The sequence below is a fragment of the Terrimonas ginsenosidimutans genome, from assembly GCF_022012415.1.
Lineage (GTDB): Bacteria > Bacteroidota > Bacteroidia > Chitinophagales > Chitinophagaceae > Terrimonas_A > Terrimonas_A ginsenosidimutans.
Map to the genome: position 1 here is coordinate 57,672 of NZ_JAKLTR010000021.1, position 48,389 is coordinate 106,060.

38 protein-coding genes are annotated in these 48,389 nt (G+C 46.1%); 24 read left to right on the forward strand and 14 right to left on the reverse strand.

The window, feature by feature from the left end:
* Positions 1–58 precede the first annotated feature (58 nt).
* Both LZZ85_RS24380 and LZZ85_RS24385 read left to right on the forward strand, forming a co-directional pair.
* Positions 59–328, forward strand: a complete 270-nt coding sequence (locus LZZ85_RS24380) for a hypothetical protein (protein WP_237876216.1) — start codon at positions 59–61, stop codon at positions 326–328.
* Positions 329–338: 10 nt separating this feature from the next.
* Entirely contained in the window at positions 339–818 is a 480-nt protein-coding gene (locus LZZ85_RS24385; protein ID WP_237876217.1) for a hypothetical protein, read from the forward strand.
* A gap of 110 nt (positions 819–928) precedes the next feature.
* Here LZZ85_RS24385 and LZZ85_RS24390 read toward each other — a convergent pair whose 3' ends face one another.
* From LZZ85_RS24390 to LZZ85_RS24400, 3 genes are all read right to left on the reverse strand, one after another.
* Positions 929–2,032: an efflux RND transporter periplasmic adaptor subunit gene (locus LZZ85_RS24390; protein ID WP_237876219.1), complete on the reverse strand. Its 1,104-nt coding sequence runs from the start codon at positions 2,030–2,032 to the stop codon at positions 929–931.
* A gap of 65 nt (positions 2,033–2,097) precedes the next feature.
* Positions 2,098–5,367, reverse strand: coding sequence for an efflux RND transporter permease subunit (locus tag LZZ85_RS24395; protein WP_237876220.1), 3,270 nt, complete (start codon positions 5,365–5,367; stop codon positions 2,098–2,100).
* A 9-nt stretch (positions 5,368–5,376) separates the two neighbouring features.
* Positions 5,377–6,789 carry a TolC family protein gene (locus tag LZZ85_RS24400; protein ID WP_237876221.1) on the reverse strand — a complete coding sequence of 471 codons (1,413 nt, stop codon included), beginning with the start codon at positions 6,787–6,789 and terminating at the stop codon, positions 5,377–5,379.
* Positions 6,790–6,932: 143 nt separating this feature from the next.
* Between LZZ85_RS24400 and LZZ85_RS24405 the strand changes: the two genes are divergently transcribed.
* From LZZ85_RS24405 to LZZ85_RS24440, 8 genes are all read left to right on the forward strand, one after another.
* Complete coding sequence (locus tag LZZ85_RS24405) at positions 6,933–7,994, forward strand: sensor histidine kinase (RefSeq protein ID WP_237876223.1); 1,062 nt, start codon at positions 6,933–6,935, stop codon at positions 7,992–7,994.
* A complete protein-coding gene (locus tag LZZ85_RS24410) occupies positions 7,960–8,682 on the forward strand; it encodes a LytR/AlgR family response regulator transcription factor (protein ID WP_237876224.1) in 723 nt (240 codons plus the stop codon). The genes LZZ85_RS24405 and LZZ85_RS24410 overlap by 35 nt, the downstream gene beginning before the upstream one ends.
* Before the next feature lie 727 nt (positions 8,683–9,409).
* Positions 9,410–10,993 (forward strand): flavin monoamine oxidase family protein, encoded by a 1,584-nt coding sequence (locus LZZ85_RS24415; RefSeq protein ID WP_237876225.1) that lies wholly within the window; start codon positions 9,410–9,412, stop codon positions 10,991–10,993.
* A 136-nt stretch (positions 10,994–11,129) separates the two neighbouring features.
* A complete protein-coding gene (locus tag LZZ85_RS24420) occupies positions 11,130–12,305 on the forward strand; it encodes a pyridoxal phosphate-dependent aminotransferase (protein ID WP_237876226.1) in 1,176 nt (391 codons plus the stop codon).
* An 88-nt stretch (positions 12,306–12,393) separates the two neighbouring features.
* On the forward strand, positions 12,394–13,401 hold the full coding sequence (locus LZZ85_RS24425) for a Hint domain-containing protein (RefSeq protein ID WP_237876228.1): 1,008 nt from the start codon (positions 12,394–12,396) through the stop codon (positions 13,399–13,401).
* Positions 13,402–13,821: 420 nt separating this feature from the next.
* Entirely contained in the window at positions 13,822–14,259 is a 438-nt protein-coding gene (locus LZZ85_RS24430) for a hypothetical protein (protein WP_237876229.1), read from the forward strand.
* Positions 14,260–14,442: 183 nt separating this feature from the next.
* Positions 14,443–15,030 (forward strand): penicillin-binding protein activator LpoB, encoded by a 588-nt coding sequence (locus LZZ85_RS24435; RefSeq protein ID WP_237876230.1) that lies wholly within the window; start codon positions 14,443–14,445, stop codon positions 15,028–15,030.
* 138 nt (positions 15,031–15,168) lie between these two features.
* The gene (locus LZZ85_RS24440; RefSeq protein ID WP_237876231.1) at positions 15,169–16,629 is read left to right on the forward strand and encodes a COG3014 family protein; all 1,461 of its coding nucleotides are present in this window, start codon (positions 15,169–15,171) and stop codon (positions 16,627–16,629) included.
* 881 nt (positions 16,630–17,510) lie between these two features.
* Here the strand turns inward: LZZ85_RS24440 and LZZ85_RS24445 are convergent.
* Entirely contained in the window at positions 17,511–18,272 is a 762-nt protein-coding gene (locus LZZ85_RS24445; RefSeq protein WP_237876233.1) for a Rossmann-like and DUF2520 domain-containing protein, read from the reverse strand.
* Between the two features lie 43 nt (positions 18,273–18,315).
* On the opposite strand from LZZ85_RS24445, the gene LZZ85_RS24450 reads away from it, so the two are divergent.
* Complete coding sequence (locus LZZ85_RS24450) at positions 18,316–19,188, forward strand: alpha/beta hydrolase (protein WP_237876234.1); 873 nt, start codon at positions 18,316–18,318, stop codon at positions 19,186–19,188.
* A 264-nt stretch (positions 19,189–19,452) separates the two neighbouring features.
* On the opposite strand, the gene LZZ85_RS24455 is transcribed toward LZZ85_RS24450, so the two are convergent.
* Positions 19,453–20,199: a LytR/AlgR family response regulator transcription factor gene (locus LZZ85_RS24455; protein WP_237876235.1), complete on the reverse strand. Its 747-nt coding sequence runs from the start codon at positions 20,197–20,199 to the stop codon at positions 19,453–19,455.
* Complete coding sequence (locus tag LZZ85_RS24460; RefSeq protein ID WP_237876237.1) at positions 20,180–21,229, reverse strand: sensor histidine kinase; 1,050 nt, start codon at positions 21,227–21,229, stop codon at positions 20,180–20,182. Before LZZ85_RS24460 ends, LZZ85_RS24455 begins: the two co-directional genes overlap by 20 nt.
* A 317-nt stretch (positions 21,230–21,546) precedes the next feature.
* Between LZZ85_RS24460 and LZZ85_RS24465 the strand changes: the two genes are divergently transcribed.
* The 5 genes from LZZ85_RS24465 (at position 21,547) to LZZ85_RS24485 (ending at position 27,614) form a co-directional block, all read left to right on the forward strand.
* Positions 21,547–22,266, forward strand: coding sequence for an SGNH/GDSL hydrolase family protein (locus tag LZZ85_RS24465; RefSeq protein ID WP_237876238.1), 720 nt, complete (start codon positions 21,547–21,549; stop codon positions 22,264–22,266).
* Positions 22,267–22,588: 322 nt separating this feature from the next.
* Entirely contained in the window at positions 22,589–25,177 is a 2,589-nt protein-coding gene (gene topA / locus LZZ85_RS24470; protein ID WP_237876239.1) for a type I DNA topoisomerase, read from the forward strand.
* 128 nt (positions 25,178–25,305) lie between these two features.
* On the forward strand, positions 25,306–26,055 hold the full coding sequence (locus LZZ85_RS24475) for a class I SAM-dependent methyltransferase (protein WP_237876240.1): 750 nt from the start codon (positions 25,306–25,308) through the stop codon (positions 26,053–26,055).
* Positions 26,056–26,234: 179 nt separating this feature from the next.
* The gene (locus tag LZZ85_RS24480; protein WP_237876241.1) at positions 26,235–27,101 is read left to right on the forward strand and encodes a transglutaminase-like domain-containing protein; all 867 of its coding nucleotides are present in this window, start codon (positions 26,235–26,237) and stop codon (positions 27,099–27,101) included.
* Positions 27,102–27,140: 39 nt separating this feature from the next.
* Positions 27,141–27,614, forward strand: a complete 474-nt coding sequence (locus tag LZZ85_RS24485; protein WP_237876243.1) for a Dps family protein — start codon at positions 27,141–27,143, stop codon at positions 27,612–27,614.
* Positions 27,615–27,710: 96 nt separating this feature from the next.
* Here LZZ85_RS24485 and LZZ85_RS24490 read toward each other — a convergent pair whose 3' ends face one another.
* Positions 27,711–29,150, reverse strand: a complete 1,440-nt coding sequence (locus LZZ85_RS24490) for a Gfo/Idh/MocA family protein (protein ID WP_237876244.1) — start codon at positions 29,148–29,150, stop codon at positions 27,711–27,713.
* A 189-nt stretch (positions 29,151–29,339) separates the two neighbouring features.
* On the opposite strand from LZZ85_RS24490, the gene LZZ85_RS24495 reads away from it, so the two are divergent.
* Together LZZ85_RS24495 and LZZ85_RS24500 are read left to right on the forward strand one after the other, a co-directional pair.
* Positions 29,340–29,690 (forward strand): tRNA-binding protein, encoded by a 351-nt coding sequence (locus LZZ85_RS24495; protein ID WP_237876245.1) that lies wholly within the window; start codon positions 29,340–29,342, stop codon positions 29,688–29,690.
* A complete protein-coding gene (locus tag LZZ85_RS24500; RefSeq protein WP_237876246.1) occupies positions 29,683–30,180 on the forward strand; it encodes a methylated-DNA--[protein]-cysteine S-methyltransferase in 498 nt (165 codons plus the stop codon). The genes LZZ85_RS24495 and LZZ85_RS24500 overlap by 8 nt, the downstream gene beginning before the upstream one ends.
* A gap of 140 nt (positions 30,181–30,320) precedes the next feature.
* Here the strand turns inward: LZZ85_RS24500 and LZZ85_RS24505 are convergent, their stop codons facing one another.
* The 4 genes from LZZ85_RS24505 to LZZ85_RS24520 all read right to left on the reverse strand — a co-directional run bounded on the left by LZZ85_RS24505 (position 30,321) and on the right by LZZ85_RS24520 (position 35,191).
* Positions 30,321–30,803 (reverse strand): cytidine deaminase, encoded by a 483-nt coding sequence (locus LZZ85_RS24505; protein WP_237876248.1) that lies wholly within the window; start codon positions 30,801–30,803, stop codon positions 30,321–30,323.
* A 65-nt stretch (positions 30,804–30,868) separates the two neighbouring features.
* On the reverse strand, positions 30,869–32,389 hold the full coding sequence (gene lepB, locus LZZ85_RS24510) for a signal peptidase I (protein WP_237876249.1): 1,521 nt from the start codon (positions 32,387–32,389) through the stop codon (positions 30,869–30,871).
* Positions 32,390–32,572: 183 nt separating this feature from the next.
* Positions 32,573–33,733 carry a sigma-54-dependent transcriptional regulator gene (locus tag LZZ85_RS24515; RefSeq protein ID WP_237876250.1) on the reverse strand — a complete coding sequence of 387 codons (1,161 nt, stop codon included), beginning with the start codon at positions 33,731–33,733 and terminating at the stop codon, positions 32,573–32,575.
* Positions 33,734–34,201: 468 nt separating this feature from the next.
* On the reverse strand, positions 34,202–35,191 hold the full coding sequence (locus LZZ85_RS24520; RefSeq protein ID WP_237876251.1) for a pyruvate dehydrogenase complex E1 component subunit beta: 990 nt from the start codon (positions 35,189–35,191) through the stop codon (positions 34,202–34,204).
* A gap of 380 nt (positions 35,192–35,571) precedes the next feature.
* On the opposite strand from LZZ85_RS24520, the gene LZZ85_RS24525 reads away from it, so the two are divergent.
* On the forward strand, positions 35,572–36,546 hold the full coding sequence (locus tag LZZ85_RS24525) for a YpdA family putative bacillithiol disulfide reductase (RefSeq protein ID WP_237876253.1): 975 nt from the start codon (positions 35,572–35,574) through the stop codon (positions 36,544–36,546).
* Between the two features lie 138 nt (positions 36,547–36,684).
* Here the strand turns inward: LZZ85_RS24525 and LZZ85_RS24530 are convergent, their stop codons facing one another.
* The 3 genes from LZZ85_RS24530 to LZZ85_RS24540 form a co-directional block, all read right to left on the reverse strand.
* Entirely contained in the window at positions 36,685–37,335 is a 651-nt protein-coding gene (locus LZZ85_RS24530; RefSeq protein WP_237876254.1) for a phosphoribosylanthranilate isomerase, read from the reverse strand.
* Between the two features lie 309 nt (positions 37,336–37,644).
* Complete coding sequence (locus LZZ85_RS24535; RefSeq protein WP_237876255.1) at positions 37,645–38,337, reverse strand: DUF6896 domain-containing protein; 693 nt, start codon at positions 38,335–38,337, stop codon at positions 37,645–37,647.
* 188 nt (positions 38,338–38,525) lie between these two features.
* A complete protein-coding gene (locus LZZ85_RS24540; RefSeq protein ID WP_237876256.1) occupies positions 38,526–39,380 on the reverse strand; it encodes a Cof-type HAD-IIB family hydrolase in 855 nt (284 codons plus the stop codon).
* Between the two features lie 225 nt (positions 39,381–39,605).
* Between LZZ85_RS24540 and LZZ85_RS24545 the strand changes: the two genes are divergently transcribed.
* From LZZ85_RS24545 to LZZ85_RS24565, 5 genes are all read left to right on the forward strand, one after another.
* Complete coding sequence (locus tag LZZ85_RS24545) at positions 39,606–40,187, forward strand: RNA polymerase sigma factor (protein WP_237876258.1); 582 nt, start codon at positions 39,606–39,608, stop codon at positions 40,185–40,187.
* 71 nt (positions 40,188–40,258) lie between these two features.
* Complete coding sequence (locus LZZ85_RS24550; RefSeq protein WP_237876259.1) at positions 40,259–41,308, forward strand: FecR family protein; 1,050 nt, start codon at positions 40,259–40,261, stop codon at positions 41,306–41,308.
* A gap of 70 nt (positions 41,309–41,378) precedes the next feature.
* Positions 41,379–44,546, forward strand: coding sequence for a SusC/RagA family TonB-linked outer membrane protein (locus tag LZZ85_RS24555; RefSeq protein WP_237876260.1), 3,168 nt, complete (start codon positions 41,379–41,381; stop codon positions 44,544–44,546).
* 11 nt (positions 44,547–44,557) lie between these two features.
* Positions 44,558–45,997, forward strand: coding sequence for a SusD/RagB family nutrient-binding outer membrane lipoprotein (locus LZZ85_RS24560; RefSeq protein WP_237876262.1), 1,440 nt, complete (start codon positions 44,558–44,560; stop codon positions 45,995–45,997).
* Positions 45,998–46,187: 190 nt separating this feature from the next.
* On the forward strand, positions 46,188–48,287 hold the full coding sequence (locus LZZ85_RS24565; RefSeq protein ID WP_237876263.1) for a hypothetical protein: 2,100 nt from the start codon (positions 46,188–46,190) through the stop codon (positions 48,285–48,287).
* Positions 48,288–48,389: the final 102 nt, after the last annotated feature.

Below are 48,389 nucleotides of genomic sequence, written 5' to 3' on the forward strand. Positions count from 1 at the left end.
CTCAGACAGTCTGGTAAGTAGATTTTTCTGACGGGTGTAAGTATTTGATATTAAATGTATGATCCTCAACTTGGAAGATGGACTGGAGTGGATCCGTATGATGAATTTGCAAGTGGATATGTGGGGATGGGGAATAACCCCGTTAATAATACTGATCCAAATGGAGGAAGCATTTTTTCTGCAGGCAGCTTGTGTTTCACTTTCTAAGGGCCGTAAGTGGTATCTGCCATATACAAAAGGAATCAGGGCTATGTGGTATCTTCAGCACAAAAAAGGATACAAGCCATTTGTAACATTGTACCAAAGACAGTTTGACTTCAGTTTTTAAAATTACCTATATGAATGATCGGGCAAAAAAAAAATCAATACTTGTCTATTCACTAGTAACATTGAGCATTTTTGCGTGCGCGCCCAAAAAGATAAATGATATAAAAATTATTCCTCTACATCCATATGTTGATTCTTTGCCACCGGAGGCGACAAATAATAAACTTGGCAAAGATTACGGCGTAAGTTACTTTTTTGTGAGAGGAGAGTCTTCGCTTAAAGACCCTGTGTCTGCTAAAATTGACTCTTTCGTTTTACAATATTTTCAAGATAATAAGTCGCGAATTGCCCAATTTGACAGATACGAAATAAGAGTTTTTAAAGAAACTAAAGTATTAAACGAAAAATTTCGTGAAAAGATCGATGGTCTTTACGGAGATATACTTGATTATCATTTGAATGATTTGCTACTTGTATATATTTGGCGACTCGGAGATAAATTTGAGAAGCAATATTATTCGAATGGTGAGGTCGCAGCACCGCTTAAATAGACTTCTGCGTTTATGGCTAACACAACGAACCGCAACGGTCGCAAAGCTAATTTAATCTTTGCGCCCTCTGCGGTTTCTTTGCGTTCATTGCGATACTTCTACGCCAATTATCACTCAGTCAGCTTCACCTTCTTCACCTCACCTCCATCACGCACTTCTTCCGTCGCCGTCTTCACAATGGTATCATCTGTAGAAACATTTCCAAAGATCTCCGTCTTATCGCCTGCACTTCTTCCCGCTTTCACCGGCACCCAAACCGTTTTACCATTTTCAATCTTCACTACAAATGTTCCCGTCGTAGAACGCAGCACCGCTTTCGTCGGCACCAGCAAAGTAGCTGTATCTCCAGCCAGCGGCATCGATACTTCCGCGATCATGCCCGGTAATAACTTCGGTTGATTCTCCACATCCATCTCCGTTCGCTGTGAACGCAACCGCGTATCCAATGCACCGGATGCACGCGAAACTTTCGCGGTGAATGTATCTTTCGCCACCGACTTCACCGTAAACTTCACTTCTGTTTTGTTATTGAAATAAGGCAGATATGCTTCCGGCACACTTACCACCAAACGCAGTTTCTTAAACTCCTGCAGTGTAAAGATTGGCGCATCGGAACCTTTGCCCGCTGGTCCGACATAAGCTCCGGCACTCACATTTCTCGCACTGATCACACCACTGAAAGGCGCCCTGATCTCCAGGTAATCACGGTTATTACCGATCTCACGGTGAGAAGCTTTTGCCGCTTCCAGTTGTGCGAGGTCAGACTTCTGCCTGGCCAGTGCGATATCAAGATCATTTGGCGAAATAGTTCCTGGCGTTTTACTCGTTTCCAGCAAACGCTCATAAGTGGCTTTGCTGGAAAGATAGATCGCTTCCTGCGCTTTCAGTCTTGATTCCGCACCGGAAAGCTGTGAATTCAATTCAGGTGCTTCCATCGTAGCAAGCAGCTGACCTGCTTTCACTTCTGTTCCAACATCTGCATACAGTTTGCGCACGAAGGAGCTGATCTTTGCATAAAGATCTACCTGTTGAAAAGCCACCAGTTCTCCCGGTAATTGTATCGATGAAGACAACGATCCCCTTACCGGGTGTACCACTTCCGTCTCCGGCTCCGCCACCGGCGCTTTCGCTTCTTTGCTTTCGGCAGAGCCGCAGCCTTCCATCATCGTGATCGCTGTAAACAATACAGCAGCTATTGTAAGATTTTTTTTCATCCCTTTTTATTTATCGATGCGCATCAGCACACCATATCATTTATAAACCTTAAACTATTAAACTTTTAAACCTTTGCTTCTCCCGCATAAAACCTGCTCTCCTCATCTTCAGGATCCAGCGAAACACTCTGCGTTGTCGCCTTGCCCTGTGCCCACGCAAACACCAGTGGCAGGATAAACAGTGCCGCAAAGGTAGAGGCGATCAGGCCACCGACAACTGCCCGTCCGAGAGGAGAAGACTGATCACCCGCTTCACCCAATCCGCTGGCCATTGGGATCATGCCAACTACCATCGCCAGCGCCGTCATCAGGATGGGGCGCATACGTAATGCAGCAGCTTCTGTTGCGGCCGTGATCGCATTACCACTGTGCTTACGCAACTGTTCTGCATTCGTGATCAGCAATACCGCGTTCGAGATCGATACACCTACAGACATGATCATTCCCATGTATGATTGCAGGTTCAGTGTTGAACCCATGATCAGCAGTAATGCGATCGAGCCAAGAATTACCGCAGGTACTGTGGCTAATACAACTCCGGATACTTTGAACGACTGAAAGTTCGCCGCCAGCATCAGGAAGATCACCAGGATCGCAACGATCAATCCGCTTTCCAAACTGCTCATCGTATCTGTCAGCGTATTGCTCAACCCAATTACTTCCACACTTAATCCTCTCGGCAATTCCCCTAATGCGGCGATCGCTTTCTGCACATCTTTCGCCGCCGATCCAAGATCTTTATTATTCAGATTCGCTGTCACAGATAATACAGGAGTAGCGCCAAGGTTGTCATTTTCACCATAGGTCGTTCCGGGTGTAATGGTCGCCACATCTCCCAGCACAGGCCTTGTCGCATTGCGCAGCAAGGGGATCTCACTGATGTCATTGACACTTTGCATATTACTTTCCGGCACCTGCACCTGCACACTGTAGCTGTAACCAGCTTTTTCATCCACCCAGATATTCTTATCGGTATAACGGGACGATGAGGTGGACGCAATCAATGACCTGGATACGTCCGTCATATCCAATCCCAGCTGCGCTGCTCTTACACGGTCCACGTCGATATTGATCGAAGGATATTTCGTAGATTGGCCCAACTGTACATCGCGCAGATACGAGATCTCGTTCAGCTTTGCGATCAGCTTGTTTGCATAAGTCTCATTCACCTGTTTATTTCTTCCAGCCAGGCGCACTTCAATCGGTGTAGGTGAGCCCTGGCTCAGGATCTTATCCGTCAGCTCAATTGGTTCGAAGGAAAGTTTCAGATCAGGCAGATCTTTGGAAAACTGCGCGCGGATCTTTTCTTTCAGACCATCAAGATCGGTTTTATAATGTTCGCTGAGCTGCACCTGTATCACGGCCTCGTGCGGTTGCGCCATCCATAAAAAGATCGGCGCGATCGAGAACAGCGAAGGGTGCGTTCCCACATAAGATGAGGTGATGGAAACATTTTCCGGCCCCACGATCTGTTTGATACCGTTGATCGCTGACAGTGTTTTTTGTTCTGTCGTTTCGATCCGTGTTCCTTCCGGTGCGCGGAGCCTTACCTGGAACTGGCTGCCATTCACTTTTGGTAATACATCCCTTCCGATCGATTGCATCATCCAGAAGGCGAAACCACATACGATCACGATATACGCGATCACGATCGGCTTCCTGTAAGGCATCATTCGGTTAATGAACCGCAAATAGCGCATCCTGAATTTTTCAAAACCGCTGACCTTGCCATCGAGATTGCTGTCTTCCCGTTCAACCAATGCTTTCTTTTGATTCCAGGTATCCTTATCTGTCTCATCATAACCTTCCACTTCCGCAGTTTCTTCAGTCGCTTCAGTTTTCTTTTGTTTGTGATGATGTTTTACTTTCATCAGCCAGTTCGCCATCACCGGCACAAATGTTTGTGCAAGGAAATAAGAAACGATCATGCTGAACCCGATCGCTAACGCAAGCGGAAGGAACAATGAACCCGGTATTCCACCCATGGTGAATGCGGGAGCGAATACGGCGAGGATACAAAGCAGGATCAGCAATTTCGGGAAGGCAATTTCTTTACAGGCGTCCCATATGGCGACGGCCTTCGGCTTGCCCATATCCAAATGCTGGTGTATGTTCTCGATCGTCACGGTACTCTCATCCACCAGGATCCCGATCGCGAGCGCAAGACCGCTCAGCGTCATGATATTGATCGTTTGTCCAAACAAACTAAGGAACAATACGCCGGATATGATGGATGTAGGGATGGTCATGATCACGATCAGTGCACCTCTTACATCCCCAAGGAATAACATGACCATCAATCCTGTGAGGATCGCCCCGATGATGCCTTCCGTTAATAAGCTTTCTACTGAGTTGATCACGTAGGTCGACTGATCGAACTCATAGGAGAGGTGTACATCTTCCGGAAGGTTTGACTGCATTTTGGGTAATGCTTTCTTCAGGTTCTGCACAACTTCCCAGGTGGATGCATCTGCATTTTTTGCAATGCTGAGATAAACGGAGCGCTTGCCATTTACAAGACCGTATCCTACAGACACATCTGCACCATCTTCAACAGTAGCAATATCTCTCAGGTAAAGATTTTGCACACCGCCTTTGAACAAGGGAATGTTTTCAAAATCCTTTACTTCTTTTAATAGAGTATTGGTTGGAGTGATATAGTTCTTATCGCCGATCCGGACATTACCTGACGGGGTGGTCTGGTTGTTCACCCGCAATGCTTCCACCACCTGATCAGGTGTCAGGTTATGTGAACGCAGCATCTGCGGATCCACTTTGACCACAATGGTCCGGACGTTACCGCCGAATGGAGGAGCCGATACAAGCCCTGGAATGGTAGTGAAAGAAGAACGCACGTAAACGTTTGCCATATCAAGCAATTCGTTATTGCTTCTTCTGTCGCTGCTTAGCACCACCTGTCCCACCGGAAGTGTTGATGCGTCAAAACGTATAATGAACGGCGGGTTGGATCCCGGTGGGAAGATCGCCTGTATCCTGTTGGCAAAGGCACTCAGCTCCGCAGCTGCCTGCGCCATATTTGTTCCGGGATAGAAACTGATCTTCATCAGTGTCAGCCCCTGTATGTTTTTTGTTTCAATGGCTTTGATCCCATTTACAAAAAGCATGATGTTGATATATTGCTTCGCAAACATCGCTTCCATCTGCGACGGAGTATAGCCGGAGAATGGGTGCGAAAGATATATCACCGGAAGCTCCAGCTTCGGGAATATATCTACCTTGATCGTTCGTGCTGCCTGGATGCCAAAGAAAAATAATCCGGCAACAATAACCAGTATGGTGATCGGCTTGCGAAGCGCGAAACGTATCATGTTCATGATGATCTCTTAAAATTCGTTAATGAAAATATCCCAGTTTCCCGTTGCCGCTGCCTTGAGCAACAAAGCCTGCCACACATTGCTGTATGATACATCGCGATCCGTCTCTGCACGGTTCAAAGCATACAGTGCCTGCGTTACATCGACGATATTGGTCAGGCCGTTATTATAAAGCGTTGTTTTCTGCAGGTAAGCATCGGAGGCCGATTTCAGTTGGTTGGGTACTTCTTTATAGTTGCTGAGTGCATTCTTAATGCGTACGTCCGCCAGCGAAACCTGCGCATCCAACTGCTGCTTTACCTGGTTGTATTCTTCCTGCAAACCTTTCGAGGTGAATTCCTGCGCCTTTATAGCAGGACGGGTACGAAGCAACGTCGTCATGTTCCATTGTACGCCGATACCCAGCAGGTAATTGCTTCTGGTGGGTTTGATGCCGTCAATGTAATTATGGGAAAAGGCCGACTGATCCACTGCATAATTGGAAGAAAATCCGGAAGCTCTTGTTTGATACACACTGAAAAAGCTGAACGTTGGATAGTACTGTTTCCGGTTAAGGATCACCTGGCGGTTGCTGAGATCGATCCGGCTTTGGTAGTATTGGAGGATCGGGTGAAGTTGCTCCTGCAAACCAACTGAATCTGCCAGAGCCAGTGGCAGTTTATTAATGAACGTTGTATCAAGCGCATAATCCTGTGTGGGCATCGCTGTAAGGACAGACAATTGATTTGCCTGCTCACGCACAAGGTTATCGGCATTTGTCAGTGCAATGCGTGCAGCTGACACCTCTGCATTTGCAAGGGATGAGTCAACCCCCGCAAGCAATCCATTTGCTGCGCGCGCAGTGGCGGTTCGCTTTACGATCATCGCACGCTCAAGGTTTTTCTCCTGGATGCGTTTTAGCCGTTGTGCTACCAGCAGGTTGAGATATGCGCCTGCTACGCGGACCCGGTGCTGGAATTTTTCCTGGTCAAGATCTGTTTCATTCACATGCAGGGATTTTCTTGCAACGTTGATCCGCTCCTTTGCGCGACCGAAGCTGAAGAATTCCCAGTTGATATTTGCCAGGTAAAGCGCACCGAAGGCGGCATTCCAGTTCTGATCGGGAAGCGGCAGGCCGGATGATGCCACACCAAGTCCGCCGAAGCCATACAAGGGACCATTCTGGCCATTCACGGTTCCATACACCTGCTGTGCAGAAAAATTAAGATTGGGGAGGTATTCCCGCTTTGATTGTATCACACGTTCTTCGCCGGCCTTAACGTAGTTCCCTTTTGCCTGAATGATACCATACCGTGCCATAGCGGTATCAACAGCTTCGCGGAGCGATAGCGTTTGCGCCTGGGCCACAGAAAGGATCATAAAAGCAAGCAGGGAAAGTGAAAGTCGCGCAGAGAGAGGAGTGCTGCGTCTCTTTAAATTCATACTGCAAATCAATTGACAGTTTTGCAGAACGCATGAGCAAAAATGATGCTTCGTATTCATAAATGATGAATGCAACTGGTCATTTTCGCCATGATACTTATGCATTTAAGCGCGTCCTTTGTAAGGTAAAGTCACTAAATAAAATGCAAATAGCCATCCGGAGAACTGTTGAGAATAAGTGGTTGCAGGAGATAGTGGTGTTGCTTTTTACGTTTGTTCTGTTTACCATGAACGACTGGATGCTGATCAGTTCATGGAACAGCTTATGGAAAGCCAGCACTTATTTCGCGATCCTGTACACGCACGCACAACTCAACCGTAATTTCCTTCTGCCCGTATTGTTTGAAAAAGGCAAACCGCTCGCCTATACATTGATGAGCATCGGGTTGGTGCTGCTTTTTTCAGCAATCCTGTATGAAGCCGCAACAGGATGGTTATACAAGAACTGTGATCTTTATAAAGAGATCCGGCAACAGACATTTGCCTATCATGTAGCGACTGTCATTGCCACATCGATCTGTATCATGGGACCGTTATTCCTGTTGAAGTACTACCGCGAGCAGCGCAAGGTAGAACGTGAGAACAATCTTACCCGTGAGATGCAGTTAAATGCACTGCGCAGCCAGCTGAACCCCCATTTTCTTTTCAATACGTTCAATACCCTTTACGGCGTAAGTCTCCAGTATCCGGATCGTGTATCTGACCTGCTGATGCAGGCTTCGCAGCTGATGCGTTACCAGTTGGAAAGCGGCAGCAAGAAATGCGTTTCGCTGAAGGACGAGATCGGGTTTATTGAAAGTTATATCAACCTTGAAAAAGAGCGTGTCGGACATCGTTGTGATGTTCAGTTCACGCAGGCAGTGGACAATCCCGCACAATACAAGATCCCTGTAATGTTACTGATCGCGTTTGTTGAAAATGCATTCAAACACAGTACCTGCAGCGTAGAACATTGCGCAGTGTCCGTATCCCTGAAAATGGAGAACGATTGGTTCGTGATGGATGTACGGAATTCTGTACCACGGAAAAAGGCAGAGGTGGTTTCTACCGGGATCGGCTTAAAGAATTCAAAAGAAAGACTGGCCATCATTTACCCCGACCGTCATCAGCTGGACATACGAGAAGGCTCTGGCGATTTTCAAGTACATTTGAGACTGAAAATCGAAAAGTATGGACCAGAGAAGGACCTGCATCATCGTGGATGACGAACCCGCGGCGCATTATGTGCTGTTGAGTCATATCCGCCATGTGCCGCAGCTGGAACTGGTACAACAATGCTATAACGCTTTCGAAGCGATCAATTATCTGCGCCAGCATCCGGTAGACCTGATGTTCCTGGATATCAATATGCCCGAGATCTCCGGCATGGATCTTCTTCGCACACTGAAAAATCCTCCGCGTACAATTCTCACGACTGCCTACTCAGAGCACGCAATGGAGAGTTATGATTTCGGAGTAGTGGATTATCTGTTGAAGCCGATCAATCTTCCCCGCTTTATCACCGCGACCGAAAGATATTTCGAGATCGCCGTCAAAAAAGAAACAGAGAAAAAAGAAACGCTGACTTTTATTACAGTAAAATCCGGAAATGCAAACATCCGGATCGAGCTCGATGATATTCTGTATGCACAAAGCCTGGGCAATTTTATACGTATCAGCACACCTTCAAAAACCCATATTGTCTCGCTGACCACCAGCGAGCTGGAAGAATTGCTGCCGGATGACCGCTTTCTGCGGATCCACAAATCGTTTATTGTTTCGCTGAACAAGATCCATGAACATGGAAAAGATACCGTAACAGTGAATGAGATCCGGATGCCGGTAGGGATCACCTACAGGCAGGAGCTTAACAAACGCCTGAAACGCGAATCGAACACCAACGGCCGCGATTGATCACGAATGGGCCGCCGACTTGCAGTGCTGTTTATTCAGGTGAAATATCATTGAACACTAACGGAGAAGCCACGACGCAGTGCAGCAATCCTGTAAAATCAAGTCTTTATTGGCGAAGGGAACGCGGCGAACGCAACGAGACGCGGCGGACACGGCGAAAACAGCCGTGGAAGATGTTGTATTCCGCCGCCGCGTCTAGTTGCGTTCGCCGCGTTCCTCTACGCCAATAAAACGTTTTGAAACTCCTTAACTGAAGGCAATGATCCAGGCCCGGCCACGTACCAGGATCTTACCCGAATTGGCCAGCGTATCTTATTGATCTTTAAGGTATCTATATTGCTAACCCGTATATATCCCGTACCTATCAGGTATTTATCACGTATTTAACGGGTATCTAATTAGGTATTGATTAATAACCTGATAATTCTATGATTATTATATTTTATATATTTTTTAGTGGGATAGATATGTAGTCTACCCAGGCAATATGGTATATGGAAGCAATACGCCGGCTGTATTCAAAGGGATAGGTATCGGCGTTTTCTGACGGGGAAGTAGATGAATATAACAAACAGCGGGAACTATGGGTAGTGGGTGGAGAAGATTTAGCCGGTAATAAACATATTAGATTAGTGTATATGTTTTAAATTTTTCCGAAAACATCAATTTCTATATCTTGGAGACCGGTTAAGGATATCAAATCAACTGCAATCACAATCATTTTTACTTGAAAACTGTCTCCCGACGTCGTTTTTTGGCCGATGCTGGCAAAGCCAGTGCATTGGTATATCCCGCAATGTTAGCCTGGGACATGCTCCGGCCTGCTCCCGCGCACCCCTTTCACCTGGAAGGCAATGCCAACGGAAAAAAGATCATTATCCTTGGCGCCGGACTTGCCGGAATGGCGAGTGTATATGAGCTTACGAAGCTCGGCTATCAATGTACAATACTGGAAGCACGTGAACGTAGCGGCGGGCGCTGCTGGAGTGTGCGAAAAGGTTCCGTGAATACGGAAACGGTTTTTGGTAAACATGCTGCGGGTTTTGATAATGGGCTGTATTTCAATGCCGGTCCATCCCGTATTCCCCATAATCATGAGCTTACCCTGCACTACTGCAAAGAGTTGGAAGTCCCACTGCAGGTGTATAACAATGTAAATGAAGCGGCATGGTATTTCAGTGAAGGCAAAGGCCCGCTATCCAATAAAAAAGTGCGTGTCCGGGAGATCCATAATGACATGCGAGGTTATACCATGGAACTGCTCGCGAAAGCCATCGATTCGTCCAAATTGGATACCGCTCTGACCGCGGAAGACAACCAGAAATTACTGGAATATCTAAGGGCGGAAGGCGGTCTTGATATCGATAAGCTATATAAAGTATCATCACGCCGTGGGTATACTGAAATGCCTGGCAGCGGAGATCGGTCCGGAAAGATCGCGGATGCACATAAACTGGCGGATATCATCGGTTCGGGTCTGCTGGATCCGGATTTCTATAACGTTGCGGAATACACATTTGAATTACAAATGACCATGCTGCAGGCTATCGGCGGGATGGACCAGATAGGAAAAGCATTTGAGCAAAAGATCGGCAAACAGATCCGGTACAATTGCCAGGTGACCGCTATTCATAACCAGGCAGAAGGGGTAGAGATCACTTATAAAGATGCCCAGGGGGAGAAAAAGATCACGGCGGATCTATGCATTTGTACGATCCCATTGCCTGTTCTTAGCAATATCAATCATAACTTTGGATCAGATGCCAGCCGCGCGATCGACTTTATCGGCTACAATAACACCGGCAAGATCGGACTTCAGTTCAAACGGCGTTTCTGGGAAGAAGATGAACATATCTATGGCGGCATCACTCATACCAATAATGAACTGACGCAGATCTTCTATCCGTCCAATGATTACCTCGGTAAAAAAGGCGTGCTGATCGGCTATTATAATTTCAATGAGAAGGCTAAAGCAACAGGCGAACTCTCTTACGCCGATCGTGAGAAGCTTGCCCTGACAAAAGGAACACTGATCCATTCCCAATATCCCAAAGAATTCGAAACATCGTTTTCTGTAAGCTGGCACAAAACCCAATTCAGTATGGGCGGATGGGCCGTTTACAACAACCAGGATAGACAAACTTATTATAGAGCATTACAACAACCCGATAAACAGGTATACTTCGCCGGAGAGCACATGACACACCTTAACGCATGGATGGCCGGAGCGTTTGAATCTGCAAGAAAGACAGTGGCGGATATTCATGCAAGGGTGATGGGGCAGAGGGTGAAGTACGGAATGGGTGTTTAAAAGTTTAAATGTTAAGCGTTTCAAAGTTTGATGGTTAAGATGACTACTTACCGTTAAACTTATAAAACTATAAAACTATAAAACTTCTAGACTTTAAAACTCAATTCTTTTCCATTCACAATAAACCAATACTCTAATGTCTGCAAACATTCAACGCCGTCAACTTTTAAAACAGGGAGTATTGCTTGCCGGTACTCTGCCTTTAGCTTCGCTGTTGCAAAAAGCAGTTGCTGCACCAGCTGAGGCCCGAAACAATTTTGCGATCTCCGATCTTAGTATCGAAGAACAATTGCACATGGGACTGCCTCCTGATATCAAAGCAAGGCTGTCTGCCAACGAAAATCCATTTGGCCCTTCGGAAAAAGCCAAACAGGCCGCTCTTGAAGCGCTGAACGGCAGTTCCCGTTATGGCTTTTCGCAGGTAAGGGAATTGCAGGGGCTGATCGCGAAGGAAGAAGGTGTTCCTGATAGACAGATCCTCCTGTCTGCCGGCTCTTCCGGTCTGCTCGATGCTACAGCCATTGCTTTTGCTCAATCGGGCGGAAATATCATTGCAGCAGATCCGTCCTACCGCGATCTTCCCGATAAAGGAACAGAAATGAATTGCGAGTGGGTGAAAATACCGCTGACCGCTGATTATAAAACTGATCTTGATGCCATGGAGCAAAAGATCAATTCCAAGACAAACATCGTTTATATCTGCAATCCCAATAACCCCACAGCCACTGTAGTGGATGCAAAGAAACTGGAGGATTTCTGCCGCCGCGTTTCGCAGAAAGTGACCGTGTTTATTGACGAAGCTTATATCGATTATCTGCCGGATGTAAAAGCGGTTTCTATGATGAAACTCGTTTCGGAAGGAGTGAAGAACGTGATCGTTTGCCGCACGTTCTCTAAATTGTATGGCTTCGCCGGATTACGGATCGGATATATGGCAGCCGACAGGGATACCCTCGAAAAAGTACAGAAATATGCACAGGGTGGCAATGCGATCTCTGTAACTTCAGCTCAGGCTGCTGTAGCCGCTTATAAAGACAAAGAATTTCTGAAAGATGCGCTGCAGAAAACGCTTGCTTCGCGTGACTACCTGTATAAAGTATTGAAAGCTGAAGGATATGAATACGTTCCTTCTTCTGCCAACTTTGTTCTGTTCCCGATAAAAATGGATAGTATGAAGTTTGTGCAGGAAATGGCGAAGCGCGGTGTAAGCGTACGCTCATGGAAATTCAACAGCAAGGAGTGGTGCCGCGTGAGCATCGGCACAATGGGTGAAATGGAAGCATTCGCCGCAGCATTTAAAGAGATCTCCTGATCCGGAATAATTTTCAATTAAGTATCGCGGTGTGCGAAGTTGAACACTTCGGCACCGCGATTTAACTATTCGATAAAAGCTACTGATTATGAAAAAAACTTTTCTCCTGTCCCTTATGATCCTCGTCGGACTTTTCCAGGCGATCGCACAAACTGCCCCGAAAGGAATGACTGCTGAGCAATATGATAAAGCAAAAGCCTTTACCGTTAAAGATCTTGACAATGATACCTATGTAAAGATCGAGAACATATACGTGCTGGATCGTTATGAAGGTCGCAAACCTTACTTCATCACGGGAACCGATGGCCTGAAGAAACGAATGGACATTTATAAAATACTATTGAAAGAAGGCATGCTGGAATTGGGAACTTTAGTTTTCTATACCAATGAAAAAGGACAACAATACAAGATCGTTCTGCCAAATATGTCCACTGAACCAAAGGTTTGGGAAAAAACATTTGAGGATATTGACAAAGTAGATCAGCAGGAAAAGTTCTTTGCTTTGAAATTGTCTTACGTATTATCAAAGGAGTTCAGTTTCCAGCTGTTCAAAGCCGCCAATGGTGGGAAAGACATGGGCAAGGAATCTGAAACGTATGGGAACGATATCTGCTTTCCTGGCACCACCAACGTAGCGATGGCTGGCGGTATTAAAAAGCAGATGAAAGATATTCAACCCGGCGATGAAGTGGTAACCGTTGATCCGGTTACCGGCAAGCATTTCACGGTTAAAGTAAAAGAACTGACCATTCATGAAGCAAAAAATTATGCGATCACCAACCTCTCATTGGTCAGCGCAACGAAAGAAATAAAAGCAAATGGCACTTATTTCTCCATTGACACAAAAGAGCTCAGCGCTACACCCAACCACCCGGTTGTAACGAGCGCAGGCGAGAAAAAGATCGGCCAGGTGACTATTGGGGAGAAGGTATTGTGTCAAAATGAAGCCGGTCACTACCAGGCATACGATGTCGTATTCAAGCAGCAACAGGGCCAGGGAAAGCAGCAGGTGTATAATATCGTTGCTGAAAGCGGATCGACATTTGTGATCAACGAGGTCATGGTCCTCCAAAAAGCCGTAAGGGAACGCGAATGAGCGCTAATTGCCGCTAATGAGCACGAATAGAGTCTTACAGGCCCGGGCATAAAACTGTCCGGGCCTTTTTATTGGCCATTCGCAGGCCTTTTTTTATCCTACATTCACGAACCGTTGCAACTTCAAAAATCCCAGTTCATCCCATTCCCATTTTGATAACCCGCTGATTCAGGTAATTTTGTCGTCGTTCGGAATGCATTCGCGTTCATTCGCGGCCATTCGTGAACATTCGCGTACATGTAATATTCGCGTTTCGTTAACTGATCCGTGATTAACTTTGTCTCAGGTTTTTCGCCTGACTGTTTTTGGATTAATTGTTGATATTCTGACCTTTGGGTGTTAATGAAATTAACAATACTACAAAACGGTAACAAAAAGTCCGGAAAACCGTTTTATATTAAAGCACTAAAACCTTCAACGATGAAAAAAGCTTTACACAGGAGTTTGTTTGTACTGGCACTGCTGTTCACTGCTGGTATCGTTATGGCGCAAACTGCGCTGGCTCCTGATCAGAATCCCGACTATGCTGTAAGCAGGGCTAAGTACATGAAAGTTGCAGACTCCTTGAATACATACCAGGGCACAACTGCCCAGGAAACCTATAAGGCGATCGACTACCTGGCAGACAAAGCAGAGGCACGCGCCGAACGCCGTCAGTTCCGTCAGCAACTCAGAATGGAGAGAGCCCGCAACGGTAATTACGGTTATTACAATAATGACTGGTATTATCCTTCCATGAATTTCAATTACAACAACCGCTGGGGGCGTTATAATAATTTCAACAACTTCTATTCCCCTTACCGTTTTAACCGCCGCAGTAATTTCAACTGGGGGCTTAACTTCGGATGGGGATGGTAAAAAAGTTTAAAAGTTTAATAGTTTAATAGTTTAACGGTTTTCACATTGTATGATTAACTCTTAAACTTTTAAACAATTAAGCTTTTAAACCAAACCCTCGAACTGTGTTCAATAACAATCTTTAAACATAACCAACCGCGTAATTCGCGAGCATTCGCGGCTATTCGCGCTAATTCATGCAACATGAAAAAGAGTTTACTTATCTTTTTACCTCTCACTGCATTATTCTTCTTTACTAATTGTGCACATAAAGTAACAAGGATCGATCCATCAGAACAGATTGATCTGAGCGGACGTTGGAACAACACCGATTCAAGGCTTACAGCGGAAGAAATGACAAAAACAATTCTTGCTGAAAGATGGCTTACGGATTATATGGGAACAAAGAACGGTCAGCGTCCGACAGTGATCGTAGGAATGGTAAACAATAAAAGTCATGAGCATATCGAGGCAGAGACCTTCATCAAAGATATTGAGAACGCTTTCGTATCAACCGGCAGGGTAAGACTGGTGCAGGGTGGTAAAAAGCGCGAAGAACTCCGCGCGGAAAAAGCTGATCAGCAAACAAACGCAAGCTCCAGCACCATGAAAAAGTTTGGACTCGAACAGGGTGCTGATTTTATCCTGCAGGGATCTATCAACTCTATTGTTGATTCCCAGAAAAGAAAGAAAGTAGTTTACTACCAGATCAATCTTGAACTTACCAATATCGAAACAAACGAAGTTGTTTACGTTGGTGAGAAAAAGATCGCTAAATATGTAAAGAACTAAACCCCGCAACGCTGTTGCAAGTTTAAAAGTTTAAGAGTTCAATAGTTTGAAAGTTGATGTACTGGTAAGGTTTTCAACAGCAGAACTTAACCGATAAACTCTTAAACTATTGAACTCTTAACTTTTAACGTCGGGTTGATGTTCTGTTTTCCCAAAAATATTACTGGAGTAGTTACTGGCATTTTGCTGGCTGTAACGCTTGTTTCCTGCGCGACATATAATCAGCAGGTCGCAGGCTATTATACAAGCCTGCAATCCGGTGACTACAATAAGGCGGCCAAGGAGCTGGACAAGAGCAAGCTGCTGAAGAAAGACCGCAACAGGTTACTGTATCTGCTTGAGCGCGGAAAGGTTTGTCACCTGATGGCACAATGGGATAGCAGCAATACTTACTTTAATGAGGCTGATCTGTTAATGGAAACCGCACGTACTTCGGTGAAGGACGTTGCACTCGGTAATCTCCTCAACCCGATGATGCAGACCTATAAAGCGGAGGATTTCGAAAAGTATCTGGTCCATTATTATAAAGCCATCAATTATCTTCAACTGGGTCAAACCGAAGATGCGATCGTTGAAGCACGCCGTATCAGCCTGCGTACTTACGCACAGGAAGATAAGGTCGGCAATAAAGACAAATACAAAGAAGATGCATTCTCCTTAATGGTGCAGGGGATCATTTATGAAAAGGGCGGTGATGTGAACAATGCGTTTATCGCGTATCGTAATGCCGCTGATGTATTCCTGGATGGTAAGGGTGACTACTACGGAATAAAAATGCCGGAGCAACTCAAAAAAGATCTTTTAAGAACGGCCTATCTGAACGGGTTCACAGACGAACTCGGACGCTATGAAAGACTGTTGAACACTACTTATAACAGGGAGGACAAGTCTGCCGGTGGCGATCTCGTACTTTTCTGGGAAAGCGGTTCTGCCCCTATCAAAGCACAGCAGGATCTGTTCTTCTCCCTCTTCAAAGATTCCGGTGGCGGTTTCTTTTTTGCTGATGCAAATAATGCCTTCAATGTTCCGTTCGATTTCAGCAGCGGGTATAGTCGTGACAATCTTAAACTTGAAAACCTTCGCAGTTTCCGTGTAGCATTACCAAAATACGAAACGGTTGCTCCTGCCTATACAGGAGGGGTGGCGCAGATCGGTGGTGCTTCCGTGCGACTCGAAGCTGCAGAAGATGTAAATAACCTTGCCTTCGCAACGCTGCGCGAACGCATGCTTCGTGAATTATCTTCGACGCTGACCCGACTGGCGATCAAGAAACTGGCGGAGGCTGCCATCAGGCCGCCGGATAGAAAAGACACTTACGATAAGAATAAATCAGAAGAGCAAAAGAAGAAAGAACGCAAGGAAGATGCTACCCGCGAAGCCATCGCTTTGGGATTACAGCTCTTCAATTTTGCTTCTGAAAAAGCGGATACCCGCAACTGGCAAAGCCTTCCTCATACGATCTACTACGCCCGGATACCTCTTCAGCAGGGCGAAAACAATATCAGCCTTCAATTGAGCGGGCAACGTTCTATTACCGTGCCGGTAAAGGCTACCGGGCATGGGGGGCTGCAGGTAATGACGGTCAATACGATCAGGTAATCGTATTGATGGGGTTTTTTTCAACGGGAGGTCGAAGGGTCCGTTTACTTTTTTTGCCTTGATGCAAAAAAAGTAACAAAAAAAGATCAAGGCTACGCGCAAATAGCCAGCCCCGCACTCGATGCGGGGGCTAAAAATTATGGGCTTCACCTGGCACTAAAATAAACTCGCCGGGAAAGTATGTTGAATTGATTGGCGTGTTGGCTCAGACAATATTTTAGCGCCCTCGCCTTCGGCTCGTCGGTTACGCCCATAATTTTCTTAACGCCATTTGCGCTAGGCCGCCCCTTCTCAAAGCGGGCAGAAGGCCTTGACATAAGTGTAGCCTTACGGTTTTCGCTGGCTTTATTTCTTCTTTAGCATAAAAGTTAACTCGTCAAATTATAATACAGAATCGGGACTATAACGAATCTTCTCCGCAAACGCCTCCTCCTCTCTCAACGCCCCTGGCCTTGGAAAAAATGGCGTTAAGAAAATGGGAGGCTGGCACCGTCTGAGTCACACCGCAGGTGTGCGAAGGCGCCAAAAACTGTTTGAGCCAGCACGCCAAACGAACCGAAACACTCCTCCGGCGAGTTTTTTTGGTGCAGGTGACATCCTCCCATTTTTAGCCATTTTTTCCCAGCCTTGATTTTTTTTTGTTACTTTTTTTGCATCAAGGCAAAAAAAGTAAACGGAGTCTTCGACCTCCCGTCGAAAAAGAGAGGCATTGCCCCGTCCGGCAAAAAACCTAAACAGCGTCTTTCGACACTCCCGTCGAAAAAAAAGGCCTTGCCCCTCCGGCAAAAACGTAAACAGAGCCCTTCGACGCTCCCGTCGAAAAAAAGCGCCCTTGCCCGCCCGTCAAAACAAACACTCCACGGGCAGCGGGCCCCCTCCCGCTATTCACTACGCTGAATACTCGCTGTTAAAGCCTCATACACTCTCTGCAATTCCGGATGCGCCGCCAGTATCTCCAGATGCTTCGCGATGGTTCCATCATCGTGACGTATCGCAGGCCCCGTTTGTGCCTGCTTCGGCGATACTTCTTTAATACGCGAAACCGTCTCATCGATCAGGGGTAATAATTGGGCAAAGGCGATTCCCTCCCGTTTGCAATACTCTTCTGCTAAAGAAAAAAGATGATTGACAAAATTATTTACCACTACAGCTGCAACATGCAATTTCAACCGTTGCTCATCACTTGCGTCCGCAGGTGGATAGTATGAAACAGATAACGCAAGTTGTTCCAGCACCTGCTTTGCGATCTTATCATGCCCGTCTACATATACCGGGATATCCGGAAGACGGTTCATCTCTTTGCGGAGTGTCTGTAATGGATAAAAAACACCATAATGATCCGTTACCGTTCTTAAGACATCTGCCGGCACCGCAGCAGCTGTATGCGCAACCACTTTTCCCGGCAAACGCAGGTCCGCGGTGATCTCCTTTACCGCAGTATCAGATACCGCAATGATATATACATCGGCATTCTTGTTCAGCAGGCTGATATAGTTGGCCGACTCCGTATCCCACTCATATGCCAGCTGACTGGCTGCAGACGCATTGCGGCTTACTACCTGGAGTATTTCATGACCGGCACGTTTGAATTTTCTGCCAAGTATAGCAGCAGTATTACCTGAGCCAACGATAACGATATTCATAATTCAACCGGAAGTTTAGCAGTATTGAATAATTTTGTATCCAATGATGAAATTAGTACAAAAAATTGCAGTGGGTTATATCCGGGGCAAATTCAGGATATTATCAGCTGTTTCACCTTCAAAAACAGCAGAACAGGCCCTTAACCTGTTCTCCACACCGCAACGGCGAACAAAAGGACCTCTTCCTGCTGTTTTCAGTACAGCCGAAAAACTATATTTCCCGTTTGAACATTATCATATCAACGGATTCAGATGGAATGGCGGCGCAGCAAAACGCGCATTGGTGATCCATGGGTTTGAATCATCTATGATCAATTTTGACAAATACATCCAGGGATTTCTCGACAAAGGCTACGAAGTGCTCGCCTTTGACGCACCAGCACATGGACGCAGCAGCGGAAAACGGGTAAATGCCCTGCAATACTGCAATTTCATTCAGCAGATCTGCCGTCAGTACGGGCCAATGGATGCGTTTATTGCGCATTCCCTCGGCGGACTCGCCCTGTGTATGGCGCTGGCGGAGATGGGAACAGAGAAAAAGCCGCGTATGGCGTTGATCGCACCGGCAACAGAAACCGAAACACTGGTCAACCAGTTTTTTCAGTTTATCCGGCTTAAGCGACCTGAAGTGCGGGAAGAGTTTGAAAAGATCATCATCCGCGTCGGCGGACAACCAACTGCATGGTTCTCCATTGGCAGAACACTCGACTACTTTGACGCAGACATTCTATGGATACATGACGAAGATGATAAGATCACCCCTGTTGAAGATGCGTTGAAGATAAGAGACAGTCACCGGCCAAATATCCGCTTTGAGATCACGCAGGATCTTGGCCATAATAAGATCTACAGAGACACAGTTGTGAGAAATACGGTGCTGGATTTTTTCGATACTGTTCAGGAAACAGCTTCCTGATCTGTATGCTAAGGAAGCAATTGAACGGGCCGCCGGCAACAACCATAGCCTGTCGGCGAACAGCAATGATGTTCTTCCGGGCGAACCCCGGGCTGCCTGCATTTCAACTCACATTGCTGCGCGCAGAATACAGGCGAAAGAAAAACACAGATCAGAAGGGCAACGAATTTCATTGAAAAAGTTTGCCCCAAAGCTATTATCCCAAAACAGCCATGGTCGGCCAAACTCTCTCAAACGGAAGATCCGCTTACTCAAACGGAAAATTCATCTTCCCATCCATTCTTTAAAATCTGCCGCTTTTTCCTTGCTGACATATATCTCGCGATCAATAGATGGCTGAACAGAAACGCGAAGCCGGCTGTTCACGTCATTCTCAAAACTGATCACCGATTTCACATGTATGATAAATGCCCTGTTTGCCCGGTAGAACTGTCTCGGATCGATCATCCCTTCCAGGTCATCAAGCGCATAATCCAGCACATATTTTATTCCCTGCCAGCAAACGAGGAAAACGATCTTCCCTTCACTGTAGAAATAGGAGACCTCTTCCATCAATACCGGAAGATATTTCTGACCTCTTTTTACCAGGAAACGATCCCGCTTATACAGATCGGGCAACAATTGTTGATACACCGAAGTTTTTTGCTCGAATAGTTCTTTGAACCCTTTGAACTTTTCAATGCTTTTCTTCAGGTCATCTTTTCTGATCGGTTTTGTGAGATAGGCGATACTGTTATAATTGAAGGCTTCCAGGGCAAATTCATTGTAGGAAGTAGTGAATATAATGCCGCAGGCGGGATTGATCCTTTTTAATAATTGAAAACAATTGCCATCACTGAGTTCAATATCCATGAACACCAGTGCTGGCGGATGATTATGTTTGAACCACTCGACACCCTCTTCCACGCTTTCTATCATTCCGCAGACCTGGATGGCAGGGTCTATGGCCTGCAACATGGACGCAAGACGTTCCGCTCCCGGGCGCTCGTCCTCAATGATCAATACGTTCATATTCTTTACTTTTTTTAAACGGCAATCTCACCACAAATGAGTCTCCCTCTTTACCGGCGAATACCTGTCCTATCCCAAGCAACCTGTAACGCTGAGACAGGTTAAACAGGCCGGTGTATTCAGATTGAACAGGTTCCACTTTGGGCTGCAAACGGTTTTTCACCAACAGTCCGTCCTTGTGCACTTCGATCAGCACCCTGAGCGGCATTCGTGAAGAAACCACATTATGCTTTACGGCATTTTCGACGAGCAGCTGAAGCGTCAACGGAGGCAGTAACTGTTCCTCCGCGCCATCTTTGTATAACACGTCCAGCGAAAAATTTTCATTGAAGCGGGTTCGCAATAGTGCCGTGTATGAATGGATAAAACTGATCTCCTGGCCAAGATCAATCAGCGGATACTGATTCATGCGGAGAAGATAGCGGTACACATCCGCCATCTCCAGCGCAAACGCTTCTGCTTTCTCCGCATCCTTCGGGATCAGCGCAGTAAGCGTGTTCAGCGTATTGAAAAGGAAATGAGGGTTCACCTGATCTCGGAGCGAATTGAACTGGCCATACAATGTCGCCTGCCGCAGATCACTTGCTTCTTTGAAAGATTTCTTCCACTCCTTAAAAAAATAAATCGACTCGTACGTAGCAGAAATAAAAAGGCAATAGAAGATATTTTGTCCGACGATCCGCAGGTAAGAATATACACTCCCGGATGGTCCGGCTGTATTACCGTAGACATTGATCAGCTCGCCAAGATAAAACCTGGTAAACGGAGAGATTGCAACGATCGCAAGTGTCATTCCTCCTACAAACAAAAGGCGCTGCCGCGTATACCGGATCCCGGGATACATGCGTCTAGCCTGCCAGATACAAAGCCGTAGCAATTCCCAGACGATGAAGGTGGACACCACAACATAGATGATCAGGCGGCCTGAAGATATTTCGTTTGCAAAAAGAGAAGACGGATAGAAACAGAAGATCGCTACCACACTGATCAGTAGTTGCCCGCCTATCCGCAACGAAGTATCCCTCATCATTCAAGCTTTTCTGGAAGGTATATGAAAGCGGTTTGTACTGTTGCTAAAACAGGATGCAACGTCGAAATCCCTGCTTCAACTGTATAAATTCTATCTTTGTGCAGTTATCAGGCGATGGTTAAGCCGCCCGGATTCGTGAGAGACCATAGCCATCGACTTAAAGCCAGCATGGCGTATAAGTATCGCAAAGGACGCAAAGTAAGCGCTAAGGGCGCAGAGGATTCTTAGCGTACTTGGCGCGTACTTTGCGCTCTCTGCGATACTTATACGCAAGTTGAAACGCTAAAATCAACCATCGAACCTAAACACGATGCCGTATGAAGAAAAAAACGCTGATCCTTCTGCCCGGGCTTTCCCGCTTTCCGTTAGCAATCATGTTGCTACTATGTTTCCTCAGCATTATTTTCGTTGCTATGAAATCCCCGGAAAAAGAAAAATACGACTATCTCGCGCTCGGTGACTCCTATACCATTGGTGAAAAAGTGCCGGCAGAAGAGAATTTCCCCAATCAGTTAGTCAGGATCATGCGGGAAAAAGGAAAGAATTTCTCCGCTCCGCGGATCATTGCCACTACCGGTTGGACGACCGGCGAACTTCAGGCTGCGGTTACAAAAGCCCGCATCAGGAAGAAGTATGATTTTGTCACCTTATTAATAGGTGTAAATAATCAGTACCGCGGGTTGAAAGTGGTGGACTACATCCCTGAATTTGAAAAATTGCTGCAGCAGGCCATTCATTTTGCGGGAAATGACACATCCCATGTGGTGGTTTTATCGATCCCCGACTGGGGTGTAACGCCCTTTGCGGAGGGCCGGGACCGCCAGCAGATCGCAAAAGATATCGATGCCTACAACGCCGCCAATCGCCTGATCACAGAAAAGTACGGCATACATTATATAGATATCACTCCCGGAACCAGGAAAGCCTCCTCCGATGCCAGTCTTCTTGCTGAAGATGGCCTGCATCCATCCGGCAAAGCCTATGGTGAATGGGCCGCGGAAATCGGTAAATACATCCTGCCAAAAACAAAAAAATAACAGTCGCCGCCGTTTAAACACCCGGATATTTCCTGCCCGCACAACGCATTTTTTCAGAAAAAAATGTGTACCCCGTTTCGCGAAAAAAGTAAACAACCCTGAAACCCTTTACCAGCAAGGGTTTCAGAGAGTGAAATAAGTGCCCGGATGACCCTCTGAAGGGTATCTGCGGAATGGTTTACAAATTTTTTTATTATTCTTGTTCTAACTTGCGACCACTACTGGGCCTCCAATTTGATTTTGCGACGAGAATTTCCCATGTTTCAAAATTGAATTTCCGGCACACTAACAGGTGGTCATTTTATTTAATTACGGTGAGAATATGGCGAAAAACCTATTGATTGTAGAAAGCCCTGCGAAAGCGAAAACGATCGAAAAGATCCTGGGAAATGACTTCCAGGTGAAGAGCTGTTTCGGGCATATCCGCGACCTGGAGAAAGCAGGCATGGGGATAGATATAGAAAAAAATTACGAACCGAGATACATTATTCCGGAAGATAAAGAACGCGTCGTAAAAGAGCTTAAAACCCTGGCAAACAAGTCGCAAGAGGTTTGGCTCGCAACGGATGAGGACCGCGAAGGTGAGGCGATCAGCTGGCATTTATGTGAGGTGCTGGGCCTTGACCCTTATACCACCAAGCGGATCGTTTTCCATGAGATCACCAAACCTGCAATCCAGGCTGCCGTTCAGAATCCGCGCAAGCTGGATATGAACCTGGTTATGGCCCAGCAGGCACGACGCATCCTCGACCGCATCGTAGGCTTTGAGCTAAGCCCGGTGCTCTGGCGTAAGATGAGTATGCGCAACAACCTCAGCGCCGGACGCGTGCAGAGCGTTGCCGTACGCCTGATCGCAGAACGCGAACGGGAGATCAATTCATTCATCCCGACCAGTTCGTTCAAAGTAGAAGGACTTTTCACTGCAAAAGATCTCAGCGATAAAAATGTTCCCTTCTCCGCAGAAGGAAAAAAACAATCACGCGCAGAAGATGCTGAAGCTTTCCTGAACAGCTGCGTTGGCGCCACTTATAAAGTGACGGACATACAGGTAAAACCTGGTAAACGCTCCCCTGCGCCGCCGTTCACTACGTCAACATTGCAACAGGAAGCATCCCGCAAACTTGGCTATGGCGTATCCAGAACCATGCAGATCGCACAAAGGCTGTACGAAAATGGTCATATTACCTACATGCGTACAGACAGCGTGAACCTGAGCAATACAGCGCTCGGCGATATTACCGCAACCGTTAAAGGCCTGTATGGTGATAAATATCATCAGTTCCGCAAATACAAGAACAAGAACGAAAGCGCACAGGAAGCTCACGAAGCGATCAGGCCCACTTACATGCATAATACAACAGTGGAAGATCCTGAATGGAAGCGACTTTACGAATTGATCTGGAAGCGCACCATGGCAAGCCAGATGGCAGATGCCGAACTGGAAAAAACAACAGCAAAGATCGAGATCTCCACCAATAAGGAAGAACTCACCGCCTCCGGTGAAGTATTGAAGTTTGATGGATTCCTTAAAGTATATCGTGAAGACAAGGATGAAGATGAGGTGAATGAAGACGAAACAAAAGAAGGCATGCTGCCTCCGTTGACCGTTGGCCAGCAACTGCCGCTTCGTGAATTGAAAGCAACTGAACGTTTTACCCGCCCATTGCCACGCTATACGGAAGCTTCGCTGGTTAAAAAGATGGAAGAGCTTGGCATTGGCCGTCCATCAACCTATGCACCCACGATCTCCACGATCCTGAAAAGAGGTTATGTGGAAAAACGTGACAAGGAAGGTATACGCAGGGACTTCCGTGTACTCGTTCTCAAAAATGATACACTTTCCAAAGAAGTCGAACAGGAGAATACCGGCGCGGAGAAGTCCAAGCTATTCCCGTCTGATCTCGGACTGGTTGTTACAGACTTCCTGAAGCAATATTTTGATGACATCATGGATTATGGCTTCACTGCCAAGATCGAAGAAGAATTTGATGACGTTGCCGATGGAAAACTGAAGTGGAATAAAATGATCGATGAGTTCTACAGCCCGTTCAAAAAGGATGTAGACAACACCATAGAAAATGCAGAACGGATCAAAGGCGAGCGTGAACTGGGTCTTGATCCGGAATCGGGCAAACCTGTTGTGGCACGCATGGGCCGTTATGGCCCCATGGTACAGATCGGCAGTGCTGAAGATGAAGATAAACCAAGGTTTGCCAAGATCCCTACCGGCCAGAGCATTGAAACCATCACTTATGACGAAGCGATGGAACTTTTCAAATTGCAGGGAACATTTGGTCAGTATGAAGACAAGGATATCTCTGTGAACGTTGGCCGTTTTGGCCCTTATGTGAAATGGGGGGAAGACTATATCTCCATTCCAAGAGGAACAGATCTCGCAACGGTTGACCTTGATCGTGCCATTCAACTGATCAAAGAAAAACAACAAGCCGATGCTCCGGTTGGCTTTTACGAAGAAAAACCAATCACCAAAGGCAAAGGCCGTTTCGGTCCTTTTATCAAATGGGATGGCATGTTCATCAACGTTCCGCGCCGATACGATTTCGATACATTGACGCAGGCAGATATGAATGAGCTGATCGACGGAAAAGTGAAAAAAGAAGCAAATCGCTTTATCCAGCGCTGGGCTGATGAAAACATTGCGTTGGAAAATGGCCGCTGGGGTCCCTTCATCCGCTTTGGTAAAAAAATGCTGAAGATCCCGAAGAAAGCAGATGACACCAAGTACACGCCTGAAGAAGCTGCACAGTTCAACCTCGAAGACGTGAAGAAAATGATCGAAGCAGAAGTGCCCGGCGCATTTGCAAAGAAAACAAAAGCACCAGCTAAAAAAGCAGCCAGGAAAACAGCAACGAAAAAGACTGCAACGAAGAAAGCCGCAAAGAAGAAGTAAGCTTCGCGTATAAGTTTAAAGGTTTAATAGTTTTAATGTTTAAAAGTTACCCGACAACTTTTAAACATTAAAACTATTAAACCTTTAAACTTATATATATCCTCTATTTTTACAAAAACCATTCGCCCATGAAACGCTCCTACTGGGAAAATATCGCCCCCGAATATGATGAAGAGATCTTTGACGTGCGCGCGCAGGATAAAAAAGGACTGATCACCAAAGAGATCAATAAAATAGCAGGTAAAGATAAATCCATTGTTGATATAGGATGTGCAGTAGGCAAATGGTTGCCTGTTCTCTCCCCTGCTTTTGCAAAGGTCCATGCCATTGATATCTCTGCAAAGAATCTATCGATTGCAAAGAAAAATTATAAGGATCTGCAGAACGTTACCTACCAGCGTTCAGACATGTCTTCCGCCAAACCTCCCTTCTCCGGCTATGATGCGGCGCTCTGCGTGAATGCGATACTCTCCGAATCTCTGATGAAGCGCCAGCGTTTCTTCTACAATATCAATAAAAGCCTGAAAAAAGACGGGCACCTTGTCCTCGTTGTCCCTTCACTTGAATCATGGTTACTCACGCGCATAATACAACATCAGTGGAAGATCGATAAAAAACTCTTCCAGCAAAAGCTACCAGTGGTTGAAGCTGCTAAACGATACGCCGATCTTCAACAGGGAAATGTCGAGATCGATGATGTGGCAACAAAACACTATCTCGGTGATGAACTGGATCTTCTCCTGTCAAGATCAGGCTTCGAATTAGTCACAAGAAAAAAGATCAACTACGATTGGAACACCGAATTTGTTGAAGCGCCATCCTGGCTGCAACAACCACAACCCTGGGACTGGATGGCGGTGGCCCGCAAGATAAAGTGATGCGCATACGCAAGTAAAAATTCAAAAGTAAAAATTAAAAAAGTATGCTCAAATAAGGGGATACAATTACTGCTTTCCCGAAGTGTTTTTTAATTTTTACTTTTGAATTTTTACTTTAATCCACTTGCTGTGGAAAAGTTTCACTCCTTTGTTTCCCTTGCATTGACCAAATTGCATCATTGGAGAACAACAAGGAAATATCAGCGCTGTTTCATTTAATAGACGATCCGGACGAAGAAGTTTTTGATGCAGTATCGGAAAAGATCGTTGGTTATGGGAAACCTATCATCCCCAGTCTCGAGCATCTTTGGGAAACGACTCCCGACGAAGGAATACAGGAACGTATCGAATTACTCATTCACAAGCTGCATTATCGTGATCTGTCGGAAGACTTCCGCCAATGGAATGTTGCCGGTCATCATGATCTTTTGCTTGGCGCATTGCTTGTTGCGAAATTCCAGTATCCAGATCTTTCCACAGCGCCTGTATTGCAGGAAGTGGAAAAGGTACGCAGGAACATCTGGCTTGAGCTGAACAATTATCTCACCCCGCTTGAGCAGATCAGGATCGTGACCAGCATACTTTATAATTATTACGGCCTCAAAGGCAGTGAAATGAGCAGTAAGGAGCCCAATGACTTTCTTCTGCACAAAACGCTGGAAACAAAGCGCGGCAACCAGGTGAGCAATGCGATCCTTTACCTGCTGCTTTGCGAACTATTGGATATTCCCGTCAGAGCGGTCAATATCCCGCAACAGTGCATTATTGCCTACTTCAAACCCGGCTATTCGGCGGACATTCTGCCCGATCCGCTTGGAAAAGTAGAATTCTTTATAGACCCCACGTCGGGTCAGGTATTCTCTCACCAGGACCTGGAAAACTACTTTCAGCGTATCTCTGTAACGCCGGACCCCGGCTTCTTCAAACCTCTTAAAAACAAAGAGATGATCCAGCGCCTGCTGGAAGAATTCGGGAAATGCTTCACCTCCGAAGCCGATGCCTACAAGCAAAAAGAACTGGCAGAGCTGGCATCACTTTTGGACTGACGACAGGGTCATCTTTGTCTTCACCCAAAAATTTTCTTTATGAAAATCGACATTGGCATTTCTGAGAAAAACAGGCAGGCAGTTGCCGAACAACTCAACAAACTGCTGGCAGACGAACACGTATTGTATAACAAGACCCGCAACTATCACTGGAGTGTGGAAGGACCGAGCTTTATGGAATTCCACAAGCTTTACGAGGGCCAGTACGATCAACTCGCGGAAATGATCGATGAGGTAGCAGAACGCATCCGTACCATCGGTCACTTTGCCGAAGGCCGTTTAAAAGAACTCCTCAAACTGGCTTCACTCGAAGAACCCGAAGTTCCCGTAGATCAGCCTTCACAGATCGATAACCTCACTTCCGATCACGAAACCATCATCCATCGCCTTCGCTCCCTTATCACCGACTTTGACGAAAAATACAAAGACATCGGCAGCAGCGATTTCTGCACCGGCCTGCTGAAACAGCACGAGAAAATGGCCTGGATGCTGCGCAGCTACAGGAAGAGATAATTCAAAAGTAAAAATTAAAAAATAGCTCAAGTAGTCAGGAATTGCTTCTGACCGCTTGAGCTATTTTTTAATTTTTACTTTTTAATTTTTACTTCCCTAAAGGCTCCACCCCTGGCGATATTCCCTCTTCACGAACTGATTCGCTTCATCAAAGTTGGTGATCTTCATATTCTTTGCATCCCACAGTAGTTTTTTGCGTCCAAGGTATTTATCATCCCAACCTTTGAGACGTGGGTTCAGCATCATCCAGCTGCGGATGGCCAGGTTGCCCATGAGAATGCTCTCTGTGAATGGACCGGCGTATTCGAACGGAGAGCTGGTTACTCCTTTTCCGTGGCCGGCGATACAAGCATTTACCCACTGGATATAGTGACCTTCCGGAACGCGTTTGATCGTTTCCTTTGGCATTTTCTTTTCCTGCATCAGCTTTGTCGGCAACAGTCGTGGATTGGCTCCATAACAGTCGATCAGCATCTTTCCTTTGGTGCCTACAAGCAAAGTACCGCCATCCCAGTTACCAAATGCTTCACCCGGGAGCAGTTCATCAGGGCGTGCAGGGAGCAATCCTCCGTCATGCCACGATACTTTGATCTTCTTGCCCGGCTTATCTTTTCTTGGATAAGTAAGATGTATGATAGAAGATGGCGGGCAGCTGTCCACATAGTTTCCTTCAGCCCACATGTCTTTCCAAATATTTGCCACGCTGCACTCTGCAGACTCAGGATAGTCGATCGGCAGGATACGGTAGATCGGGTCCATGATATGGCAGGCCATATCTCCCAATGCTCCGGTACCAAATGCCCACCATCCTCTCCAGTTAAATGGCAGATATGCCGGGTTATAATCGATCTTCTGGGCTGGTCCGAGCCACAGATCCCAGTCTAATTCTTTTGGCACATCAAAGCTGCCTTTCGGCGTGGGGATCCCCTGCGGCCATACAGGCCGGTTTGTCCATGCATGCGCTTCCACCACCTCACCGATCATCCCTGCGTCATACATTTCTTTTGCTTTGCGAACCCCATCACCAGAGCCGCCCTGGTTGCCCATTTGTGTTACGACCTTATATTTTTTGGCAGCCTCTGTAAGCATACGCGCCTCATAGATATCATGCGTCAACGGCTTTTGTGTATATACGTGTTTACCCAACTGCATGGCTGCGATCGTGGCCACGGCGTGTGTGTTGTCCGGTGTTGATACGGAAACAGCATCAATATTATTCTTCTCTTTCGACAGCATTTCCCGGAAATCTTTATAGTAACTGGCTTTCGGGAATTTCTCTCTTGTTTTGGCAGACTCCCTGTCATCCACATCAACGAGGGATACTATATTGACATTCGGGCTTTTGGCAAATTCGGCAAGATCACTCGCTCCTTTACCACCTGCGCCGATCCCGGCGATGTTCAGTTTATCACTGGGTGCGACAAACCCTTTTCCTCCCAACACATGCCGGGGAAGGATCAATACACCTGCACCGAATACGGCTGATTGCTGGATAAAGCGACGACGTGAATTATCGTTCTGCTGCGGTTTTCTCATTTAGCAAATTTTGGATTAAGGTAGTGAAAAACTTTATAGTTTGCAGCTAGTTTCCCGCAGATTTAACCTGATCAATGCACAGATACGCAGATATCTTTCCACTATCAGACACTGATCTGCGTTTCTGCGCATTTCAGCATAAATCTGCGGGAGCATAATTCACTGATTCGTTAGTAAAAAAATAAGTACATGGACATGACGACAACAAGCATCAGTTGGGATGATTTCGAAAAAGTAGATATGCGTGCCGGGACGATCGTTGAGGTAAATGATTTTCCCAAAGCAAAAAGACCTGCTTATAAATTAAGGATTGATTTCGGGGGCGAACTTGGCATCAGGCAATCATCCGCACAGATCACAACGCTATATTCAAAAGAAGAATTGCTCAATAAACAGGTGATCGCAGTGGTGAACTTTCCTCCGAAGCAGATCGCCGATTTCATGAGCCAGTGCCTGGTGCTCGGTGTATATGATGAGAACAAAAATGTAATTTTATTACAACCCGCACAGCCGGTCTCAAACGGAATGAAAGTTGGATAACCTCTCCTCCACATATTATCAGTCGCCGCTCGGCTTTCTGAAGATCTCAGGCACGCCTGATTTTATCAGTGAAGTCAGCTTCCGCGATCAGGCGCCTGCGCAGGAAGAGATCAACCATGATCCCGCACCATTACTGGTGGAATGCCTGGAACAGCTGATGCAGTACTTCGATGGTCAGCGGCTTATCTTTGAGCTACCGTTAAATCAGCACGGCACGAACTTTCAGCAGCAAACCTGGAACCTGCTGACGGGCATTCCATTTGGCAAAACGATCAGCTACCTCCAGCTGGCTATCAGCACAGGCGATCCGAAAGCAACAAGGGCTGTAGCGAATGCAAACGGCCGGAACAATATCGCGATCATCGTTCCCTGCCATCGCGTGATCGGCTCCAATCGTGAACTCACGGGATATGCCGGAGGATTATGGAGAAAGAGATGGCTGCTGGAGCATGAGACGAAGGTGATGTATGGGGTGCAGACGTTGTTTTAGGGAAGAAAAGTTTAAAAGTTTAATGGTTTAAAGGTTTAATAGTTAAAACGCCCCGGTCGTCTCGGGAATCTTAAACTTTCAAACCTGTCAAAACTATTAAACTTTTAAACCATTAAACTTTTAAACTTTTTTCCCCCTCTTCACTTCAACTGCTTTTCCGAAAACGCAAACGGCAACAGGTCACTCACACTTTTCAGCACGATGACTTCTCCGGTTTGTCCGCTCAGAATGAGCCGCATGGGCTTTCCTCCCCGGCCTTCATATTCCAGCAGGGCCTGACGGCACATGCCGCAGGGTGAGACAGGCGTATCGCTATCTCCGTTTTCGTTGTGATAACTGACAGCCATTACTTCGAGTGGCAGGCCTGGAAAGATGGATGAGGCCGTTGACAGCAATGTGCGTTCTGCGCAAATTCCAACGGGATAAGAAGCGTTCTCCTGGTTGGTCCCTTTGACAATACCTTTTTCGGTACGGGCTGCTGCTCCTACACGGAAATGCGAATAAGGCGCATAGGCATGTGCGGTAACTTTTCTTGCCTCTGCCAGTAATGCTGCATCTTCAGCCGGCAGCTCGCTTATATCGTTGTATAATTCGTAGTCGATCTGAATTTTCTTATCGCTCATAACAAATCCTTATAAAGACAAAAATGCCCCGGGGAAAATTCCGGGGCATTTAAAGTTAGGTCAATTTATTTAATAATGTTGAAGAGTCTTTTCCAACGAGGTCCTCCATCCCAACTGAACCAGATCATCCATGCTTTACCTACGATCCGGTCTTCCGGTACAAAGCCCCATTTGCGGCTGTCCTGTGACCCCTGGCGATTATCTCCCATCATCCAGAAATAGTCCATTTGAAAAGTATAGCTGCTGTTCTCCTGTCCGTTGATGAAGTACTTGCCATTTCTTTCTTCAAGGTCGGTATGTTCATACTTCCTGATCGCACGCTCATAGATATGGAAATTCTCGGGAGTGAGTTGAATGGTTGTTCCTTTCTTTGGAACCCATACCGGTCCGAAATTATCCATCGTCCAGTTGTGCACAGTATCATAAGGGAACACATCACGCTCCTGCGTATCCCATGGCTCGATCGTTTTGATCAAACCATTCTTCTGCATTTTATCCTTTGCGGCAATGGTCAGCAGCATACGGTATACATTACCACCCATGCTGATGATCTCCTGTTTATCAAAATCAACATCATACTCAGTCTTCATTACGTCCATATCGAGGGCGGGCGCAGTTACTTCTACTTTGTAATTGAGTTCGGAATACGCAGGCGGCTCCTGGCGGACGCCGTTCAGGTAAACCACGTTATGTTTTACTTCGATGGAATCGCCGGCAACCGCCACGCAGCGTTTGATATAGTTATCTGTTTTATCAACCGGGTGTGATACCACCGGATAATTCTCCCGGTCAGCCAGGATCATCTTAGCATCCCTGTCGCCACGGTCAGCCATCCGTTTGATATCAATATAGGGAGTGAGAGACTCAAATCCTTCTTTATGGATCACGGTATCGCCGGCAGGGAAATTGAATACCACTACATCATTTCTTTTGGGCATGCTGCCAAACCAGCGGATATACGGCAACTGAACCAATTCGGAATAAGACTTACCATTTGTCACCGGCATATAGTTATGTACAAACGGCACCGATAAAGGGGTATTCGGAATACGCGGGCCATAGCTGAGCTTGCTTACAAAAAGAAAATCTTTCACCAGCAGGGTCTTCTCCATGGATCCTGAAGGGATCGTGTATGCTTCAAAAATAAATGTACGGATCAGCGTTGCCGCCACTACCGCAAATACTGCTGCATCCACCCACTCTCTCCAGGCTGGCTTCTGATACAGCTTTACCGTTTGCGGTCCTACAAATCTTGTATCAGGTTTCGACGCTATATAAGGGAAATAAATGAACGGAAGCAAAGACGCCATGGTGTGCGCGCCAAAAGAATACTTGGCAAACACTTTCGCAAATTCGATAAAGATACCAGGTGTGATAAACCAGCCGATCACCGGAATGAACTGCCAGAATACCCAATGCTTCGGACGCTGAGCAATCTCCTGCATCACCCAGGTATTATAAAAAGGAACATATGCTTTCCAGGCTGGAACTTTCGCCTTGACAAACAATTTCGCCAATCCGAAAGACGGAAGGAATACGAGTAATGTGCTTATCAGGTAGATAATGAGTAAATGTTTTAAAGGCATGAGCCTGAATTTATTTTAAACGAACAAGTTACGATTCCTAACGTTGTCAGTGCGTAAATGATATGCTAATTAACGATCATCGAATTAAAAATGCAAAAGTAAAAATTAAAAAATCCCTGACTTTCGAAACTGCTTCGATCCCTCAGCGTCTATTTTTTAATTTTTACTTTTGAATTTTTAATTTTATCTGGGCATTACATAACTTTTCACATCCTCACCCGTAATACTTTTTGCAGAAAGGATCACCAGTCGCTCCACTACGTTGCGCAGTTCGCGGATATTACCCGTCCAGTTGTATTCCTGTAAAAGTTTCAGCGCATCGTCGTCAATGCTCTTTTTCACAATGCCATAATCGGCACAAATATCTTCGAGGAATTGATCGACCAGCATCGGGATGTCATCACGGCGATCATTCAGAGAAGGTACATGGATCAGGATCACGCTTAAGCGGTGGTAAAGATCGAGACGGAAGTTCTTGTCATCCACTTCACCGAGCAGGTCTTTATTGGTAGCCGCGATCACGCGCACATCAACATTGATATCTTTATCAGCACCAACGCGGGTGATCTTGCCTTCCTGCAGAGCGCGCAGCACTTTTGCCTGTGCGCTGAGGCTCATATCACCGATCTCATCGAGGAAGAGTGTGCCACCGTTCGCCTGCTCAAATTTACCGATGCGTTGTTTGATGGCAGAAGTGAATGACCCTTTTTCATGACCAAACAGTTCGCTTTCGATCAACTCGGTCGGGATCGCTGCGCAGTTCACTTCTACCAGCGGCCCTGCGTTACGGTTGCTTTTCTCGTGTACCCAGCGTGCTACAAGCTCCTTTCCCACCCCATTCTCTCCGGTGATCAGGATCCTGGCGTCTGTTGGGGCCACTTTATCGATCGTTTCTTTGATCTTCTGCATCGGGGCAGAGCCGCCTATCATCTCCTGCACGCGGCTTACCTTGCGTTTCAGCACTTTTGTTTCCGTTACCAGGCTTGTTCTCTCCATCGCATTGCGGATGGTGATCAGCAAACGGTTCAGATCCGGCGGCTTGGAGATATAATCGTAGGCTCCCTTCTTCACTGCCTCTACGGCAGTTTCGATGTTACCGTGCCCCGAGATCATAATGATCGGAATATCGGCATTGATCTCACCCGCCTTCTGCAGGAACTCAATGCCATCCAGCTTAGGCATTTTGATATCACACAGTACGAGGTCGTAAGTCTTCTCTTTAAACTTCTTTAATCCTTCCTCTCCATCAGATGCTTCATCAAGTTTATATCCTTCAAATGACAGGATCTCTGTCAAAGTCTTCCGGATCGCTTTTTCATCGTCAATGATCAGTATATCAGCCATTCATTCAGAGTTTAGTAGGCGCAAAAATAGCGGAAAGAAGGATTGATCGGTCAGATTCGTTGACCGTTGTCCGTTGACAGTTGTCCGGACCTAGTTACCGAAGCTTTAGTGCAGATTGATAGGCCAATTCGTCGGTTCACCATTTCATTCGGACAACAGTTAACGGTCAACGGACAATCAGCGCCTTAAGTTTGTTCAGCCTGAAAAACAAAGAGGCCGGATAGAAATCCAGCCTCGCTTTTAAAATCCAATATCCTATGAAAAACCATTACAAAGATGCACTTTTACATGCAAAACGCTGCATTACCTGACAAAAAAATATTAAGCGTAAATCTACGATTTGTTAATAACCACGGTGTTATCTGGCAGATTCAGCCTCTCAAATGACGTTTTGATGTAATAAAAAGCCCGCGTTTGCTGTATTTTATCAGCGAACGCGGGCAGAAATAATTTAGAAATGTGGATAACCTATTTCTTCAGATACATTACCTCTTTTACTAATTTAACTGTACGCTCGATGCTCGGAAGTGCTGCAGCTACCAGGTTTGGTGCATAGTGAAGCGGAGCATCAGCAGCCGTAATACGGCGGATCGGAGCATCCAGGTAGTCGAATCCTTCTTTCTGGATCACATAGCTGATCTCAGAGGAGACTGAGGCAAATGGCCACTGCTCTTCAACGATCACCAGGCGGTTTGTCTTTTTCACGCTTTCCAGGATGGTTTTCCAGTCGAGAGGACGGATCGTACGCAGATCGATCACTTCAGCGCTGATGCCTTCTTTTTCCAGTTCAGCCGCTGCGCCGAGTGCTACTTTCATCATTTTATTGAATGATACGATCGTTACATCGGTACCCTTTCTTTTCACATCAGCTTTTCCTAATTCGATATAGTATTCTTCTTCAGGGATCTCCATTTTATCGCCATACATCTGCTCACTTTCCATGAACATTACCGGATCTTCTTCATAACGGATGGCTTGTTTCAGCAGACCTTTCGCATCGTATCCATTGCTGGGGGAAACAACTTTGATACCCGGGATGTTAGCGTACATTGCTTCGAAAGCCGTTGAGTGCTGAGCACCGAGCTGACCGGCAGAACCGTTACCACCACGGAAAACGATCGGGCAGGAAATCTGTCCACCACTCATTGCCAGCATTTTAGAAGCTGTATTCAGGATCTGGTCAAGAGCCAGTACCGCGAAGTTCCAGGTCATGAACTCAACAACCGGGCGAAGGCCGTTCTGAGCGGCGCCAACGCCTACTGCGGTGAATCCTAATTCAGCGATCGGCGTATCGATAATACGCTTTGCACCAAATTCCGCCAGCATACCCTGGCTAACTTTATAAGCTCCGTTGTATTCTGCTACTTCTTCACCCATCAGGAAAACCCGTTCATCCCTTCTCATTTCTTCAGACATAGCTTCACGAAGAGCGTCACGGAATGCGATTGATCTTGCCATTTTTTCGGTTAGTTTTTTAAGAGGGGCAAAAATAAGCGAGATGGGGCGAAAAACCTAGAAGGAAAGTTGAAGAAGGGAAATGCAGGGGGGAGAGGAAGTTTAAATGTTTAAAAGTTTAAGAGTTTAAAAGTTTTAAAGTTTGGTTTGGGTGCGGAGGTTTGGGAAGTTTCAGGGGTTCCCGAGGTTCATGCCCACGGGGACGCGTCTTAGCATAGCCATCACTTGCGTATTGACTGGCGTAAGGTTGCCTGAATGATGAGATAACCAGAACGGCCATGAACTTCCTAAACCTCCTGACCTGCTCCCCACAAACCCAACTTTTAAACTCTTAAACTCTTAAACTTTTAAACTTTTACCCCCTTTTCCCGTTACGTTTGCCTATGTCTTCAACTCACTTCCCCCTCATCATCGTCGGCGGCGGGCCGATCGGCATGGCTTGTGCCATTGCGGCAAAGAATGCCGGCATCAGTTACCTGGTTCTGGAAAAAGGCAGCCTGGTCAATTCGATCTACCATTACCCGGTGAATATGACATTCTTTTCCACGTCTGAGCGGCTGGAGATCGGGAATGTGCCGTTTGTGAGTAATAATGCCAAGCCAACAAGATTGGAGGCGCTGGAATACTATCGCCGGGTGGCAGGCTCTTTCCAGTTGAATATTCGTCTGTTTGAAGAAGTGAAATCGGTCGGGCGCACGGGCAGTTCATTTGAGGTGATCAGCAGTAAGGATTCTTACAGGGCTGATCATATCATTATTGCCACCGGTTTTTATGATATCCCTTATTTGCTGAATGTTCCCGGTGAAGACCTTCCCAACGTGACGCACTATTACAAGGATCCTCATTTCTATGCTTTCCAGAAAGTGATCGTGGTGGGTGCGCAGAACTCGGCGGTGGATGCGGCGCTGGAGACCTGGCGGAAAGGTGCGGATGTAACGATGGTGGTTCGTGGGGAAGAGATCGGCAAAAGAGTGAAATACTGGGTACGCCCGGATATCATCAATCGCATTGAAGAAGGGTCGATCAAAGCTTTTTATCAGTCGTCCATTAAAGAGATCCGTGAACGGGAGGTCGATCTTTTGACACCGGATGGAGTGGTGACGGTTGAAAACGATTGGGTGATCGCGGCAACGGGCTATCAGCCTAACCTTGATTTTCTTCACGGGATCGGGATTGATCTTTCAGCAGATGAAGTGCGTTGCCCGGTGATCAATGAGGAGACGCATGAAACGAATATTCCGGGAATATATCTTGCAGGAGTGATCTGCGGGGGAATGAATACGCATCGTTTATTTATTGAGAATTCAAGAGAGCATGCGGGGAAGATTGTTGCAGCGATAAAGAAAAGGCTGGCGTAAGAGTATCGCAAAGCACGCAAAGAAACCGCAGAGTGCGCAAAGTATCTCTTTGTATTTCTTCGTGTTCTCTGCGGTTTCTTTGCGTGCTTTGCGATACTCCTGCGCTAATCAGCAATAAAGACTGAAACTGTTTATACCCTAACCGCTAACCGCCGAAATAAACGCCTGCAATTTCACCCTATCGAGTTTTCCTTCCGTCCTTACTCCATTGCAAATGTCCACACCGTAAGGCTTCACCATTTCAATCGCCTGCTGAACATTATCCGCATTCAATCCTCCTGCCAGAAACACAGGCTTAGACACCCTGCTGACCAGCTCGCGGCTGATCTCCCAGTTATGCGTATTCCCCGTTCCGCCCAATGTCTTCACCGCAGCTTTAGGATTGCCGCTATCCAGCAGGATATAATCCACCTGATCCTGTATCCCGATCGCCTGTTCAATACTCTCCTCCCCTGTCACGTGGATCACCTGCACGATGCTCACAGACGGCATTGCTTCCCTGATCTGATCGTAAGTTCCTGCTGTAAGTTCATCAACGATCTGAACAGTGTTGGCTCCGGTTCGTTGAATATGTGCAATGATCTCCGCCGCAGATTGTTCACTCGTGAGAAGAAAAGACGCGATCTCTTTGGTAATATGCGGCGTGATTGCAGCAATTGATTCATCAGATATCGGCCCCGGGCCGCTGGGCATGCGGGCAACAAGTCCAACAGCATTTGCTCCGGCATTGATGGCCATCATTGCTTCTTCGATGGAAGCGATGCAGCATATTTTTATTTTAACGGGCATGGGAAGTGTTTTGCTTCAAATGGTAATTAAATGTATGAATGAAAATATAACTATGCGGATGAATGAATGAATGCTGTATCATCGCACTGAGAAATCGATATTCTTAACACTAAAGACAACATCAAGCAATATGAACCATATTTCCCAGATCAAAAACTTGTATCTATTATACAACCTTCATTACAACATTTCTACCCGGATGAGACAGGCAATATCGGCTGTTTTTCAAAATTAGCGTGAAACATCACTTTTAATCACCGCAAAAAAAATGCTGCATACTGCGCCCAGTCACAAATTAATCTCAGCGTTTTACCGGTCAGCTACCACTATTCCATGATAACTTCCGTTGTAATAACTTATTCTTTCAAATTTACCCAGCGAGATCATTTTTTCATTTATCCTTACACCGTCAGCATAATCCTCAAAAATCTCTACCGGTAATGGCCTGTACGCTGGAGTAGATTTAATGTATTTCGAAAAAAAATATGGATCAAGGTCGCCGAATTCAGAGCCAAAAATCAGCGAAACTTCCACAGTCTGCCCGGTCCTGATATTTTCAAATCCACAATGTGCACCATGAAAATAGTAATTCCAACCTTCAACCTTTCCTCTGGACCTTCCGCCACGCTTCAATTCGGCAAACGTCATCATAGGATGATCTTCGTCCAGTTTCAGGTTAAATTTATCAACCAATTTAAACAGAAGTGTTTGTGCTAATTTCCGGTAGTCTTTTGCACATTGTTCAAAAAAGTACTGATTATTTTCAATTTCTATTTCCGATATAAGTTTCGCGATATTTATTTCCGGCTCCAATAAATGAACACCAACCTGGAAATCCGGAAGTTCATTTTTTAAACGCTCCCCGATAGCCTCGCGCCAATTCCGGACTTCCTTTGCAAAAATCAGCTTCAGTATCCGCTCTCTCGGAATTGTCCTGATTGTCTCGAGTGCGGGAATTTGCTCAATAGTATAAATGTTTATTATCTCAATCGTTCTATCCAACGGGCTTTATTTTTTTTAACTAGTCTGGTTAAATCCTGGCGGCGTGGCGGCGTTTAATGGCCGCTTAACGCTTGCTACTTACAGTTAAAGATACAAGGCTTACGCTTTCTCCAATCCCTTAAACTCGGCCAATCTTCACAGTAAGTGGTGCAACCAGATGCTTTAATAGTTATAAACAATCTATTTCCTCAGGAAGCTGAAGATGATATAGCTGGAATGACGCCTTGTACAAGTCCAAAATGTTCCAACGCCTTCCATATCCCGTTACTATCTACATCTGCCGTAACATAATCTGCTATTTCCTTTACCGGCGGATTTGCATTACCCATAGCCACGCCTATCGCTGTTTGAGTCAGCATAGCAATATCATTGCCTCCGTCGCCAAACGACATTGTCTGCGATGGATCTATCCCGAAGTGCCTGCAGAATATTTCGACTCCTATGTACTTGTTCAATCCACCGGAATTAACATCAGCAAACAATGGTGTCCATCTCGTCGCAACAGAGTTGAACATCACCGTTTCCATAAATTTCTTCTCCTCTTCAGGCGTTATGAAAATGTTCGCCTGCAACACGTTTTCAAAATCAATATTTTCGGGATCCAACACTGGAGGTACAGGAAGGTCTACATGCTTGTACATATCCTCAACCGACTGGGTGATCGACTGAATAAAAACACGGTCATGATACATAAGCGCATAATTCACACCTTTCTCCTTTTGATATTGCACCAGGGCCCTGATATCATCAGCATGAATCATTTGCTTGTGCAGAATTTCACCGCCAACTGTGGCGCAGAGCCCTCCATTAAAACAAATAAATCCATCAAAAGAGATCTCATTTAAAACCTCCAATGCCTTGATCGACCTGCCAGTTGCAACAATTACTTTAATTCCCTTTTGGCGTAATGCATCAATTGCCTTCCTGGCAGAAGCCGGAACACTATTAGTTTTAAAACTGACCAATGTCCCATCAACATCAAAAAAAACAGCCCTGATCTCTGTCGCAATTTTCTGCGCACTTTTATTGTCATTAATATTCATATATTATCATACCCTTTACTGCTCCTGCAGATATTTCTGAAAGCCCACAAATTTGCAATGTGGTGTTATTATCTAATGAAACGCCAAAGTTAAAATGCCCTATCCATAAAACCAGAGAATTAATTCCCGGCATCGTATCTATACCGACTCAAATAATGTCCTTCACATTTTCTTAATATCAAATCCCGCAACACCAAATCCTCAACGTATAAATTTGTCGGTGGTATGCAACTTCCCGAAAATATACAACTGATTGAAGCGCTAAGGAACAGCGATCAAAAGATCTTCCAGGATCTTTACGATCACTATAGCGAAGCCATTTTCAATAATATCTACAAGCTGATACCCCAAAGGGATGATGCGCATGACATCCTGCAAAGCGTTTTTCTGCAATTATGGGAAAGCCGGCTCAAACTTAAAGAAGAACAATCGGTAGCGGGCTGGCTCTTCACCACCAGTTTCTATCTCTCGATGACCCACCTGAGATCAGTGGCGCGAAGCCGACTGAAAGTGCTGGAAGATGATCTTGAAGTAGCAGACAATACCTATAATGACAGTACCGGCGAATTGTATACGCAAAAAATGGCCCTGCTGAATAAGGCGATCAACGAGCTCCCCTCCCGTAAAAAAATGGCCTTCGAACTCTGCAAAATTGAAGGTAAGACCTACAAGGAAGCTGCTTCTATCCTCGGGATCGCCGAAGACACCGTAAAGGAATATGTAAAATCTGCCACCAGCACTGTGAAAAGATATGTGATGCAAACAGATCTTTCCATGTACATGTTCCTGCTCGTTTTTCTTTCCTGATCATGGGTTAATGATTTGGTAACATTCGCGGCACCCCCCTTTTTTTATCCTTTTACATTTTACTATAGAACATGCAGAATTTACAATTACTCATACAGAAATGCTGGAGCGGCACCGCTTCTTCTTCCGAGCTCAATGAACTATTGCAGCAACTCGACAAAGAAGAGAGCAAACTGTTCGATACGTGGATGCAGGAAATGCCAGGCAATACTGACGCAGGAAAATCCATTCCTGTATTTGATAAAGCCGGTGTCCGTGAACTGCTGCTATCAAAGATCTCTGTGAGTAATGAAACGCCTGTTGTTGCTATGAAACAACCCGCTTCAAGGGTGCTGAAAATGTTCCGGATCAGCGCGGCTGTTGCCGCCGTTTGCCTGCTGATGGTATTGCCTTATCAATTCCTTTTCCGGGGAACGAAAGACAATACCAGCGAACTAGCCGATGCGCCATCTGTGGAAAATATTATCCTGTCCGGAGATACAAAACGTGAAGTATTACTGAAAGACGGCAGCACCGTTCTGCTTTATGAGCAAAGCTCACTCCGCTATGATACCGGCTACAATAGTAAGGAAAGAAAGCTGACCCTGAAAGGAAAGGCGCGGTTCACGGTGAGCAAGGATAAGAACAGACCCTTTATCGTATTCAGTGGCCCACTATCAACCACTGCACTGGGAACGATATTCGAAGTGACAGAGGATGACGACAGCACAATTGTTTGCCTGATGGAAGGCTCCGTAAAAGTGCAGAATTACAAAGTATCTCCTTTTAATACTGTCTATCTTGTTCCGGGACAGAAAGCCGTGAACAAAATGAATGCAGGGCTGGCCATACAAACGGCGACTAGCACAGTATCGCCCGATGCAGCAACAGTGAACAAGGATAAAACAATACCGGCGAAAACGCAGTTAACGTTCAGGCAGACGCCTCTCGAAAATGTATTCAGGCAACTGGAAAAAATGTATGCCATCCGAATTAAATATTACAAAGCGGATATATCCGGAAAGATGTTCACCGGAACCTTTGATCAACATGAATCCTGTGCAGATGTTCTGCAGGTGATCGGAAACCTGAACAACCTGGAGATCATCTCCGGCAACCAAGAGTTTATCATTAAAAAATAATTGAGCAAAAACCAGATTGACAGTACACACCCGGGCGTGTGCAGGCAATCTATTGCCCAAAACTAAAAGCATGAAACAAACAACACTTCAGAAGACGGCAGTCTTATGGCTGCTGCTGCTATCTTGCTTCTTCAGCGGCATCGCGCAGGGGCAGGAAGCAAATATCAAAGGGATGATCGTGGATGAAACAAATCAGCCTGTGAATGGTGCTAGCGTACAGGTAAAGCCACATGACAAAAATGATAAAACCCAATATGCCACCAGCAATGACAAAGGAGAATTCCTGATCTATTCATTAAGGACTGGAGCAAAGTACGATCTTCTCTTTTCGCACGTGAACTACCTTCCGAACACTATCGCCGGGATCGAGATCAAAAAAGGCGAGAACAATTCTCTGCTGGTAAAACTCAAAGCATCGAACCAGGATCTGGAAGAAGTGGTGGTCACCTCGCTCGGTATTACAAAAGAAAAAAAGAAACTCGGCTATGCCGTGCAGGAAGTAAAAGGGCAGGATATCAATACCGTCAAAGGCGGTAACGTTCTCAGCAGTTTGCAGGGACGCGTGGCCGGTCTGAATATGACCACCGTCTCCGGCGGTCTTGCCGGTTCAAACAGAATCGTGTTGCGGGGCGAATCATCCCTCAATATCAACAAGAATATTGCGATGGTGGTAGTGGATGGTGTGCCGATCAATAACAACCTTGGCACCGGTAACTCAAGCGACCTGTCGATCGACTATGGCAGCGGCGGCGCAGAGATCAACGCAGATGATATAGAATCCGTCAGCATCATGAAAGGGCCGAATGCGGCGGCTTTGTACGGCTCAAGAGCGGCCAGCGGTGTGATCATCATCAAGACAAAAAAAGCGGCAGCAAATAACCGTTTGGGCATTTCTGTAAACAGCAATACAGCATTCGATCGCGTGTTGAAAACTCCGGAGTTTCAAAACGAATATGGTGGTGGAACAGGTGTTGGCCTCAAGTACTATTCTTACGGCGACGGTCCGGACGGGCCTAACACGTCCAACTCGGGCCACAACTGGGGTGCCAGATTCCAGGGACAGAAATTCATCCAATTCGGCTCTCCGCTTGATGAGACAGGGAAACGCATCCCGATCGACTGGAAAGCGTATCCTGATAATGTGAAAGATTTTTACATTACCGGCCGTACACTCATGAATGGCCTTGCCGTGCAGAAGTCTGGCGATATCGGCAACTTCAGAATTTCTTATAATAACTATAATCAAACAGGCATAATGCCTAACACGGAGCTGAACCGTCACCAGTTCAATTCCAATACAACGGTGAATGTTTCCTCCAAACTCAGCATCAGCGCCAATATAAACTATGTTCATAGCAATAGCGATAACCTGCCGGTGATCGGATATGGCGGCGCCTCTCCTACCTACAACTTTATCTGGACGGAAAGAAATGCCACGATGGATTGGTTCCGTGATTACTGGATCAAAGGACAGGAAGGCATCAAACAGAATTACTATTTTACCTGGGGCGATAACCCATACATGACCATGTATGAGCAATTGAACAGCCTGAAAAGAAACCGTGTTTTTGGAAATGCATTTGTGAACTACTCGATCCTGCCGGAACTGACTTTGATGTTCAGAACAGGTATCGATTACTCAGGTGAAGCCCGTGCATCACAACGTCCTGTTGGCTCCGTTGTTGCGATCAATGGTCTGTACAGACGCCAGGATCTGTCCTATTTCGAACGCAACTCTGATTTCCTGCTTTCTTATACCGCTCCTAAAAAAGGAATGTTGCATCTGTCAGCTTCCGTTGGCGGAAACAATCTGCAGATCAACACAGGAAGCAATACAGTAACAGCCAACGGACTTGTAATCCCCAGCGTATACAATCTTGGTAATGCATCCGGCAGGCCGATCGTAGATGAGCTTAATACGGTGAAGAGAGTGAACAGCCTTTACGGCGTTGCCGATGTTGACTATGACAATAAACTTTTCCTGCAGTTAACGGCGCGTAATGACTGGTCGACAACGCTCCCTAAATCGAATAATTCCTACTTCTACCCTTCTGTTTCCTTAAGTGGGTTGATGACAGAGATATTTGGTTTGAAGTCAGACATGGTGAACTACTGGAAAGTGCGCGGCTCTTTTGCACAGGTGGGTAACGATACCGATCCTTACCAGACAAGTGCCTATTATGAATACAGTACACTGCCGGGTTATGTAGGTCTGCCAGCAGTGATACCAAATACGGATCTGAAACCAGAGATCACGAGTTCAATTGAAATTGGTACAGAATTGAAATTATTCCGCAACAAAGTGAGTCTTGACTTTACTTATTACGCAGCATCCAGCCGCAACCAGATCCTGAGAAGTCCATTATCTACCGCAACAGGTTTTGGATCAAAAGTGATGAACGCCGGGAAGATCAATAATAAAGGTTGGGAAGCCGTACTCGGGGTCACACCGGTGAAAGGCAAATTCACCTGGGATGTATCACTGACTGCATCAGCCAACCGCAGCAAAGTGGTTGAACTGGCAGACGGCGTGGAAAGCTATGTGATAGCAAGCGCGCAGGGCGCAACGATAGAAGCACGTGTCGGCGGAAGAATGGGCGACATATACGGTGTAGGTCTTTTAAGAAATGACGAAGGGAAGGTTGTTTATAAAGGTGGCGTTCCTGTATTCACCAGCAATACGATCAGACTTGGCAACTACAATCCTGACCTGATCGCAGGTATCCGCAATAGTTTCAGCTACAAAGACTGGACGTTTGGCTTTTTGTTCGACGGAAAATTCGGCGGCAGGATATACTCCTTCACTTATGTTACAGGAACAGAAGCGGGAAGTTTAGCCAATACATTACCCGGCCGTGAAGAAGGTATCGTAGGTGATGGCGTTGTATTAAATGCAGATGGGTCTTATTCTCCGAATACAGAAAGAGTGTCCGCGTACACGTATTACAGGGGATATTACAAACGTCCGAACGTTGAATCAAGCACATTCGATGCTACCTATGTTAAACTCCGCGAACTGATGCTTGGCTATCGCATCCCTGCCAGAGTGCTGAAGAACAGCTGGATCCAGTCGGCACAGTTCAGTCTGACAGGCCGCAACCTGCTGCTGTTCACAAAAGTCCCCAACATTGACCCTGAAACATCTTTTGTATCCGGCGGCACGGTTGTTCCCGGAGTAGAAAATGCACAGATCCCATCCACAAGGAGCATTGGCGTCGATCTTAAAATCACCTTCTAAAAAAAAAGAACATGCGAAATATATTTATCGTTACAGCATTCCTGCTGGCAGGATTAACAGCCTGCAAAAAGGTGGATAATGTAAATCCAAACGTGCCGGTAGTCGTCAATCCGGGCGTTGTATTACCACAGGTTATTTACAACGTATCAAATACGTTGGTTAACAATGCCTTTGAGCTGAATAATGAGTTGATCCAGTATACCTGTATGAACAATACCTTCACGGAAGTACAACGGTTTAAATTGCTCCCGGCGAATTCAAACGGCATCTGGAATATGTATAACCGTCTTCGTGATCTGGATGATATCATTGCGATGAGTGAAAAAGCTGATGGGCTGACCAATTACAAAGCGATCGCAAGATTGCTGAAGACCTACATCTTCTCCGTGATCACAGATGTATATGGCGACATTCCGTACACAGACGCAGGCAAAGGCGCTTCCAACACACTGTTCACCCCAAAGTACGATAAACAGGAAGACGTTTATAAAAGCATGCTGGAAGAATTAAAAGATGCAGCCGCTTCTATCAACACATCCGCCACTCTTACATTCGGAGGAGACCCGGTATTCAAAGGAACAATGTCCAAATGGATACGATTCGCCAACAGCCTTCGCCTAAGATTACTGATGAGAGCTTCTGCAAAAATGCCTGCTGCCATCACAGAGATCAGAACGATGCTGGCTTCGCCTCAGCAATATCCTTTGATGCAAGGTAATGATGACAACTTTGTGTACAAATACAGCGGCAGCCTTCCTGATGTATATCCACTCGCACCAAACTATGTCCGCGACTTTGATTTCAAATACAAATCTGTGAGTGCATTTATCGTTGATTCATTGAAGAAATTCAATGACAGCCGCTTGTTCCAGTTTGCCAGGCCGACCAATGCGTCAGCAGGAACAGCCAACCCGCAATACGTTGGCCTACCGAATTCATTACCGGTAACAGAGTCGGCGAATTACAATGGAGGTTACAACTATCAGTCATATCTCGGCACCCGTTTTCAATCCAATACAGAACCCGCGATCTGGATCACCTGGGCCGAGGTATTATTCCTGAAAGCGGAAGCGGCGCAGAAAGGCTATTCTTCTGAGAATGCGACAGACCTGTACAATGCAGCGATCAAAGCCTCTTTCGAATATTGGGGAGCGCCGTTTCAAACCAATTACCTGGAGCATCCTTCGGTGAAGTTTGATGGACAGCTTTCGAAGATATACCTGCAGAAGTTCTTTGCGCTGTTCTTTACGGGAATGGAAGCGTGGAATGAATACAGGAGAACAGGATACCCGTTATTGGTTCCCGGGCCAACAAATGTGAATAATGGGAAGATCCCGAACAGGATCCCCTATCCGCTCAGTGAGCAGTCGTTGAACCGGGCGAACTATACCGATGCGGCTCAAAGAATGGGTGGAGATAATATGAACTTTAAAATGTGGTGGCAGGAGTAAACGACTCGCCAATCTTTCGCCCTTTTTGAGAAAGCTGTTAAGTTAAACTTGCGTAATAGGAGCGCGGCGGGCGCGGCGATACGCAGCGAACGCGGCGAAATACAATGTCTTTCATGGCTGTTTCGCTGCGTCCGCTGCGTATCGCCGCGCCCGCCGCGTCCCCTTACGCCAAACAAAATTAAAAGTCAATATGATCAAGAGATTTCGTTTTATACTATTATCAGCGGCTCTTTGTTGTTTTGCCGATACAAACGCCCAGCAGCCTTCATCAGAGAAGAACCTGGCAGCGCTGAATTACTTCCAAAACTGGCAGATCACCGAAGTTGCCAAAGGCGGCCGCATCGATGCCATCCGCCAGCTTGATGAAAATGTTGTCCTCTGCGCCGCAAGAGGCGCCAACAAAGGCAGGATATACATCAGTTACGACAACGGACTCAGCTGGAGCTTTCTGGCCCAGCCAGTAACTGTTGACATCACCTGTATTGCTGAAACCGGCAACAGGCAGGAGTTTTACATTCTTACAGGAACCGCTGAAGTATGGGGAACAAAGGACGGTGGTAAAAACTGGAAACACCTGAAGACATTATTGGATAAGAACCGTAACCGTGAACGATACGCCGCTTCTTACGCCATCATGTATACAAAAGATGGAGCCTTGCTGGTGACGGATACCGATTCCGATGGCGGCCATATCTATCGTTCAACAGATAAAGGAACCACCTGGAATGACCAGGGCGCTATCTCACACAATGCATTGTACCGTTTGGAAAGAACGGGCAATGGCATCATCGTGAACGGTTGGCAGGGAGCAGTATATAAGAGCACCGATGATGGCATCACCTGGAATAAAATGCAGCAACTGACCAATGCCGCGTTGTTTGCCACCGAGTATCTTGGCGTCAGCATCATGCTGCAGGCAGACCAATCGGGTACGATCTTCAGAAGTACTAACCTTGGCTATGTATGGGATTCAGTTGCAAACCTCACAGATGCTGCGGATGATTTTGTAGACATAGGCTATGGAGCGGCGTATTATGGTACGTATACCGGTAAAAAACATGTTTACCTGACAACCAATTATGGCAAGACCTGGACATCACTCGACACGATCCCTTCTGTTGCCGGCGACTGGCTTGATCATGGGATCCGTGTGGAAACGAATGATTCTATCATAACGTTATCGGGAACGACCAAAGGATTCATGATCCGCAGTGCATTTCACAAAAAAGAACTGGCAGAAACATTGGAAAAGATCAATGGAACGAACACACGCATCCTCTCACCTGTAGCCAGACAACTGAACGGAACCGAAATCATTTCCAGCCTGGTGAACACACGGGCGCTAAATGAACCGGAAGATATTGTGATCGACCGTGGGTTTGCCTATATCCCCTGCAGGGATGGGAATAATGTGGCGGTGATCGACTATCGTAACCCGCGTAAACCTGTTGTGGCAAGCAACCTAATGGATAAAGATATTCTTGATGCATTCAGTGTAGCTGTTTATAACAACCATCTTTTTGTGTTGTCCATGACCAACAATATGGTAAGTGTTTACAAGATCACCGATCCTTATCATCCGAAAAAAATCGGAGCTATAAACGTCGGAGGTGAAGGAAGCTATCTTTCAACATATCGTTCCAATTATACAAGGCTTCGCAAACTGGTGATCAAAGATGGTTATGCGTATGTGACACATAGTTCGGAGAGTAAGGTGTATATACTGGACGTACGTCAACCGGCAAATCCGAAACAGATCAGCAGTTTCCACACAGGTGACGGCGCATTTGCAGCACTCGTACACGGTGATGTATTGTATCTCGCAGGATATGGCCCGGGTTCATCGCTTGTTACGGTGGATGTGAAAAACAAGATCAATCCTGTTATCACCTCCAGGACGTTTGATTCTGTTCAGTTGAAAGGGAGTTGCGCGTTGGCTTTAAAAGGGAACCATTTATTCCTGACGGCTTATAATGCAAACACAGTATGCAGTTTTGATATCAGCGATCCGTTGCATCCGAAGCTGGTACAGGTGTTAAACGATGCGGATATGAAAGGCCCGGGTAGGATCAGTTTTTACAAGAACAAAGCGTTCGTGTTGAATTCGGTGAATAATTCTGTAGGGGTGCTTGATGTGAGTGAAGATGGGACGATGAAGGTAAATTCGTATTTACAGCATTACTTACTAAAACGGGTGTATGGGATCAATGTGGATCAGGATAAGTTGCTGCTGGCGGGGAGGGAATCGAAGAGTTTTGTGGTGGTGGATATGGGGAAGATTTTTGAGTGATGGGGGGACTTCTAAATCTCCCCCTTCAGGCTACCGTGTATCCATAAGTATTAGAATGGCTTAGGGGAACGCGGCGGACACGGCGATACGCGACGTACGCAG

Bases quoted from the DNA above. Each gene is read 5' to 3' on its own strand.
- LZZ85_RS24380 (WP_237876216.1), top strand. From the start codon at position 59: ATGATCCTCAACTTGGAAGATGGACTGGAGTGGATCCGTATGATGAAT.
- LZZ85_RS24385 (WP_237876217.1), top strand. From the start codon at position 339: ATGAATGATCGGGCAAAAAAAAAATCAATACTTGTCTATTCACTAGTA.
- LZZ85_RS24390 (WP_237876219.1), bottom strand. From the start codon at position 2,032: ATGAAAAAAAATCTTACAATAGCTGCTGTATTGTTTACAGCGATCACG.
- LZZ85_RS24395 (WP_237876220.1), bottom strand. From the start codon at position 5,367: ATGAACATGATACGTTTCGCGCTTCGCAAGCCGATCACCATACTGGTT.
- LZZ85_RS24400 (WP_237876221.1), bottom strand. From the start codon at position 6,789: ATGAATTTAAAGAGACGCAGCACTCCTCTCTCTGCGCGACTTTCACTT.
- LZZ85_RS24405 (WP_237876223.1), top strand. From the start codon at position 6,933: ATGCAAATAGCCATCCGGAGAACTGTTGAGAATAAGTGGTTGCAGGAG.
- LZZ85_RS24410 (WP_237876224.1), top strand. From the start codon at position 7,960: ATGGACCAGAGAAGGACCTGCATCATCGTGGATGACGAACCCGCGGCG.
- LZZ85_RS24420 (WP_237876226.1), top strand. From the start codon at position 11,130: ATGTCTGCAAACATTCAACGCCGTCAACTTTTAAAACAGGGAGTATTG.
- LZZ85_RS24425 (WP_237876228.1), top strand. From the start codon at position 12,394: ATGAAAAAAACTTTTCTCCTGTCCCTTATGATCCTCGTCGGACTTTTC.
- LZZ85_RS24430 (WP_237876229.1), top strand. From the start codon at position 13,822: ATGAAAAAAGCTTTACACAGGAGTTTGTTTGTACTGGCACTGCTGTTC.
- LZZ85_RS24435 (WP_237876230.1), top strand. From the start codon at position 14,443: ATGAAAAAGAGTTTACTTATCTTTTTACCTCTCACTGCATTATTCTTC.
- LZZ85_RS24440 (WP_237876231.1), top strand. From the start codon at position 15,169: ATGTTCTGTTTTCCCAAAAATATTACTGGAGTAGTTACTGGCATTTTG.
- LZZ85_RS24445 (WP_237876233.1), bottom strand. From the start codon at position 18,272: ATGAATATCGTTATCGTTGGCTCAGGTAATACTGCTGCTATACTTGGC.
- LZZ85_RS24450 (WP_237876234.1), top strand. From the start codon at position 18,316: ATGATGAAATTAGTACAAAAAATTGCAGTGGGTTATATCCGGGGCAAA.
- LZZ85_RS24455 (WP_237876235.1), bottom strand. From the start codon at position 20,199: ATGAACGTATTGATCATTGAGGACGAGCGCCCGGGAGCGGAACGTCTT.
- LZZ85_RS24460 (WP_237876237.1), bottom strand. From the start codon at position 21,229: ATGATGAGGGATACTTCGTTGCGGATAGGCGGGCAACTACTGATCAGT.
- LZZ85_RS24465 (WP_237876238.1), top strand. From the start codon at position 21,547: ATGAAGAAAAAAACGCTGATCCTTCTGCCCGGGCTTTCCCGCTTTCCG.
- topA (WP_237876239.1), top strand. From the start codon at position 22,589: ATGGCGAAAAACCTATTGATTGTAGAAAGCCCTGCGAAAGCGAAAACG.
- LZZ85_RS24475 (WP_237876240.1), top strand. From the start codon at position 25,306: ATGAAACGCTCCTACTGGGAAAATATCGCCCCCGAATATGATGAAGAG.
- LZZ85_RS24485 (WP_237876243.1), top strand. From the start codon at position 27,141: ATGAAAATCGACATTGGCATTTCTGAGAAAAACAGGCAGGCAGTTGCC.
- LZZ85_RS24490 (WP_237876244.1), bottom strand. From the start codon at position 29,150: ATGAGAAAACCGCAGCAGAACGATAATTCACGTCGTCGCTTTATCCAG.
- LZZ85_RS24495 (WP_237876245.1), top strand. From the start codon at position 29,340: ATGGACATGACGACAACAAGCATCAGTTGGGATGATTTCGAAAAAGTA.
- LZZ85_RS24505 (WP_237876248.1), bottom strand. From the start codon at position 30,803: ATGAGCGATAAGAAAATTCAGATCGACTACGAATTATACAACGATATA.
- lepB (WP_237876249.1), bottom strand. From the start codon at position 32,389: ATGCCTTTAAAACATTTACTCATTATCTACCTGATAAGCACATTACTC.
- LZZ85_RS24515 (WP_237876250.1), bottom strand. From the start codon at position 33,733: ATGGCTGATATACTGATCATTGACGATGAAAAAGCGATCCGGAAGACT.
- LZZ85_RS24520 (WP_237876251.1), bottom strand. From the start codon at position 35,191: ATGGCAAGATCAATCGCATTCCGTGACGCTCTTCGTGAAGCTATGTCT.
- LZZ85_RS24525 (WP_237876253.1), top strand. From the start codon at position 35,572: ATGTCTTCAACTCACTTCCCCCTCATCATCGTCGGCGGCGGGCCGATC.
- LZZ85_RS24530 (WP_237876254.1), bottom strand. From the start codon at position 37,335: ATGCCCGTTAAAATAAAAATATGCTGCATCGCTTCCATCGAAGAAGCA.
- LZZ85_RS24540 (WP_237876256.1), bottom strand. From the start codon at position 39,380: ATGAATATTAATGACAATAAAAGTGCGCAGAAAATTGCGACAGAGATC.
- LZZ85_RS24545 (WP_237876258.1), top strand. From the start codon at position 39,606: ATGCAACTTCCCGAAAATATACAACTGATTGAAGCGCTAAGGAACAGC.
- LZZ85_RS24550 (WP_237876259.1), top strand. From the start codon at position 40,259: ATGCAGAATTTACAATTACTCATACAGAAATGCTGGAGCGGCACCGCT.
- LZZ85_RS24555 (WP_237876260.1), top strand. From the start codon at position 41,379: ATGAAACAAACAACACTTCAGAAGACGGCAGTCTTATGGCTGCTGCTG.
- LZZ85_RS24560 (WP_237876262.1), top strand. From the start codon at position 44,558: ATGCGAAATATATTTATCGTTACAGCATTCCTGCTGGCAGGATTAACA.
- LZZ85_RS24565 (WP_237876263.1), top strand. From the start codon at position 46,188: ATGATCAAGAGATTTCGTTTTATACTATTATCAGCGGCTCTTTGTTGT.